The organism is Candidatus Blastococcus massiliensis AP3 (assembly GCF_000582785.1).
In the GTDB taxonomy this organism is placed as follows: Bacteria; Actinomycetota; Actinomycetes; order Mycobacteriales; family Geodermatophilaceae; genus Blastococcus; species Blastococcus massiliensis.
On sequence record NZ_HG931174.1, the window covers coordinates 570,789 to 621,382 of the forward strand.

General features: G+C 73.5%; 47 protein-coding genes and 4 tRNA genes. 11 read left to right on the plus strand and 40 right to left on the minus strand.

Annotated elements, in window-relative coordinates; genetic code table 11:
- Positions 1–279: 279 nt before the first annotated feature.
- The 5 genes from rplA to BN344_RS11225 form a co-directional block, all read right to left on the minus strand.
- Complete coding sequence (gene rplA, locus BN344_RS11205; RefSeq protein WP_040338570.1) at positions 280–999, minus strand: 50S ribosomal protein L1; 720 nt, start codon at positions 997–999, stop codon at positions 280–282.
- 112 nt (positions 1,000–1,111) lie between these two features.
- Entirely contained in the window at positions 1,112–1,540 is a 429-nt protein-coding gene (gene rplK / locus BN344_RS11210; protein WP_040338571.1) for a 50S ribosomal protein L11, read from the minus strand.
- 50 nt (positions 1,541–1,590) lie between these two features.
- Positions 1,591–2,505, minus strand: a complete 915-nt coding sequence (gene nusG / locus BN344_RS21200) for a transcription termination/antitermination protein NusG (protein WP_155858845.1) — start codon at positions 2,503–2,505, stop codon at positions 1,591–1,593.
- A gap of 42 nt (positions 2,506–2,547) precedes the next feature.
- Positions 2,548–3,072, minus strand: a complete 525-nt coding sequence (gene secE / locus BN344_RS19550) for a preprotein translocase subunit SecE (RefSeq protein WP_081788555.1) — start codon at positions 3,070–3,072, stop codon at positions 2,548–2,550.
- A 79-nt stretch (positions 3,073–3,151) separates the two neighbouring features.
- A tRNA-Trp gene (locus tag BN344_RS11225) sits at positions 3,152–3,227 on the minus strand.
- 204 nt (positions 3,228–3,431) lie between these two features.
- On the opposite strand from BN344_RS11225, the gene BN344_RS11230 reads away from it, so the two are divergent.
- A complete protein-coding gene (locus tag BN344_RS11230) occupies positions 3,432–4,700 on the plus strand; it encodes a pyridoxal phosphate-dependent aminotransferase (protein ID WP_040338572.1) in 1,269 nt (422 codons plus the stop codon).
- Positions 4,701–4,711: 11 nt separating this feature from the next.
- Here the strand turns inward: BN344_RS11230 and BN344_RS11235 are convergent, their stop codons facing one another.
- The 9 genes from BN344_RS11235 to BN344_RS19895 all read right to left on the minus strand — a co-directional run bounded on the left by BN344_RS11235 (position 4,712) and on the right by BN344_RS19895 (position 11,259).
- A complete protein-coding gene (locus BN344_RS11235; RefSeq protein WP_081788556.1) occupies positions 4,712–6,130 on the minus strand; it encodes a M1 family aminopeptidase in 1,419 nt (472 codons plus the stop codon).
- A complete protein-coding gene (locus tag BN344_RS11240) occupies positions 6,127–6,549 on the minus strand; it encodes a MaoC family dehydratase (protein WP_040338573.1) in 423 nt (140 codons plus the stop codon). Before BN344_RS11240 ends, BN344_RS11235 begins: the two co-directional genes overlap by 4 nt.
- A complete protein-coding gene (locus BN344_RS11245; protein WP_040338574.1) occupies positions 6,546–6,992 on the minus strand; it encodes an FAS1-like dehydratase domain-containing protein in 447 nt (148 codons plus the stop codon). The genes BN344_RS11240 and BN344_RS11245 overlap by 4 nt, the downstream gene beginning before the upstream one ends.
- A gap of 32 nt (positions 6,993–7,024) precedes the next feature.
- Complete coding sequence (rpmG, locus tag BN344_RS11250) at positions 7,025–7,189, minus strand: 50S ribosomal protein L33 (protein ID WP_040338575.1); 165 nt, start codon at positions 7,187–7,189, stop codon at positions 7,025–7,027.
- A 107-nt stretch (positions 7,190–7,296) separates the two neighbouring features.
- Positions 7,297–7,370: transfer RNA gene (locus BN344_RS11255), tRNA-Met, on the minus strand.
- A 71-nt stretch (positions 7,371–7,441) separates the two neighbouring features.
- A tRNA-Thr gene (locus tag BN344_RS11260) sits at positions 7,442–7,514 on the minus strand.
- Positions 7,515–7,575: 61 nt separating this feature from the next.
- Positions 7,576–10,056, minus strand: a complete 2,481-nt coding sequence (locus tag BN344_RS11265; protein ID WP_231486739.1) for a putative bifunctional diguanylate cyclase/phosphodiesterase — start codon at positions 10,054–10,056, stop codon at positions 7,576–7,578.
- 500 nt (positions 10,057–10,556) lie between these two features.
- The gene (locus BN344_RS11270) at positions 10,557–11,063 is read right to left on the minus strand and encodes a hypothetical protein (protein ID WP_040338577.1); all 507 of its coding nucleotides are present in this window, start codon (positions 11,061–11,063) and stop codon (positions 10,557–10,559) included.
- A 43-nt stretch (positions 11,064–11,106) separates the two neighbouring features.
- Entirely contained in the window at positions 11,107–11,259 is a 153-nt protein-coding gene (locus BN344_RS19895) for a hypothetical protein (protein ID WP_155858846.1), read from the minus strand.
- A 151-nt stretch (positions 11,260–11,410) separates the two neighbouring features.
- Here BN344_RS19895 and BN344_RS11275 point away from each other — a divergent pair, with 151 nt between their 5' ends.
- The gene (locus BN344_RS11275; protein WP_040338578.1) at positions 11,411–11,842 is read left to right on the plus strand and encodes a pilus assembly protein TadG-related protein; all 432 of its coding nucleotides are present in this window, start codon (positions 11,411–11,413) and stop codon (positions 11,840–11,842) included.
- 49 nt (positions 11,843–11,891) lie between these two features.
- Here the strand turns inward: BN344_RS11275 and BN344_RS11280 are convergent.
- Positions 11,892–11,973, minus strand: a tRNA-Tyr gene (locus BN344_RS11280).
- 85 nt (positions 11,974–12,058) lie between these two features.
- Between BN344_RS11280 and BN344_RS11285 the strand changes: the two genes are divergently transcribed.
- Positions 12,059–12,550 (plus strand): YajQ family cyclic di-GMP-binding protein, encoded by a 492-nt coding sequence (locus BN344_RS11285; RefSeq protein WP_040338579.1) that lies wholly within the window; start codon positions 12,059–12,061, stop codon positions 12,548–12,550.
- A gap of 33 nt (positions 12,551–12,583) precedes the next feature.
- Here BN344_RS11285 and BN344_RS11290 read toward each other — a convergent pair whose 3' ends face one another.
- Positions 12,584–13,498: a sigma-70 family RNA polymerase sigma factor gene (locus tag BN344_RS11290; RefSeq protein WP_040338580.1), complete on the minus strand. Its 915-nt coding sequence runs from the start codon at positions 13,496–13,498 to the stop codon at positions 12,584–12,586.
- 85 nt (positions 13,499–13,583) lie between these two features.
- Between BN344_RS11290 and BN344_RS11295 the strand changes: the two genes are divergently transcribed.
- Positions 13,584–13,976, plus strand: coding sequence for a VOC family protein (locus tag BN344_RS11295; protein WP_040338581.1), 393 nt, complete (start codon positions 13,584–13,586; stop codon positions 13,974–13,976).
- A gap of 63 nt (positions 13,977–14,039) precedes the next feature.
- Here BN344_RS11295 and htpX read toward each other — a convergent pair whose 3' ends face one another.
- Positions 14,040–14,918 carry a zinc metalloprotease HtpX gene (gene htpX / locus BN344_RS11300; RefSeq protein WP_040338582.1) on the minus strand — a complete coding sequence of 293 codons (879 nt, stop codon included), beginning with the start codon at positions 14,916–14,918 and terminating at the stop codon, positions 14,040–14,042.
- Positions 14,919–15,082: 164 nt separating this feature from the next.
- Here htpX and BN344_RS11305 point away from each other — a divergent pair, with 164 nt between their 5' ends.
- The 3 genes from BN344_RS11305 to BN344_RS19900 all read left to right on the plus strand — a co-directional run bounded on the left by BN344_RS11305 (position 15,083) and on the right by BN344_RS19900 (position 18,432).
- Positions 15,083–17,089 carry a 2-oxoacid:acceptor oxidoreductase subunit alpha gene (locus BN344_RS11305; RefSeq protein WP_155858847.1) on the plus strand — a complete coding sequence of 669 codons (2,007 nt, stop codon included), beginning with the start codon at positions 15,083–15,085 and terminating at the stop codon, positions 17,087–17,089.
- Positions 17,086–18,189, plus strand: a complete 1,104-nt coding sequence (locus BN344_RS11310) for a 2-oxoacid:ferredoxin oxidoreductase subunit beta (protein ID WP_231486741.1) — start codon at positions 17,086–17,088, stop codon at positions 18,187–18,189. The genes BN344_RS11305 and BN344_RS11310 overlap by 4 nt, the downstream gene beginning before the upstream one ends.
- A 69-nt stretch (positions 18,190–18,258) precedes the next feature.
- Positions 18,259–18,432 carry a hypothetical protein gene (locus tag BN344_RS19900; RefSeq protein ID WP_155858848.1) on the plus strand — a complete coding sequence of 58 codons (174 nt, stop codon included), beginning with the start codon at positions 18,259–18,261 and terminating at the stop codon, positions 18,430–18,432.
- Here the strand turns inward: BN344_RS19900 and pdxR are convergent.
- Positions 18,417–19,820, minus strand: a complete 1,404-nt coding sequence (pdxR, locus tag BN344_RS11315) for a MocR-like pyridoxine biosynthesis transcription factor PdxR (protein ID WP_155858849.1) — start codon at positions 19,818–19,820, stop codon at positions 18,417–18,419. The two genes, BN344_RS19900 and pdxR, sit on opposite strands and share 16 nt — an antisense overlap.
- A 119-nt stretch (positions 19,821–19,939) precedes the next feature.
- Between pdxR and BN344_RS11320 the strand changes: the two genes are divergently transcribed.
- Positions 19,940–20,626 (plus strand): pyridoxamine 5'-phosphate oxidase family protein, encoded by a 687-nt coding sequence (locus tag BN344_RS11320; RefSeq protein ID WP_040338583.1) that lies wholly within the window; start codon positions 19,940–19,942, stop codon positions 20,624–20,626.
- Here the strand turns inward: BN344_RS11320 and BN344_RS11325 are convergent.
- From BN344_RS11325 to BN344_RS11410, 18 genes are all read right to left on the minus strand, one after another.
- Complete coding sequence (locus BN344_RS11325) at positions 20,610–21,818, minus strand: PQQ-dependent sugar dehydrogenase (RefSeq protein WP_051515804.1); 1,209 nt, start codon at positions 21,816–21,818, stop codon at positions 20,610–20,612. The genes BN344_RS11320 and BN344_RS11325 overlap by 17 nt on opposite strands.
- Before the next feature lie 13 nt (positions 21,819–21,831).
- Positions 21,832–22,887 (minus strand): polyprenyl synthetase family protein, encoded by a 1,056-nt coding sequence (locus tag BN344_RS11330; RefSeq protein WP_081788558.1) that lies wholly within the window; start codon positions 22,885–22,887, stop codon positions 21,832–21,834.
- The gene (nuoN, locus tag BN344_RS11335; protein ID WP_040338584.1) at positions 22,887–24,443 is read right to left on the minus strand and encodes an NADH-quinone oxidoreductase subunit NuoN; all 1,557 of its coding nucleotides are present in this window, start codon (positions 24,441–24,443) and stop codon (positions 22,887–22,889) included. The genes BN344_RS11330 and nuoN overlap by 1 nt, the downstream gene beginning before the upstream one ends.
- On the minus strand, positions 24,440–26,083 hold the full coding sequence (locus BN344_RS11340) for an NADH-quinone oxidoreductase subunit M (protein ID WP_040338585.1): 1,644 nt from the start codon (positions 26,081–26,083) through the stop codon (positions 24,440–24,442). The genes nuoN and BN344_RS11340 overlap by 4 nt, the downstream gene beginning before the upstream one ends.
- Before the next feature lie 51 nt (positions 26,084–26,134).
- Positions 26,135–28,096 carry an NADH-quinone oxidoreductase subunit L gene (nuoL, locus tag BN344_RS11345; protein ID WP_155858850.1) on the minus strand — a complete coding sequence of 654 codons (1,962 nt, stop codon included), beginning with the start codon at positions 28,094–28,096 and terminating at the stop codon, positions 26,135–26,137.
- A gap of 17 nt (positions 28,097–28,113) precedes the next feature.
- Positions 28,114–28,413 (minus strand): NADH-quinone oxidoreductase subunit NuoK, encoded by a 300-nt coding sequence (gene nuoK / locus BN344_RS11350; protein WP_040338586.1) that lies wholly within the window; start codon positions 28,411–28,413, stop codon positions 28,114–28,116.
- The gene (locus tag BN344_RS11355; protein ID WP_040338587.1) at positions 28,410–29,216 is read right to left on the minus strand and encodes an NADH-quinone oxidoreductase subunit J; all 807 of its coding nucleotides are present in this window, start codon (positions 29,214–29,216) and stop codon (positions 28,410–28,412) included. The genes nuoK and BN344_RS11355 overlap by 4 nt, the downstream gene beginning before the upstream one ends.
- Positions 29,213–29,848, minus strand: a complete 636-nt coding sequence (nuoI, locus tag BN344_RS11360) for an NADH-quinone oxidoreductase subunit NuoI (protein ID WP_081788559.1) — start codon at positions 29,846–29,848, stop codon at positions 29,213–29,215. Before nuoI ends, BN344_RS11355 begins: the two co-directional genes overlap by 4 nt.
- The gene (gene nuoH, locus BN344_RS11365) at positions 29,838–31,316 is read right to left on the minus strand and encodes an NADH-quinone oxidoreductase subunit NuoH (protein WP_040338588.1); all 1,479 of its coding nucleotides are present in this window, start codon (positions 31,314–31,316) and stop codon (positions 29,838–29,840) included. The genes nuoI and nuoH overlap by 11 nt, the downstream gene beginning before the upstream one ends.
- Positions 31,313–33,811 (minus strand): NADH-quinone oxidoreductase subunit G, encoded by a 2,499-nt coding sequence (locus BN344_RS11370; protein WP_081788560.1) that lies wholly within the window; start codon positions 33,809–33,811, stop codon positions 31,313–31,315. The genes nuoH and BN344_RS11370 overlap by 4 nt, the downstream gene beginning before the upstream one ends.
- On the minus strand, positions 33,808–35,136 hold the full coding sequence (gene nuoF / locus BN344_RS11375; RefSeq protein ID WP_040338589.1) for an NADH-quinone oxidoreductase subunit NuoF: 1,329 nt from the start codon (positions 35,134–35,136) through the stop codon (positions 33,808–33,810). The genes BN344_RS11370 and nuoF overlap by 4 nt, the downstream gene beginning before the upstream one ends.
- A gap of 3 nt (positions 35,137–35,139) precedes the next feature.
- Entirely contained in the window at positions 35,140–36,192 is a 1,053-nt protein-coding gene (gene nuoE / locus BN344_RS19075) for an NADH-quinone oxidoreductase subunit NuoE (protein WP_051515805.1), read from the minus strand.
- On the minus strand, positions 36,189–37,517 hold the full coding sequence (locus BN344_RS11385) for an NADH-quinone oxidoreductase subunit D (RefSeq protein ID WP_040338590.1): 1,329 nt from the start codon (positions 37,515–37,517) through the stop codon (positions 36,189–36,191). The genes nuoE and BN344_RS11385 overlap by 4 nt, the downstream gene beginning before the upstream one ends.
- Positions 37,518–37,611: 94 nt before the next feature.
- A complete protein-coding gene (locus BN344_RS11390; RefSeq protein ID WP_040338591.1) occupies positions 37,612–38,361 on the minus strand; it encodes an NADH-quinone oxidoreductase subunit C in 750 nt (249 codons plus the stop codon).
- A complete protein-coding gene (locus tag BN344_RS20745; RefSeq protein ID WP_040338592.1) occupies positions 38,358–39,050 on the minus strand; it encodes a NuoB/complex I 20 kDa subunit family protein in 693 nt (230 codons plus the stop codon). The genes BN344_RS11390 and BN344_RS20745 overlap by 4 nt, the downstream gene beginning before the upstream one ends.
- Before the next feature lie 22 nt (positions 39,051–39,072).
- Positions 39,073–39,435 (minus strand): NADH-quinone oxidoreductase subunit A, encoded by a 363-nt coding sequence (locus tag BN344_RS11400; RefSeq protein WP_081788632.1) that lies wholly within the window; start codon positions 39,433–39,435, stop codon positions 39,073–39,075.
- Positions 39,436–39,531: 96 nt separating this feature from the next.
- Positions 39,532–40,824, minus strand: a complete 1,293-nt coding sequence (locus tag BN344_RS11405) for a geranylgeranyl reductase family protein (protein WP_051515806.1) — start codon at positions 40,822–40,824, stop codon at positions 39,532–39,534.
- A 165-nt stretch (positions 40,825–40,989) separates the two neighbouring features.
- Positions 40,990–41,709, minus strand: coding sequence for a demethylmenaquinone methyltransferase (locus BN344_RS11410; RefSeq protein WP_051515807.1), 720 nt, complete (start codon positions 41,707–41,709; stop codon positions 40,990–40,992).
- 87 nt (positions 41,710–41,796) lie between these two features.
- Between BN344_RS11410 and BN344_RS11415 the strand changes: the two genes are divergently transcribed.
- Both BN344_RS11415 and BN344_RS11420 read left to right on the plus strand, forming a co-directional pair.
- A complete protein-coding gene (locus BN344_RS11415) occupies positions 41,797–43,035 on the plus strand; it encodes an isochorismate synthase (protein WP_040338593.1) in 1,239 nt (412 codons plus the stop codon).
- Between the two features lie 23 nt (positions 43,036–43,058).
- Positions 43,059–43,910, plus strand: coding sequence for an N-acetylmuramoyl-L-alanine amidase (locus BN344_RS11420; protein WP_040338594.1), 852 nt, complete (start codon positions 43,059–43,061; stop codon positions 43,908–43,910).
- A gap of 21 nt (positions 43,911–43,931) precedes the next feature.
- On the opposite strand, the gene BN344_RS19080 is transcribed toward BN344_RS11420, so the two are convergent.
- From BN344_RS19080 to BN344_RS11440, 4 genes are all read right to left on the minus strand, one after another.
- Positions 43,932–44,939 (minus strand): discoidin domain-containing protein, encoded by a 1,008-nt coding sequence (locus tag BN344_RS19080; RefSeq protein WP_051515808.1) that lies wholly within the window; start codon positions 44,937–44,939, stop codon positions 43,932–43,934.
- Between the two features lie 119 nt (positions 44,940–45,058).
- Positions 45,059–46,789, minus strand: a complete 1,731-nt coding sequence (locus BN344_RS11430) for a zinc ribbon domain-containing protein (RefSeq protein ID WP_040338595.1) — start codon at positions 46,787–46,789, stop codon at positions 45,059–45,061.
- Positions 46,790–46,958: 169 nt separating this feature from the next.
- Positions 46,959–48,656, minus strand: a complete 1,698-nt coding sequence (menD, locus tag BN344_RS11435; RefSeq protein WP_040338596.1) for a 2-succinyl-5-enolpyruvyl-6-hydroxy-3-cyclohexene-1-carboxylic-acid synthase — start codon at positions 48,654–48,656, stop codon at positions 46,959–46,961.
- Positions 48,653–49,618, minus strand: coding sequence for an o-succinylbenzoate synthase (locus BN344_RS11440; RefSeq protein ID WP_051515919.1), 966 nt, complete (start codon positions 49,616–49,618; stop codon positions 48,653–48,655). Before BN344_RS11440 ends, menD begins: the two co-directional genes overlap by 4 nt.
- Before the next feature lie 42 nt (positions 49,619–49,660).
- Here BN344_RS11440 and BN344_RS19555 point away from each other — a divergent pair.
- Positions 49,661–50,594 (plus strand): AMP-binding protein (locus tag BN344_RS19555; protein WP_166518222.1); only part of this gene is annotated, 934 nt, incomplete at its 3' end.

The window sequence follows — 50,594 nt, forward strand, 5'->3', positions numbered from 1 at the left end:
GAACGCGGGCGATCGGGTGGCCCCGGAGACGAGGAACGCCCCGGCGCAGGGCGCACGGGGCGAGGAGCGGGCACGGGGCCCGCCTATCGAACCGTCCTCCTGCGCGGGTCGCCCGGAACTCCGGGACCTTCGATCGCACGCGGACGTGCGACGACCAACGGTCTTGGGGGGAACGCCGACAAGAGTACGCGATACGACGACGGGCGCGGCAACCGGCCGGCGAGACCGGCGAGGGCCCCGCAGCACGTGCGCTGCGGGGCCCTCGGAGTCCGTCCTGGACTAGGCGGTCGGCTCGTCCGCCAGCAGGTTCCGGGTGCGGTTCGGGTCGACCGGGATACCCGGGCCCATCGTCGTCGAGATGGTGACCTTCTTGACGTACCGGCCCTTGGCCGACGACGGCTTGGCCCGCAGCACCTCGTCCAGCGCGGCCGCGTAGTTCTCGACGAGCTTGGCCTGGTCGAAGGACGCCTTGCCGATGACCAGGTGCAGGTTGGCCTGCTTGTCGACGCGGAAGTTGATCTTTCCGCCCTTGATGTCGTTGACGGCCTTGGTGACGTCGGGGGTCACCGTGCCGGTCTTCGGGTTCGGCATCAGACCGCGGGGGCCGAGGATGCGGGCGATGCGGCCGACCTTGGCCATCTGGTCCGGCGTCGCGATCGCGGCGTCGAAGTCCAGGAAGCCGCCCTGGATCTTCTCGATCAGGTCGTCCGAGCCGACGACGTCGGCGCCGGCGGCCTCGGCCTCGGCGGCCTTGTCACCGGTCGCGAAGACGATGACGCGGGCGGTCTTGCCGGTGCCGTGCGGCAGGTTCACCGTGCCGCGGACCATCTGGTCGGCCTTGCGCGGGTCGACACCCAGGCGCATGGCCACCTCGACGGTGGCGTCGTAGGAGGTCGTCGACGTCTCCTTGGCCAGCGCTGCGGCCTGGAGCGGGGTGTACAGGTTGTCGCGGTCGACCTTGTCGGCCGCGGCCCGGAACTTCTTGCCGTGCTTCGCCATGGTGGTTCCTCTCCGGGGGCCCTGATGAGCGGAGCCCCGGTCACGTGGTGAACGGGCCTGGCGAGGCCCTCCCACTACTTCTGGGTGGAACTGGTGAGGGGGTGGAGCTGGTTCAGACGACCGTGATGCCCATCGACCGGGCGGTGCCGGCGATGATCTTCTCGGCCTGGTCGAGGTCGTTGGCGTTGAGGTCGGCCATCTTGGTGGTGGCGATCTCGCGGACCTGGTCACGGGTGACCGTGGCGACCTTCGTCTTGTGCGGCTCGCCCGAGCCCTTGTCGACACCGGCGGCCTTGAGCAGCATGCGCGCGGCCGGCGGGGTCTTGGTGACGAACGTGAACGACCGGTCCTCGAACACCGAGATCTCGACCGGGACCACGTTGCCGCGCTGCGACTCGGTCGCGGCGTTGTAGGCCTTGCAGAACTCCATGATGTTGACGCCGTGCTGGCCCAGCGCCGGACCCACGGGCGGCGCGGGGGTGGCCGCACCGGCGTTGATCTGGAGCTTGATGACCGCGGTCAACCGCTTCCTGGGGGGCATGACTTCCTTCTATCTCGGGTGGATCAGCTCGTAGGGGACGCCGTGAGACGTCAGATCTTCGAGACCTGGTTGAACGACAGCTCGACGGGCGTCTCGCGGCCGAAGATGGAGACCAGCACCTGCAGTTTCTGCTGCTCGGCGTTGATCTCGTTGATCGTGGCGGGCAGCGTCGCGAACGGCCCGTCCATGACGGTGACCGACTCGCCGACCTCGAAGTCGACGAGCGCGGCCGGCGCGGCGGCCGCCGGGGCTGCCTCGCCACCGGCGGTCCGGGCCGCCTGCGGAGCGGTCGCGGGCACGAGGATCTTGACGACCTCGTCCAGCGTCAGCGGGGAGGGCTTGGAGGTCGCGCCGACGAAGCCGGTGACACCGGGGGTGTTGCGCACCGCGCCCCAGGACTCGTCGTTGAGCTCCATCCGCACGAGCAGGTAGCCCGGCAGCACCTTGCGGTTGACCTGCGCCCGCTTGCCGTTCTTGATCTCGGTGACCTCCTCGGTGGGCACCTCGATCTGGTAGATGTAGTCCTCCACGTCGAGGGACTGGATGCGCGCCTCGAGGTTGGTCTTCACCTTGTTCTCGTAGCCGGCGTAGCTGTGGACGACGTACCAGTCGCCGGGCGCCAGACGCAGCGCCTTCTTCATCGCCTCGGCCGGGTCCTCGTCCTCGGGCTCCTGGTTCTCCAGCTCCTGGGTCTCGGGCTCCTCCGCGACGTCCGAGTCCTCCGCGGGAGCGGCCAGCGGGTCGGCGGCGAGGGTGTCGGGGTCGCCGCTCTCGATCTCCGGGGTCACGTCGGCGACCTCGGTGTCGAGGTCCAGGGCGGCGGTGTCGCTCGAACCCTCGGCGGCGCCGGTCTCGCCGACGCCGGTCTCGACGTCGGCGGTGCCGCGCTGCTCGAAGCGGGCGTCGTCCAGGTCGATGCCTTCGACCGCACTGTCGGTCTCGAAGGGCTCGCGGGGCTCGGTCACAGATTCTCTTCCTTGTCGGATGGCGTGCGGGGCGGGCGGAGGTCAGCCGAAGACGGCGATCACGCCCCGGGAGAAGATCAGGTCCATCCCGGCGACCAGCGCCACCATGAACGCCACGAACACGATGACCACGCTCGTGTAGGTGATCAGCTCGCGGCGCCCCGGCCAGATGACCTTGCGGAGCTCGGCGACGACCTCGCGCAGGAACCGGCCGAGGGAGCGCTTCTGGCGGATCTCGTCGGCCCGGGCACGCTCGGCCGCGGCACGCGAGCGGGTGCCACCGCCCTCGCTGCCGGCCGGCCGGGACGCCGACCGCGCGGCGCGACGGCCGGTGGCCGGCTCGTCCTCGGCGTCGTCGTCGTCCGCGGTGATCCGTCCGCGTCGACGCCGGGCCGGTGCGACGACCTTGTCCTCCTCGGCCGAGGCCTCGGCGGCGACCGCGTCCTCGGCGGCCTCGAGCTCGCCGGCGTCGTCGACGCCGGGGGTCTCGCGGTCGAGCTGCTCGTCGGTCAGCTCGGCGTCGGACACGTCGGGACGGTCGTCCTCGCGTTCCGGCTTCTCGCTCACTGCGCCTCGCTCGCCTCGTGGTGGGTGCCGTCCCCGGCGGGGGCGGTCGGTCGTCGGCCGTGCATCGTGGGTCCTGCAGTGGCAGGGGTGACAGGACTTGAACCTGCAGCCTGCGGTTTTGGAGACCGCTGCTCTGCCAATTGAGCTACACCCCTAGACCCCGGAACGGGGCCCGGGACCGCCCGCCTCACCACGGCAGCGCGGTGCCTCGCGAAAGTTCCGAGGCACGCCGGTGGCGGGGTCAGCTGCCCCAGGACGGCCAGTGTACGGGACCGCGACCGGGCACAGCCAACGTCCCACCGATGGCCCGCGACAGCATCGACTCGGTGCGGGCGCGCCGTCTTTGACACCATGCTCCTATGCCCGCCCAGCCCACGACCCCCGCGTCCTCGGAGCCGTCCACCCCGTCCACCGAGCTGCCGCCCGCGCAGCGGCGCATCTCCCGCCGCATCGCCGGCATCGCCGAGTCGGCGACCCTCGCCGTCGACGCCAAGGCCAAGGCGCTCAAGGCGGCCGGCAAGCCGGTCATCGGTTTCGGGGCCGGTGAGCCGGACTTCCCGACGCCGGACTACATCGTCGAGGCCGCCGTCGAGGCCGCCCGCCGGCCGGCGATGCACCGCTACACCCCCGCCGGCGGCCTGCCGGCCCTGAAGGACGCGATCGTCGCCAAGACCGCGCGCGACTCGGGGCTCCAGGTCACCGCCGCCCAGGTGCTGGTCACCAACGGCGGGAAGCAGGCCGTGTACGAGGCGCTGGCGACGATGCTCGACCCGGGCGACGAGGTGCTCCTGCCCGCTCCGTACTGGACCACCTACCCCGAGGCGATCCGGCTGGCCGGCGGTGTCCCCGTGCCGGTCGTGGCCGACGAGCAGAGCGGCTACCTGGTCTCCGCCGCGCAGCTCGAGGCAGCCCGCACCCCGCGCACGAAGGTGCTGCTGTTCTGCTCGCCCTCGAACCCCACCGGCGCGGTGTACCCCGCCGAGCAGGTCGCGGAGATCGGCCGCTGGGCGCTGGAAGCCGGCCTCTGGGTGCTGACCGACGAGATCTACGAGCACCTGACCTACGGCGGGGCGACCGCACCGTCGATGCCCGTGCTCGTCCCCGAGCTCGCCGACCGCTGCGTCGTGGTGAACGGCGTGGCCAAGACCTACGCCATGACCGGCTGGCGGGTGGGCTGGATCGTCGGGCCCGCCGACGTCGTCAAGGCGGCCACCAACCTGCAGTCGCACGCCACCTCGAACGTCGCCAACGTCTCGCAGGCCGCCGCCATCGCCGCGCTCACCGGTGACCTCTCGGCGGTGGCCACCATGCGCGAGGCCTTCGACCGGCGCCGGAAGACGATCGTCTCCATGCTGCGCCAGATCCCCGGCGTCGCCTGCCCCGAGCCACAGGGGGCCTTCTACGTGTACCCGTCGGTCAAGGGGCTGCTCGGCCGGTCCATCGGTGGCCGCACCGCGGAGACCAGCGTCGAGCTGGCCGAGCTCATCCTCGAGCTGGCCGAGGTCGCCGTCGTCCCCGGCGAGGCCTTCGGCACCCCGGGCTACGTGCGGATGTCCTACGCGCTGGGCGACGACGACCTGGCCGAGGGCGTCGGCCGGATGCAGCGTCTGCTGACCAGCGCCGACTGAGCGCAGGGCCTCTACCCGCTCAGCGCGCCGGCGTCGACCAGGACGTCGCGCGCCTCGGGCAGGTCGGCCAGGGCGGCCGCGACGTCCTCGGGGGTGGCGATCGTCCAGGCCGCCGCGTCCACGTAGCAGCGCACGGCGGCGTCGAACGCCTCGGCGCCGGCGGCCTCCCGTGCCGCGAGCAGCACCGCGCCGCCCTTGCCGTAGACGCGGGCGCCGTACTGCCGCTGGGTGCGGAAGTCGTCCATGGCGGCGCCGACGTCGCCGTGCACGCCCAGCGCCGGCTCCAGCTCCGCGGCCGACGACGGGTGCACGAGCGCCTCGGCCCAGGTGGCGAACGCCTCGTCCAGCCAGGGATCGCGGTACTGCGAGTTGCCGACCATCCCGTAGAACCACATGTGCGCGACCTCGTGCACCAGGACCTCCGCGCTGGGCGAGGCCTGCAGGATCGAGCTGGGGTACTCGATGCCGCCGCGGTAGTCGGGCAGCTGCGGCACGGTGAGCGTGCCGTAGGGGAACGGCCCGAGGTGCTCCTCGAGGTCCGCGATGGCCTCGACCGTGGCGTCGGCCAGCTCGTCGGCCGTCGGCTCCGCGCCGGGCAGCGCCCCCGCTGTCACCCGGACGCCCTCCGGCGTCGTCCGCTCGGCGGTCGTGAACCGCCCGGCGGCGACGCTGACGTCCCGGGCCACCGGCTCTTGGGACGTCCAGGTGCGCCGGCCCGCGGCGTCGGGAGCCGTCGGCTCGGCCTGGTCACCGGTCATCAGCACGGTGAGGTCCGCGGGCGCCGAGACCCGCACGGTCGTGTCCGCGGCCGCGCTGGTCGTCGTCTCCCCGGAGATCTCGACGAACGGGTCGCGCGCCCACCCGACCCCGGGCTCCCAGGCCAGGAGCGGGGCGCCGCTGGCCCACCACGACACGTCCTCGTCGGAGCCGACCCGCTCGAACCCGCCGGAGCCGAGGGTGAGCGTGAAGTCCAGTTCGACCTCGGTGGTGTCCCCGGCCTCGAGCGGCTCGTCCAGCGCGACGACGTAGCCGCCGCCGGGACCTGACGCGCCCAGGGACTCGTAGCGCGAGCCGGCCACGTCGTCGCCCCGGACGGCGTCGACGACCAGCCGCGAGCCCGCCGACGCGATGTCAGGGCCGTTGGGCACCAGCCGGAAGACCAGCTCTTCGACGGGGCGGTCGGGGGTGAACACGACGGTCTCGGTCCCGGTCACCGTGCGCAGGTCGTCGGCCAGCCGGAAGTCCAGCCCGACGCGGGGGCGGTCGGGATCGGGCTCCGCCCGCCCGGGGCAGGACTCCTGCCGGACGGCGGGGGACGACACGGTCGCGGGCTCCGGTGCCGTGACGGTGTCGACGAAGGAGGTGCAGCCGCTCAGCAGCGCGGCGCCGGCCACCGCGGCGACGGCGGTGCGCAGCGGCGCCCGGTTCATGCCAGGCGGACGACGGCGCGGGCCAGCGAGAGGACCTTCTCCCCCGCGCTCGAGACGACGAGGTCCACCCGCACGCGCCCCTCCTCGAGGAGCACGCCGACGGTTCCGCGCACGGCCACCTCGGCGCCGGTGTCGTCGTCGGGGACGGTCACGGGGCGGCCGAACCGGACCTGGAACTCGACGAGCGCGGCGGGGTCCCCGGTCCAGTCGGTGACGGCGCGGCCGGCCAGCGCCATGGTGAACATGCCGTGGGCGATGACACCGGGCAGCCCCACCGCCGTCGCCACCCGGTCGCTCCAGTGGATGGGGTTGAAGTCGCCCGACGCCCCGGCGTAGCGGACCAGATCGGCCCGGGTGACCCGGTACACCTGCTCGGGCAGCTCGGTGCCGACGGTGACGTCGGCGAGCCGGACGGTCACGCCTCGCCCCGCGCCACGAGCATCGACGTCGCCGTGCAGACCGCTTCGCCGTCCTCGGTGGCCAGATCCACGCGGGCGGTCAGCAGGTCGTTGCCGGCGACGGTGCGGGCGGCGTCGATCGTCGTCGTCGCGACCAGCCGGTCCCCGGCCCGGATCGGGCGATGGTGGGTGAACCGCTGCTCGCCGTGGACGACGCGGCCGTAGTCGATCGCTACGTCGGGGTCGTCGAGCACCACCATGGCTGCCTCGAGGCTGACCGCGATGGCGAAGGTGGGCGGGGCGATCACGTCGGGATGGCCGGCCGCGCGGGCCGCCTCCGCGTCCCGGTACAGCGGGGAGCCGTCACCGATCGCGGCGGCGAACTCGGCGATCTTCGTGCGGCCGACCTCGTAGACGGCGGAGGGCGGGTAGCTGCGCCCGACCAGTGTCCGGTCCAGCGCCATGCTCCCGCCCTCTCGCGTCGCGGCTGATCGGGTCAGCGGGTCTCGCGGTGCAGCGTGTGCTTGCGCTCGCGCGGGCAGTACTTCATCAGCTCGAGCCGGTCGGGGTCGTTCCGCCGGTTCTTGCGGGTGATGTAGTTGCGGTTCTTGCAGTCCTGGCAGGCCAGGGTGATCTTCGGGCGGACGTCGGTGGCTGCCATGGAGTGCTCCTAGCCTTGTCGGACAGGACCCGGGCCGGGTCCTGGTGTCGCTGCGGCACGGGTGCCGATGCGACGACGGACCCCGTTGGTGCGGGGTCCGTCGGGAGTAGCGGTGACCGGACTTGAACCGGTGACACAGCGATTATGAGCCGCTTGCTCTACCAGGCTGAGCTACACCGCCGGGCGACCTGCGGCCCGGTCTCGCGACTGGACCGGAAGGTCGACGTACATGTTTCCACGTCTGTCTTGCTGAGCCCCTTTACGGAATCGAACCGTAGACCTTCTCCTTACCATGGAGACGCTCTGCCGACTGAGCTAAAGGGGCGTGCTCGGAGCCGTCAGAGACGATACCTGACGGCTCCGGCGCACTCGCGGGGGCCCGCCGTTCAGCCGCGGACGAAGAGGCGCCGGTGCGCCGCGCCGTGCGCCGCCGTCCGGACGCCGGTACGCGCCAGCAGCCAGCTCTCCAACCGGTCGTCGGGCAGCGGCCGGCTCACCAGGAAGCCCTGCAGCTTGTCGCAGCCCATCTCGGCGAGCAGGTTGCGCGTGACCTCGTCCTCGACCCCCTCGGCCACCACGCGCAGGCCGAGGTTGTGCGCCAGTTCGATGATCGACCGCGCGATGAACGACTCCCCCTGGCTGGTGGACATGCCCAGCACGAAGGACTTGTCGATCTTGACCTCGTCGATCGGCAGCTGCCGCAACTGGGACAGCGAGGAGTAGCCGGTCCCGAAGTCGTCCATCGACAGCCGCAGACCCAGGTCGTGCAGGTCGGCGAGAACCGTGCTGTCGCGGACGGAGTCGCCGACGACGCTGCCCTCGGTCAGCTCCAGGGTGAGCAGCTCCCCCGGGACGCCGTGCCGCTGCAGGGCACCCCGCACACGGGCGACCAGGTCCGGCTCGGTGAGGCAGTGCGCGGAGAGGTTGACCGCGACCGACAGTGCGATGTCCTGGTCCAGCCAGCGCCGGCAGCGGGCCAGGGCGAGGTCCAGGACGTGGTCGGTCACCGCCCCGATCCGGCCGATCTGCTCGGCCAGGTGGATGAAGTCGTCCGGCGGGATCGAGCCGTAGCGCGGGTGCGCCCAGCGCACGAGCGTCTCCACCGAGACGATGTCGGAGGTCTGCGCGTCGATGATCGGCTGGAAGACCACGCTGATCTGACCGTCGGCCATGGCCTGCTCGATCTCGGTGCCCAGCTGCAGGCGGCGCAGGCTCTGCTGGTCGAGCACGGGGTGGTAGCTGGCGACGCCGCCGGAGTCCGAGGCCGCGAGCAGGGCGACGTCGGCGCGCTGCATCAGCGTGCCCGAGTCGGTGCCGTGGACCGGCGCCGCCGCGACGCCGATGGTGAGCGTCACCTCGAGGTCCAGTCCGGCCACCCGCACACGGGTGGCCGCCGCCTCGCGCAGCCGTCGCGCGGCGCGCTCGGTGGCGGCGAGCGACAGGCCGGGCAGCAGGACGGCGAAGCGCTCGCTCTCCATCCGGGCCAGCAGTGCCTGCGGCGGGGCGTGCTCGCGCAGCAGCCCGGCGGTGACCAGGAGCAGCTCGTCGCTGGCCGCGTGCCCGAGCGTGTCGGTCACCTCGGTGTAGTTGCCCAGGGCGGCGAGGACGAGCCCGGCCCGCGCGCCGTCCGGATCGGCCTCGAGCAGGGCGTCGATCTCCGCGGCCAGCCGCTGCCGGTTGGGCAGTCCGGTGAGCCGGTCGTGATCGGCGTCGTAGCGGATCTGGGTGAGCAGCTGCTGGTGGCGGATGGCGGCGTTGACGTGCGTGAGCATCGACGTGAGCGCGGCGAGGTCGCTGTCGGCGAAGGAGACGACGACACTGCTGCGGTCGCAGACCTCGAGGTAGCCCGGCTCGCCACCGGCGGTCGCGAGCGGGGCCGCCAGCAGCTCGGTGACGCCGCGTCGGGCCAGGGCCGCGGCCTGCTCCTCGTCGGCGTGCGCCATGGAGACCAGCACCGGCCCGTCGGCCTCCGCCACGGCCCGGCGGAAGACGTCGTCCGGGTCGCCGGGGCCGTCGTACCAGACGGCCCCGTCCGCGGCGGTGACGACGAGCTGCGGCGGCTCGTCGAGGTAGGGCGGCAGCCACATCGCCACCCGCTCGGCGTTGAGCAGCTCCTGGACCGCGTCGACGATCTGCCGCGTGCCCGCCTCGTCCGGGGTCACCTGCGCGACGCGCCGGGCGAAGTCGTAGACCCGCTGGACGCTGTGCCCGCGACGGGTGACCGCCCCGAAGTGGCGGTAGAGGAGCGCGAGAGCGCCCAGCAGCGGGGTCAGCAGCAGCCAGGCCCAGCCGGTGACGTGGATGAGCAGCAGCGCCGCGAGACCCACCACGACCGCGACCGGCCCCACGAGGAACACCGGGACGAAGAGGCTCGTCCACAGCGAGCGCCCGGGGTACCCCTGGGTGGCGGTGATGGCGCCGGCGAACAGCAGGGCCCCCAGCAGGTCGGCGACGAGGATCGCCACCAGGTAGGAGATCCAGGTGGCCGGCGAGGTCAGTTCACCGCTGGGCAGGACGGAGAGCACGGCGACGGCCGCGCCGACCTCCAGGACGGACACGGCGACCGTGGCCACCGCCTGCGGCCGCGGGAACCGCTGCCAGACGACGACGGCGGCGACGACGACGGCCTGGGCGATCGCCGTCCAGGCGCCACCCACCTGCACCAGCGCCACGACGATCGCGAGCTCACTGGCCGAGAAGGAGAAGGCCTGCCGGCGGAACTCGAAGTGCAGGTGGATCGACTCGACCGCGGCGAACGCCAGGAAGGCGGCGATCAGCGCGGGGATCGAGACCGTCAGCGACTGGGTCGCCAGCACCGCGACCATGACCGGCACGGCCAACACCACGCCGAGGACGGCGACGGTCACGGGCGAGCGGAAGGTCTGCGGGGGCGTCGCTCGAACGTCCTGCTCGGGCACTCTCACCTGCAATCCGCGGGGTGGATGGGCCCGGAGAGGCTAGCAACGCAGACGCCTCCCGGACCCCGGTTGCGCTCGCGCCGCGACTCGAAAGGGTCAGCAGCGGGACCGGCCCCGGGAACGCCGCAGGGCAGCCGGTCCGACGACCGGCTGCCCTGCGGGAAGCGATGTGGTGCGGGCGGTCAGACCGCCGCGCTCAGCTCCACCTGATGCCGCGGCTCCACCGGATACCCCGGCTCCACCGGATCCCACGCTGAACGTTGCTGCTCATGACGCCTCCTCATTGGCATGACCGACTGCGATATGCGGCAGTCACTTACGCGCGGGGGCAGAGCGTCGTTCGGTTCGGACCGCGCACGGAGAGTGCTTCCCCTCACCCCTGGGGGGCAAGCACCGAAGATCACGGCCGGGTGAACGACATGCATGTCGTCACCCTCCGTACACGAAGATCAACGATTCGTCATCCAGATGGGCGAGGAAGCTCCTCCAGGACCTCGGTGACGACGTGGCCGCCGATCTCCACGGCCTTCATCACACCCACTGCCCGGCCCGGGGGTCACGTCGGCGATCAGGCCCAGCCGGTCCGACTCCGGCGACTCCGGCGCCGTCGGCGTGCCGAGGAGGTCGGCGACCCGCTCGTAGGCGACCGCGGCACGGGGATCGCCGCCCGCGGCGCCGGCCACCCCCTCGAGCGGGGAGTGTGGTCCCGTGTCCGGTGTGGCGTCCCAGGTCCCGTCCAGGTCGAACGCGACGGCGCCCACCGCCGGCACCTTCGCCAGGCCGCCGGTCTGCGGCACCGCCGAGGTGAGCCCGACGACCGCGCCGGTGAGGCTCCCCCGTCGCTCGGCCTGCTGCTGGGCCTCGAACTCGTCCAGGGCGTGCTCCAGCCGGGCACCGCACTCGCGGACGGCCGCGCCGGTGCGACGGCGGCAGCCGTGGCCCGGTCGACCGTCCACCCGGCCGGATCGCCGTCGTCACCCAGGCCCGTGGCGAGCGCCCTCAGCTCGCCCGCCAGCGCGGTGGCGAGCACGGGCTGACGATCCAGGAGCAGCCCGACCGCGGCGCGGAGCGGATCCCGTCGGCGGTGTCGGCCCTCCCGTGCAGCGACCGGCCGAGGGCCCGGACCTCCTCGGCCCGCATCTCGATGCTCACCGGCGCAGTGCGGGCACGTCGAGCGACCTCTCGGGGCGTCGTCCACAGGTCGATCGGCCTGACCGGCCGCCACCCGATCGGGTGTCCACAGTGTCCACAGGATCTGTCCACAGGTCGTGGACAACCGGCGCGTCGACCTACGCTGCCCGGCGTGCACCACCGGTGGGAGGACTCCGAGCGCGGCTCGACGCTGCCGTTCGTCCTGGTCTGCTGGCTGGTGGCCGCGCTCATGATCTTCGGCGCGATCGCGGCCTCCGACGCGTTCCTGGAGCAGCAGGAGGTCCAGGCGGTCTGCGACGGCGCGGCGCTGGCCGCCGCCAACCAGGCGGACGAGGCAGCGATCTACGCCGGCGGCGTCGGGACCGCGCTGCCGCTGACCCGCTCCAGCGCCCAGGCGGCCGTCGCCGACCAGCTCGGCGCGGGGGCTTCGGCGCTGGACGCGTGGACGGCCGAGACCGACGGCACCGAGGTCACCGTGCGCTGCACGCGGTTCGTGGACATCGCGTTCGGCTGGTTGTTCCTCGGCGGGCAGCAGTTGGAGCGCACGGCCACCGCCAGCGCTCGCGCACCCACCCTCGGCTGAACGGCGACGGCCCCCGATCTGAAAGAGTCGGGGGCCGTCGTACCGTGCGTGGCGGGTGAAGGATTCGAACCTTCGAAGGCTAAGCCGACGGATTTACAGTCCGCTCCCATTGGCCACTCGGGCAACCCGCCGTGCGGTGGTACCGGAGAAGAATACAAGACGGCGGACGCCGACCTCGGGCCCCCGAGCGGTGTCCGCGCGACGGAGGGAGTTCGCATGGCCGACGCATCGTTCGACGTGGTCAGCAAGGTCGACCGCCAGGAGGTCGACAACGCTCTGAACCAGGCGGGCAAGGAGCTGTCGCAGCGCTTCGACTTCCGCGGCACCAACGCCACGATCGCCTGGGCGGGCGAGGAGGGCGTCACCCTCTCCGCCGACACCGAGGAGCGGGTCAGCGCCGCCCTGGAGGTCTTCAAGGAGAAGCTGATCAAGCGCAACATCTCGCTGAAGGTCCTCGACGCCGACGAGCCGCAGTCCTCGGGCAAGTCCTACAAGATCTCCGCGCGGATCAAGCAGGGCATCGAGTCCGACGTCGCCAAGAAGATCGCCAAGCTCATCCGCGACGAGGGCCCGAAGGGCGTGCAGGCGCAGATCCAGGGCGACCAGCTTCGGGTCAGCGGGAAGAAGCGGGACGACCTGCAGGCGGTGCAGCAGCTGCTGCGCGGCGCCGACCTCGACGTCGCCCTGCAATTCGACAACTACAGGTGAGGTGAGGGAGCGGCCCTGCGAGGGGCCGCTCCCTCAGCGCCCGGGCAAGACGACATCGAGGCCCTGCACGACGACGGGGTCGCTCACGACCTCCACAGCGGTGATCCGTCCGTCCGTGACGACGAACTCCAGCGCCGCACGCACCCGGCCGTCGGGGACGAACACCGCGCCGGGAGCCCCGTCGACGAGTGCCGGGAGGGCGGCCTGGGCCTTGCCGAGGAACGAGCGGGCGACCTCCTCGCGGCCGCCGAGGCGGCGGATCCCGCCGAGGGCCGCCACGGGGGCGTCCGCGCGGAGCACGACCTCCGGGTCCAGCACCGCGAGCAGCCCCGCGAGGTCGCCGCCCCGGGCGGCGGCCAGGAAGGCGCGCACCACCTCGTGCCGCCGCCCGACGTCTCCCGGGCCGGCCGCTCCCGGGCCGGCCGCTCCCGGGCCGGCCGCTCCCGGTGCGGCCTCCCGGACCCGGCGCCGGGCCCGGCTGGCCAGCTGGCGCACCGCGACCGGACTCCGGTCGAGGATCTCCGCCACCTCGCCGAACGGGACGGCGAAGAGGTCGTGCAGCACGAAAGCGAGCCGTTCCGGTGGCGTCAGGGTGTCCAGCACCACGAGCAGGGCCAGCCCGACGGAATCGGCCAGCACCGCCTCGGTCTCCGGCTCCGACCCCCCGTCGGCGTCCGGGGCATGCAGACCCACCGGCTCCTCGCGGCGGGCCGCCCGGCGCCGCAGCATGTCGACGCAGACCCGCCCCACGACCGTGGTCAACCAGCCGCCGAGGTTCTCGACATCGCCGGCCCCGGTCCGCTGCAGGCGCAGCCATGCCTCCTGGACGGCGTCCTGCGCCTCGCCCCCGGCACCCAGCACGCGGCGCGCGACCGCCAGCAGGTGCGCCCGGTGCGCCTCGAACTGCTCGGCCAGGAGCTGGTCCGGCGCTGCCGCGTCCTCGCTCACCCGTCACATCCTCCCGTCGCCATCCGTCAGTGGTGTGACGGCAGCGGCCGTCCCGATGTGACCCGACAGCGGAGGAGAACCCGTCATGAACGCATCCGCACGACAGCTCGGCAGCGTCCGGTACCTGGTCGACGACGTCGGTGCCGCCGTGCACTTCTACGGCGACGTCCTCGGCTTCGAGGTGGGGTTCGATGCCCGGCCCGCGGTCGCCGAGCTGGTGCGGGGGTCGCTGCGCCTGCTCGTCAGCGGCCCGATCAGCTCGGCCGGGCGGGCGATGCCCGACGGGCGGGTGCCGGCGCCGGGTGGGTGGAACCGCATCCACCTCGTCGTGGACGACATCGAGGCCGAGGTGAGCAGGCTGCGGGCCGCCGGCATCCCCTTCCGCAACGAGGTCCTCGACGGACCGGGCGGCCGTCAGGTCCTGGTCGAGGACCCCTGCGGCAATCCCGTCGAGCTGTTCCAGCCCGCCCGCGCCTGAGTTCGGCCCCGTCGCAGGGTCCCGCCCCGAGGAACGAGGGGTGGGGGGCGAGGGGGTCCTTCTTCAGCGCTGGCCGAGGTCGCGGGCCATCTGCTCCAGGCGCGCGATCCGCTCGGGCATCGGTGGGTGCGAGGCGAACATCGACGCCATCCCCTGCCCCCGGAACGGGTTGGCGATCATCAGGTGGCTCTGGGTGACCAGCCGGTCGTCCTGGGGCAGCGGGAGGGCTGTGGCGCCGCGCTCGATCTTGCGCAGCGCCGCGGCCAGCGCCAGCGGGTCCTGCGACAGCTGCGCCCCGGTCGCGTCGGCCTGGAACTCCCGGCTGCGGCTGACCGCCATCTGCACCAGCCCGGCGGCCAGCGGGCCGAGGAAGATCAGCAACAGCCCGCCCAGCGCGTTGCCGCCGCCACGGTCGTCGCCGCCCCGGCCGCCGAACAGCGAGGCGAACATCGCCATGTGCGCCAGGTAGGTGACCACCGTGGCCATGGCGCCGGCGACCGAACTGATGAGGATGTCGCGGTTGTAGACGTGCGAGAGCTCGTGGGCCAGCACGCCGCGCAGCTCCCGGCGGTCGAGCAGTTCGAGGATCCCCTGGGTGACGCAGACGGCCGCCGTGCGCGGGTTCCGCCCGGTGGCGAAGGCGTTGGGCTGGTCGGTCGGGCTCACGTAGAGCCGGGGCATCGGCTGGCGGGCCTCGGTGGCCAGCTCGCGCACCATCGCGTACAGCTGCGGCGCCTGCGTCTCGGTGACCGGGAAGGCCCGCATGGCGCGCAGCGCCAGCTTGTCGGAGTTGAAGTAGGCGTAGCCGTTGACGCCGAGCGCGATCACCAGGGCGATGAACAGCCCGCCGCGCCCTCCGATGAGGGCGCCGGCGACCAGGATGAGCCCGCCCATGAGACCGAGCAGGAGAGCGGTCTTGAGTCCGTTGTTCCAGCGCTGCACGACCTGCTCAACGGCGTCGCGGCGAGTGCCGTTCCCGGCCCCCGTCCGGTGGAATGCGCGGCCCCTCCGGGTGGTTGACGTCTGTGAATCTGGAATCACCTTCGGGTCTCTGTACCCGGGCGTGTCCCGCGCACGTAACCTCGGCCGGTGGAGGTACACCACTGATGACTGCCAGCACCCCGCCGCCCATCGGCGCGCCCCACGACGACGTCTCCGCCACGGCCGCGCACGCCGCGACCGGCGGACTGGTCAAGAGCGTGGTCGCGCTCGACCGCGTCGTCATCCGCTTGGCCGGCGACTCGGGCGACGGCATGCAGCTGACCGGCAACCGGTTCACCAGCGAGACGGCGTCCTTCGGCAACGACCTGTCGACGCTGCCGAACTTCCCCGCCGAGATCCGGGCGCCAACAGGGACCCTGCCGGGCGTCAGCTCCTTCCAGCTGCACTTCGCCGACCACGACATCATGACGCCGGGCGACGCCCCCGACGTCCTCGTGGCGATGAACCCCGCGGCACTGAAGTCGAACCTCTCCGACCTGCCCGGCGGCGGCCTGCTCATCCTCGACTCCGACGAGTTCACCCCGCGCAACCTGGCCAAGGTCGGGTACGCGACGAACCCGCTCGAGGACGGTTCGCTCGAGGGCTGGCAGACCGTGCCGGTGCCACTGACGTCGATGACGCTCGACGCGCTCGCCGACTCGGGCCTCGGCAAGAAGGAGGCCGAGCGCAGCAAGAACATGTTCACCCTCGGTCTGCTGAGCTGGATGTACCACCGGCCCACCGAGGGCACCGTGCGCTTCCTCGAGCGGCAGTTCCGCCGCAAGCCCGAGATCGCCGCGGCGAACATCGCCGCGTTCCGGGCGGGCTACAACTACGGCGAGACGACGGAGGCCTTCGCGGTCTCCTACGAGATCAAGCCGGCCCCGATGGCCGCCGGGCGCTACCGCAACATCTCCGGCAACCAGGCGCTGTCCCTGGGTCTGGTCGCCGCGGGCCAGCGCTCGGGCCTGCCGATCTTCCTGGGCGCGTACCCGATCACCCCGGCGTCGGACATCCTCCACGAGCTGTCCAAGCACAAGGCCTTCGGTGTGCGCACCTTCCAGGCCGAGGACGAGATCGCCGGCATCGGTGCGGCCATCGGCGCCTCCTTCGGCGGCGCGCTGGGCATCACGACGACGTCGGGCCCCGGCGTCTCGCTGAAGTCCGAGGCGATCGGCCTGGCGGTCATGACCGAGCTGCCGCTGGTCATCGTCGACGTGCAGCGCGGTGGCCCGTCGACCGGCCTGCCGACCAAGACCGAGCAGTCGGACCTGCTGCAGGCGATGTTCGGCCGCAACGGCGAGGCGCCCGTGCCGGTCATCGCGCCCCGCTCCCCCGGCGACTGCTTCGACGCCGCGGTCGAGGCCGTCCGCATCGCGCTGACCTACCGCACCCCGGTGATGCTGCTGTCGGACGGCTACCTGGCCAACGGCGCCGAGCCGTGGGCGGTCCCCTCCGCCGACTCGCTGCCCGACCTCACCGACGCGGTCGGGTTCGCCACCGGTCCCAACGGGACCGCGGCCGACGGGACGCCGGAGTTCCTGCCGTACCTCCGCGACCCCGAGACCCTCGCCCGGGCGTGGGCGGTGCCGGGCACGGCCGGTCTGCAGCACCGCATCGGCGGGCTGGAGAAGGCCGACGGGAACGGCAACATCTCCTACGACCCGGCCAACCACGACTTCATGACCCGGACCCGCCAGGCCAAGATCGACGGTATCGCCGCCTCGATCGGCCCGACCGACGTGGACGACCCCGACGGCGACGCCTCGGTCGCCGTCATCGGCTGGGGGTCCACGTACGGGCCCATCGGCGCCGCCTGCCGGCGGATCCGGGCCTCGGGTCGCAAGGTCGCGCAGATCCACGTGCGGCACATCAACCCGTTCCCCACCGACCTCGGCGAGGTCCTGGCCCGGTACGACCACGTCATCTGCCCCGAGATGAACCTGGGACAGCTCGCCCTGCTGCTGCGCGCGAAGTACCTGGTCGACGTGCACAGCCACACCCAGGTGAGCGGGATGCCGTTCCGCTCCGCCGAGTTGGCCGCCGTGATCCAGGACGCGATCGACAGCACCGACACCACCAGCACCGACGCGGCTCCCGCCGGAGCCGCAGTGAACGGAGCCATGCAGTGACCACGCTGGACACGCACGTGCACGACCTGGGCATGCCCGGGAACCCGATCTCCGCCGCGGTCGCCACCTCGGTCGAGGTGTCGGGTGAGAAGAAGACGGACCTCAAGGCCAAGGACCTCAAGACCGACCAGGAGGTGCGCTGGTGCCCGGGCTGCGGTGACTACGTCATCCTCAACGCGGTCCAGAGCTTCCTGCCCAGCCTCGGCATCGCCCGCGAGGACATGGTCATCGTCTCCGGGATCGGCTGCTCGTCCCGCTTCCCGTACTACATGAACACCTACGGGATGCACTCGATCCACGGCCGCGCCCCGGCGATCGCGACCGGGTTGGCCGCGTCGCGTCCCGACCTCTCGGTGTGGGTCGTCACCGGCGACGGTGACGCCCTGTCCATCGGCGGGAACCACCTGATCCACGCGCTGCGACGCAACGTGAACATGACGATCCTGCTGTTCAACAACCGGATCTACGGCCTCACGAAGGGCCAGTACTCCCCCACCTCCGAGGTCGGGAAGGTCACCAAGTCCACGCCGATGGGCTCCATCGACGCGCCGTTCAACCCGATCTCGCTGGCCCTCGGCGCCGACGCCACGTTCGTCGGCCGGGCGATGGACTCCGACCGCAAGGGACTCACCGACGTGCTGCGCCAGGCGGCGGAGCACCAGGGCACGTCGCTGGTCGAGATCTACCAGAACTGCAACATCTTCAACGACGGCGCCTTCGAACTGCTCAAGGACCCGAACACCGGCACCCAGTGGTCGATCCCCCTCGACCACGGCAAGCCACTGGTCTTCGGTCCCGAGGGGGCGGCCTGCGTCGTGCAGGACGACTTCGGTGGGCTGCGGATCGCGGAGACCAACCAGGTCGACGCCGCCGACATCGTCGTGCACGACGCCACGCGGGAGAACCCGGCGTACGCGTTCGCCCTGTCCCGGCTGTCGTCCCAGGACCTGCGGTACACGCCCATGGGCGTCTTCCGCTCGGTCCAGAAGCCGACCTACGACGGGATGATGACCGAGCAGCTCGACACCGCGAAGGTGCAGGGCAGCGCCGACCTCGACGCCCTGCTCGGCGGCGGCGAGACCTGGACCGTCGGCGACTGAGATGAGCGCATCCGAGCCCGTTTCCCCGGTGGGAGGCGGGCTCGTGCTCGTTTCCGGGGGGTTCGGCTGATGGAGCGCCACGAGCGCAATCCGCTGTCTCCCGTAGGCCAGATCGACTCCTGGGGCGACCTGGCGTCCGGCCTGAGGTCCAACCGGCGCGGCAGGCGACGCGCGTTCCTGATGCTGCTCGCACTCCTCGCGGTCGTCACCATCGTCACGGCCCTGGCCTACGTCCTGACCTGACCGACGTCGGCCGCTCCACCGTGCCGTCGCAGCACGGCGGTCAGCACCGGCAGGGCCCGCTCCAGCTCCGCCCGGCTCGGCGCCGCGAAGCCGAGCACCAGACCGGCCCGCCGGTCGGGGGCGTCCTCGAGGTGGTGCCGGCCCAGGCCGTCGAGCGCCAGCCCTTGGACGGCGGCGGCCGCGAGGAGCGCCCGCTCGACGGCCGGGTCCGCCAGCGGCACCAGGACGTGCGCTCCGGCGGGGTCGCCCTCGGCCCGGCAACCGGCGGCAGCGACGGCGGCACGGACCTGCTCGCGTCGGCCGGCCATCTCCCGGCGTAGCCGTCGCAGGTGGCGGGCCAGGTCCCCCGAGGCCCCGAGCGCGGCGAGCACCCGCTGCCCCGCGCGGGCCGGCCGGATCCCGGTCGCGGTGCGGCGGGCCAGCAGCTCTGCGCGCAGCGGCGCGGGCGCGACCAGCCAGCCCACGCCCAGCGTCGGGGTGAGGATCTTGCTCGAGGTGCCGAGGTGGACCACGACGTCGGGACCCAGCGCCCCCAGCAGCGGCAGCGGGGCGACGTCGTAGCGCAGTTCGCCGTCGTAGTCGTCCTCCAGCACCCACCAGCCCCCGGCCCGGGCCCGGCCGACCAGCGCCAGCCGCCTGGCAGCGGACATCCGCCTGCCCAGCGGGTACTGGTGGGCGGGGGTGCAGTACACCGCCGCCAGGTCCGGCGGCAGCGCCTCGACCACCAGTCCGTCGTCGTCCACCGGCACGGGGACGACGTCGACGCCGGCGCACCGCAGCGCGCCGACGACCCGCTGGTAGCCCGGGTCCTCGACGGCGACCCGGCTCCCGGGCGGCAGCGTCCGCGCGACCTCGGCCACCGCCGAGGAGGTGCCGCCGGTCGCCAGCACGTCGTCGACCCCGGCACCCAGACCTCGGTGCCGCAGCAGGTGCTCGGCCACGGCGCGGCGGAAGTCCGGGTCGCCCGCCGACTCGGGGCGGGCATCCGGGGCGCCGTCGCCGGCGGCGCGCCAGGCCCGCCGCCAGGCGGCCCGGTCCAGCACCTCCAGGCACGGCGATCCGGCCCGCAGGTCCACGAGCGGCTGCTCGGCGGGCTCGGCGGCGGGCCCGGGTGCCGCCGCAGCGACGACCGCGCCCGGTCCGCCCGCGACGAACGTGCCCACACCGCGCCGCCCACCGGCCCAGCCCTCGGCGAGGAGCTGGTCGTAGGCGGCGGCGGTGACCGTGCGGCTGACCCGCAGCGCCGTGGCCAGTTCCCGGGTCGACGGCAACCGGTCCCCCGGGCGGAGCGTGCCCGCTGCCACGGCGGCCCGGAGCGCGTCGGCGAGCTGGGCGGAGAGGGGTACCCGGGAGCTCCGGTCGAGCACCAGCGGCGGGATGCCGGTCACCGGTCTCCTCGTCGTCGTGAGCACCGTCGTCGTGTGCCCCGTCGTCGTGAGCAGTGGCCTGGCGAAACGGTAGCGGATTGGCCGTTCCGGCAGGCCACTGTCGCCCGCACGATGGGTCCGTGACCGCAGTGACACCGCTCTCCGCCACCGACCGCAGCACCGTCCGACGGGGCGCCGAGCGCGCCCGCACCGGCCGTGCGGACCTCTACGCCGTGCTGGACGCCGGGCTCGTCGGCCACCTCGGGATCGTGCTCGGCGGAGCCCCGGTCGTGCTCCCCACCGGCTACGGCCGGCACGGCGACACGCTCTACCTGCACGGCTCCACCGGAGCGGCCACGCTGCGGGCGGCCGCGGTCGGGGCGCCGGTGTGCTTCACCGTCACGCACGTCGACGGCGTCGTCTACGCCCGCTCCGCGTTCCACCACTCGATGAACTACCGCTGCGCGGTCGTGCACGGGGCAGCGCGGCCGGTCACGGACGACGCGGAGCGGGCGCTCGCCCTCGAGGCGCTCACCGAGCATCTGGCGCCGGGCTCCTGGACCGCGACCCGGCCGCCGACCCGGCGGGAACTGGCCGCGACGGCGGTGCTGGCCCTCGACCTCGCCGAGGCCAGCGTCAAGGTGCGAACCGGCCCGCCCGGCGACGACGAGGCGGACGTGGCCGCCCCGGGCGATCCGGACCCGGTGTGGGCCGGGGTCCTGCCGGTCTCGACGGTGCTGGGCCGGCCCCAGCCGTGCCCGCTGCTGCCACCGGGCACCCCCGTTCCCCCGCGCGTGACGGGCCGGAGGCTCAGCCCTCCGGCGTGAGGCGCAGCAGCTGGTCCTGACCGTTCCCGTTGTCCGTGGTGACGTAGAGCGCTCCGTCGGTGCCCTGCTGGACGGTGCGGATCCGCCCGTAGGTGCCGTCCAGCTCGGGGATCCGGAACTGCTCGACGAGGGAACCGGACTCGTCCAGCCGGAGCGCCAGCACGTGCCGGCCGCGCAGGGCTCCGATCAGCAGCAGCCCGTCGTAGTCCCCCCACTCGGCACCGTCGAGGAAGGTGCCGCCGCTCGGCGCGATGGGCGGGGCGCCCGAGTCCCAGACCGCCGGCACCGCTCCCTCGATCTCCGGGTCGGTCATCGGCACGCTCTCGTCGTAGCCGCCCCCGGCGCCGTCGGGGTCCCAGCCGAAGTTGGCGCCGGGCCGCAGCAGGTTGACCTCGTCGTCGCGGTCGGGGCCGTGCTCGACCGAATACACCTCCCCCGTGCCCGGCCGGACGGCGAGACCCTGCACGTTGCGGTGCCCATAGGTGTAGATCAGGTCCGCCGCGCCGTCGTCCGGAGCGACGAACGGGTTGTCCGGGAGCGCCTCCCCGGTGGCCGGATCGGCGCGGAGCACCTTGCCCGCCAGCGACCCGAGATCCTGCGGACGGCTGCCGACCGCGTTGTCACCGGTGCCGACCAGCAGGGCGCCGTCCGGGGCGAACGCGAGCCGGCAGCCGCCGTGCCGCCCGGAGCCCTCGTTGACCGGGATACCGCCGATCAGGGGGTCCTCGACCCGGGTGGCGGCGGTCCGGTCGTCGGTGACGGTCCAGGAGATCACAGCGATCGAGGCGCTGTCGCCGTCCTCGACCCCCTGGCAGGTGTAGAACCGCCCGTTCCCGGCGAAGTCCGGGTCCAGCGCCAGGCCCATCAGGCCGGTCTCCCCGTCGGCGAACAGGTCGCCGAAGTCGGCCCGCACCTCCTGGACGGTGCCGTCCGGGAGCACCGCGGTGACACCGCCGTCCCGTTCGTCGAGCAGCAGCGTGCCGTCCTCGGCCTGAGCGACGTCCCAGGGGTGGTCGAGCCCGTCGGCCACCACCTCGACCGCCAGCGACGGAGCACCCGCGGGCGCGGAGGTCGTCGGCGGTGCGGAGACGGAGCCTGCGTCCTCCGCGGGCGATCCGCCGGAACAGGCGCTCAGGAGGAGCACCGCTCCCATGCAGGGGCCCGCAGCGAGCGCGCGAGCGGTGCGGAGCATGGGGGCCCTTCTCTCAGCTGGTACGGGTCACCACGTAGTCGCAGAGCGCCGACAGCGCATCGCGGACGTCACCTTCCGGCACTGCGTCGAGCCGTACCCGCGCACGGTCGGCGTAGTCGCGCAGCACCTCGGTCGCCCGCTGGAGCGACCGGGAGGAACGCAGCAGCTCCAGTGCCTCGGCGTGCTCGGCGTCGTCGGTCACCGGCGCGGCGACCAGTTCGCGCAACCGCTCCTCCGCGGGGTCGTCGCCGGCGAGGGCGAAGAGCGCCGGGAGCGTGGCGATGCCCTCCCGCAGGTCGGTGCCCGGGGACTTCCCGGAGGTGTCGGCGACCCCGACGATGTCGATGAGGTCGTCGGAGAGCTGGAAGGCCACCCCGACCTCCTCCCCGAACGCGGTGAGCTCGTCGACCAGCGCGGGGTCCACACCGGCGAACGAGGCACCGAAACGTGCCGACGTCGCCACCAGCGACCCGGTCTTGTCGGCCAGCACCTCGAGGTAGTGGGCGATCGGGTCCTCGCCGGGCTGGGCGCCGACGGTCTCCCGGATCTGGCCGGTGACCAGGCGCTCGAAGGTGCGCGCCTGGATCCGCACCGCCTCGGGCCCGAGGTCGGCCAGCAGGTCCGAGGCCCGCGCGAAGAGCAGGTCGCCGGTGAGGATGGCGATGCTGTTGGTCCACCGGCTGTTGGCGCTGGGCGCACCCCGGCGCACGGCCGCCTCGTCCATGACGTCGTCGTGGTACAGCGTCGCCAGATGGGTCAGCTCGCAGACGACCGCCGCGGAGGTGACCTCGGGCCGGTCCGGGTCGCCGAGCTGGGCGGCCAGCAGCGCGAGCATCGGCCGGAAGCGCTTGCCACCGGCGGCCATGAGGTGGCCGGCGGCCTCGCGCACGAAGGGGTGCTCGCTGCCGACGGAGGTGGCCAGGGCCGACTCGACCCGCGCCAGGCCCGACGCCAGCGCATCGCCCAGGCTGCCCTCGGGCAGCCAGGGGCCCATGGTGGAGGCCGGCGTGGAGATCCGGTGCCACACCTCGGTGGGGGTGCCGTCGGTTGCGGCACGGGCTCCGGTCATCAACCGACGAATCTAGCCGCCTCCTCGGCCAGGTCGAGCACCGCCCCGGGGAGGATGCCGAGCGCCAGCGTCGCGCTCGCGGTCACGGCGAGCACGAGCGTCGTCGGGAGGCCCGGGACACCCACGGTCGGCCCGTCCGCTGCCGCGGGCGAGAAGTACATGAGCACGATCACCCGCAGGTAGAAGAAGGCCGCCACGGCACTGGCCAGCACGGCCACCAGCACCAGCGGCCAGGCCCCCTGCTCGACGGCCGCGCGGAAGACCGCGAACTTGCCGGTGAAGCCGGCGGTCAGCGGGATCCCGGCCAGGGCCAGCAGGAACAGCGCCATCACGGCGGCGGTCAGCGGCGAGCGGGCGGCCAGCCCGGCCCACTGCGACAGGTGCCCGGCCTCGCCGTCCCCGTCCCGCACGAGCGTGAGGACGGCGAACGCGCCCAGCGTCGTCAGCCCGTAGGTGAGCAGGTAGAACATCGTGGCCGCCAGCCCCGAACCGGTGCCGCCCGCCCCCAGTCCGAGAACGCCGGTGAGGAGGAAACCGGCGTGCGCGATCGAGGAGTAGGCGAGCATCCGCTTGAGGTCGGTCTGGGTGAGCCCGAGGACCGCGCCGACGACCATCGACACGATCGCCACGCCGTAGATCAGCGGCCGCCAGGTCCACTCCTCGGCGCCGAAGGCGACGTAGAGCAGCCGCAGGATCGCGCCGAACGCCGCGACCTTGGTGCACGCGGCCATGAACGCGGTGACCGGCGTCGGGGCGCCCTGGTAGACGTCCGGGGTCCAGGCGTGGAACGGCGCGACGCTGGCCTTGAAGAGCAGGCCGACGATCAGCAGGGCGAGACCGAGCACGAGCAGCACGTCGCCGCCGTCCTCGGCCGCGGCCTCGCGGATGGCTCCCAGCTGCACGCTGCCGGTGGCGCCGTAGACCAGCGCCAGCCCGTAGAGGAAGAACGCCGACGCGAAGGCGCCCAGGAGGAAGTACTTGACCGCTGCCTCCTGCGACAGCAGGCGCCGGCGGCGGGCCAGGCCGCTGATCAGGTAGAGCGGCAGGCTGAGCACCTCGAGTGCCACGAACATGACCAGCAGGTCGTTCGCGGTGACGAAGACCATCATGCCGCCGACGGCGAACACGGCCAACGGGTAGACCTCGGTCTGCACCCGCGTGGCGGTGGCCTGTTCCCGGTCCCGCGGACTGCCGGCCGGCACGGCGGCGGACGCCACGAACGCCGACCGGGCCGGATCCAGCCCGCGCTCGGCGAACAGCAGCACCGCGAGCGAGGCGAGCCCCGTGATCGTGGCCTGCAGGAACAGCCCCGCGTCGTCGACGGCGAGGGCGGTCCCGGCGGTGATCTCACCGCTGGCGTCCGTGTCGCGCGTCGCGGCGTACACCAGCGTGCCGGCGAAGCCCCCGACCGTGCCCACCAGCGCGACGGCGACCTGCACCGGGTGCCGCGCGTCGCGGGGCACGAACGCCTCGACCAGCACCCCGACGCAGGCGGCGCCGAAGACGATCAGCAGCGGCATCAGCGCCGCCCAGGAGAGGTCCGGTGCCTCGATCATCGGGTCGCTCCGAGGTCGCTCAGGGTCGCGATGACCGCCGGCTCGATGAAGTCCAGCAGGAGCTGGGGTTGGACGCCGAGCACCAGGATCAGCACCACCAGCGGGGCGACGACCGCGATCTCCCGGCGGCTCAGGTCGCTGAACCGCACGGCCGTCCCGACCGGCGCGGTCAGCACGGCGGTGGCGCCCGCACCGGTCGGCTCACCGGCCGGCGCGGCCGCACCGGACGGCGTGTGCTCGTCGTCGGCGACGGGGGCGACGACCCCGCGCGCAGGGCCGTGCATGGTGCGCTGGTACATGAGCAGGATGTAGAGCGCGGCCAGGATGATGCCGCCGGTGGCGAGGATCGCGTACACCGGCCGCTCCGGGAACGTGCCGATGAGCACCATGAACTCGCTGACGAAGCTGTTGGTGCCCGGCAGCGCGAGTGACGCCAGGCCCGCGATCAGGAACGCGCCGGCCAGCTTCGGCGCGTGCGCCGCGACGCCGCCGTAGTCGCCGATCTGCCGGGACCCGCCGCGGGCGATGAGCATGCCGACGACGAGGAACAGCAGCCCGGTCGCGATGCCGTGGTTGACCATGTAGAGCACCGCGCCGGTGGCCGCCTCGGTGGTGAACGCGAAGATGCCCAGCGCGATGAAGCCGAAGTGCGAGATCGACGTGTACGCCACCAGCCGCTTCATGTCGCTCTGCCCCATCGCCAGCAACGCGGCGTACAGGACACCGACGACGGCGAGCACCAGCACCATCGGCGCGAAGTACCGCGACGCGTCGGGGAACAGCGGCAGGCAGTAGCGCAGGAAGCCGAAGGTGCCCACCTTGTCCAGGACGCCCACCAGCAGCACCGCGCCGCCGACCGGCGCCTCGGCGGCGGAGTCGGGGAGCCAGGTGTGCAGCGGTACCAGCGGCGCCTTGATGGCGAAGGCGACGAAGAAGCCCAGGAAGAGCAGCTTCTGCACGCCGGGGTCGATGTCGAGCTGGCGCAGCGCGTCGAAGGCGAACGTGCCCTCGCCGAGCTGGCTGTTGCTCACCACGTAGAGCCCGATGACGGCGGCCAGCATGACCAGGCCGCCGACCAGGCTGTACAGGAAGAACTTGACCGCCGCGTACTGCCGACGCGGCCCGCCGAAGCTGCCGATCAGGAAGTACATCGGGACGAGCATCGCCTCGAAGAAGACGTAGAAGAGGAAGACGTCGGTGGCGGCGAAGACGCCGACCATCATCGCCTCGAGCAGCAGCAGCCAGGCGAAGAAGAAGCGCATCGACCGACTCCGCGCCGCGCCGCCGTCCGCGTCCGGGGCGCCGCCGTCGGCACCCGGCCCGTCCTCCCACGAGGCGCCGATGACCAGGGGCACGAGGACGCCGATGAGCAGCAGCATCACGAGCGCGATCCCGTCGACGCCCACGGCGAAGGAGACCCCGAAGTCGGCGATCCAGGTCCAGGAATGGGTCAGCTGGAAGCGGTCGCCGCCGGTGTCGAACGCGACCGCCGCCAGGACGGCCAGGACCAGCACGACGAGGCTCACCGCGAGCGCGAGCTGCTTGGCCAGCAGCTCACGTCCCCTCGGGAGGGCGGCGACCACCGCCGCGCCGATCGCCGGCACGGCGATCATCGCGACGAGGAACGGGAAGTCAGTCACGTCCGGGAACCTCTCCGTTCGTCATCGAGCCGTGCGATCCGAGGTGCAGGCTCATCCCGCGGCCACCGCCCACAGCGCACCGGCCACGAGCACGGCGCCGCCGAGCATGCTGAGCGCGTAGCTGCGCACGAACCCGGTCTGCGTCCGCCCCAGCCGCGACGACGACCCACCCAGACCGGCGGCCAGGCCGTTCACCGCGCCGTCCACGCCGCGGTTGTCCACCCACACCAGGGCGCGGGTGAGCCACTGGCCGGGGCGCATGACCAGCGATTCGTTGATCGTGTCCGCGTACAGGGCGTTGCGGGCCGCGCGGGTGACCGGCGAGACCCGCACCGGCGCCTCGACCGGCACCTCGCGGCGGCCGACGAACAGCCACGCGGCGAGCACGCCCACGAGCATCACGGCGGTCACGACGATGCCGACGGTCAGCGGCTCGACGACGTGCTCCGCCTCGTGCTCGCCGAACACCGGCTCCAGCCAGTCGGACAGCGGGAACGCCTTGACCAGCAGGAAGCCGGCCCCGATGGAGCCCAGCGCCAGGACCACCATGGGCGCGGTCATCACCGACGGGGACTCGTGCGGGTGCACGCCGTCCTCCCACCGGGCCCGGCCGAAGAAGGTCATGAGCATCAGCCGGGTCATGTAGAAGGCGGTGAGCCCGGCCCCGAGGACGGCGACCCCGCCGAGGATCCAGCCCCAGACGTCGTCGCGGTCCAGGGCCGCCTCGATGATCGCGTCCTTGGTGTAGAAGCCCGACAGGAACGGGAAGCCGATCAGCGCCAGGTAGCCCAGCCCGAAGGTGCCGAAGGTGATCGGCAGCTTCTTCCAGAGGCCGCCGAAGCGGCGCATGTCCACCGAGTCGTTCATCGCGTGCATGACCGAACCGGCGCCCAGGAACAGCCCCGCCTTGAAGAAGCCGTGGGTGAGCAGGTGCGCGAGGCCCGCGACGTAGCCGGCCGGGCCGAGGCCGACCGCCAGGAACATGTAGCCGATCTGGCTGACCGTGGAGTAGGCCAGCACCTTCTTGATGTCGTCGAAGGCGCAGCCGGCGATCGCGCCGATCAGCAGCGTCACCGCCCCCACGGCGAGGACGACGGTGCGCGCGGTGGGCGTCTGGTCGTAGATCGGCGCCGAGCGGGCGATCAGGTAGACGCCGGCGGTGACCATCGTCGCGGCGTGGATGAGGGCCGAGACCGGGGTCGGGCCCTCCATGGCGTCGGGCAGCCAGGCCTGCAGCGGGAACTGGCCGGACTTGCCGCAGGCTCCGAGCAGCAGGAGCAGCCCGATCGCGGTGAGGGTGCCGCCGGCCAGCGTGCCCGCCGAACCCAGCACACCGGCGTAGGACGTCGTCCCGAGCTGGGCGAACATGATGAAGATCGCCAGGGCCAGGCCGACGTCGCCGACCCGGTTCATGATGAACGCCTTCTTCGCCGCGGTGGCTGCCGCCGGCCGGGTGTACCAGAACGCGATGAGCAGGTAGGACGCCAGGCCGACGCCTTCCCAGCCGACGTAGAGGGCCACGAAGCTGTTGCCCAGGACCAGCAGGAGCATGGCCGCGACGAACAGGTTGAGGTAGGCGAAGAACCGGCGGCGCGCGGGGTCGTGCGCCATGTAACCGATCGAGTAGACGTGGATCAGCGATCCGACGCCGGTGATCAGCAGGACGAACACCGCCGACAGCGGGTCGTAGAGCAGGCCGGCGCGGACGTCGAGGTCGCCGGTGGAGATGAAGGTGAACAGGTCGACGTCGACCGAGCGCCCCTCGACGTCGGCCAGCCGGAACGTGCAGAGCACCGCCAGCAGGAACGCGCTCGCCACCGTCGCCGTCCCCAGCAGGTGACCCCAGCGGTCGGCGCGGCGGCCGCTCAGCAGCAGCACCGCGGCACCCGCCAGCGGCAGCGCGATCAGCAGCCACGACCAGCCGAGCAGCCCCTCGGCAGGCAGCGCCTGGGCGGGCAGCGACTCGGCGGCCAGCACGTCGGCGGACAGCACCCCGGCAGACAGGGTCTCCATGACTCGTCGATCCCCCGTCAGTACTTCAGCAGGTTGGCGTCGTCGACCGAGGCGGACCGGCGGGTCCGGTAGATCGACATGATGATGGCCAGGCCGATGACGACCTCGGCGGCCGCGACGACCATCACGAACAGCGCGATGATCTGGCCGTCCACGGTGCCGGTGGACCGGGCGAAGGTGATCAGCGTCAGGTTGACGGCGTTGAGCATGAGCTCGACGCACATGAACACGACGATGGCGTTGCGCCGCACCAGCACACCCACGGCACCGATCGAGAACAGGATCGCGGCCAGGACCAGGTAGTAGCTCAGGCTCATCGCTCGCCCCCCTCGAGCGGTGCGGGGTCCAGCGTGCCCAGGGCGCCGTCGGGCGAGCCGAGCTGCTCCCGTCCGGTGGGCCGTGGCATCTGGTCGGCCTCCTGCGGCTCGATGCCCGTCGCGAAGCTGTCCGGCGTCGTGGAGCCGTCGGGCAGCAGCGCGGGGGCGGCGACGGAGTTGGCCCGGGCGTACACGCCGGGGCCGGGCAGGGTCTGGGGACGGTCGGTGAGGAAGCGGGCCCGCGAGAGCTCCTTCTGCCCCTGCCGGGAGCCGGGGACGCGCTCGGCCTGCGTGAAGATCAGCGCGCCGACCGCGGCGACGATGAGCAGCGCCCCGGTGATCTCGAAGGCCAGCAGGTAGCGGGTGTAGAGCAGCTCGGCGATCGCGGTGATGTTGTCGTTCCCGCCGTCGTCGCCCAGGCCCCTGACCACCATGTCCTCGGTCGCCCGCGCGATCCCCGCCCCGACCAGGCCGGCGAAGCCGACGCCCAGCACGGCGGCGGTGACCCGCTGGCCGCGCAGGGTCTCGACGACCGAGTCCGAGGAGTCGCGGCCCACCAGCATGAGCACGAAGAGGAACAGGATCATGATCGCGCCGGTGTAGACGATGATCTGCGCGACGCCGAGGAACGGCGCGGACTGGATGACGTAGAAGACACCCAGCGACAGCATCGTGGCGACCAGCCACAGCGCCGAGTGGACGGCGTTGCGGCTGAAGACCATGCCGAGCGCGCCGGCCAGGGCGAGCGGCCCGAGGATCCAGAAGGCGACCGTCTCGCCGGTGCCGATGACGACCTCGGTCATACCTGCTCGGCCCGAACCGGTTCGGCCGCCGAGGAACCCGGCACGCGCAGGTAGTAGTCCTTCTCGTCGTCCCCCAGCCGCATGGGGTGCGGCGGCTGCTCCATGCCGGGCAGCAGCGGCGCCATCAGCTGCTCCTTGGTGTAGATCAGGTCCTGGCGGTTGTCGTCGGCCAGCTCGAAGTCGTTGCTCATGGTCAGCGACCGGGTCGGGCAGGCCTCGATGCACAGCCCGCAGAAGATGCAACGCAGGTAGTTGATCTGGTAGACCGCGCCGTACCGCTCCCCCGGGGAGTAGCGGGCCTCCTCGGTGTTGTCGCCGCCCTCGACGTAGATGGCGTCGGCCGGGCAGGCCCAGGCGCAGAGCTCGCAGCCCACGCACTTCTCCAGCCCGTCGGGGTGCCGGTTGAGCACGTGCCGCCCGTGGTAGCGCGGCTTGGTCACCTTCGGCTCGAACGGGTACTGCTCGGTGGTCACCTTGCGGAAGATCTGCGCGAAGGTGACGCCGAAGCCCTGCAGGGGTGCCGGGATCAGGCTGTCGCGGACCTTCGGCCCGGCCAGGTGGTCGGTCGAGGGCCGGTCCACCTCACCGCCGCCGCGGGTCGCCGGGGCGCGCTCGGGCCGGTTATCGGACATCGGGGCCGTCCTCCTCGTGGGCCGGTGCGGGAGCGCGCCGGCCGGTGCTCACGACCGGTGCGCCGTCGGTCCCGACGGGCTGACGACCCAGCCGGGGGGACGGCGGCACCTTCAGGTCCATCGGTGGGATCGGGAAGCCACCCTCCGAGCGGCTGGGCCCGCCCGTGGGGCGTCGCTGCGCACCTGTCGGCGGCAGGACCTCGGGCTCGTCCGAGACGGTGTGCACCCCGCCCGCGGTGGCGTGCTCCGCGGCGACACGGGTCTCCCGGTTGGCCGAGCGACCGGCCAGCGCCAGCCCGAGCAGGACCAGTACCGCGACCGGCACGCCCACGTAGAGCGCCACCTCGCCGGCGGCCAGATCGGTCTCCCGGGACAGCGTGCGCATCGTGGCGACGACGAGGATCCACACCAGTGCGGTGGGGACCAGCACCTTCCAGCCGAAGCGCATGAACTGGTCGTAGCGCAGCCGGGGCAGGGTGCCGCGCAGCCAGATGAAGAAGAACAGCGCGACGACGACCTTGCCGAAGAACCACAGCAGCGGCCACCAGCCGGAGTTGGCGCCTTCCCAGATCGACAGCGGCCAGGGGGCCCGCCAGCCGCCGAGGAACAGCGTCGCGGCCAGGGCCGAGACGGTGACCATGTTGATGTACTCGGCGAGGAAGAACAGGGCGAACTTCAGCGACGAGTACTCGGTGTGGAAGCCACCCACCAGTTCGCTCTCGGCCTCGGGGAGGTCGAAGGGGGCCCGGTTGGTCTCGCCGACGACGGCGATCGCGTAGATGACGAAGGAGACCGGCAGCAGGATCGCGTACCAGCTGGGCGCGGTGAACTCCCAGCCGAAGAAGCTCACCTGGCTGCCGTCGGCCTGGGCGGCGACGATCTCCGAGGTCGACATCGTGCCGGCGTAGAGGAAGACGGCGACGATGGACAGCCCCATCGCGATCTCGTAGCTGATCATCTGGGCGGCACTGCGCATGCTGCCGAGCAGCGGATAGGTCGACCCCGAGGCCCAGCCGCCGAGCACGATGCCGTAGATGCCCATGGCCGAGCAGGCGAGGACGACCAGCGCGCCGATGGGGGCATCGGTCAGCTGCAACGGGGTGCGCTCGCCGAAGATGCTCACCGTCGGGCCCATGGGGATCACGGAGAACGCGACGAACGCCGGCACGGTGGCGATGACCGGCGCCAGGAAGTAGACCGGCTTGTCGGCGAGCGCCGGCATGATGTCTTCCTTGAACGCGAGCTTCAGCCCGTCGGCGAGGCTCTGCAGGTAGCCGCGCGGACCCACCCGGTTGGGGCCGATGCGCTGCTGCATGCGCGCGACCACCTTGCGCTCGAACACGATCGCGAACAGCGTCATCACGACCAGCACGACGAAGACGCCGACCACCTTGATGAGGACGATCCACCAGACGTCGTTGCCGAAGTCCTCGAGGGTCGGCTGCTCGGGCGACGCGAGGAGGTTCATGCCGGGCCTGCCGGGGTGGTCGGGGTGGGGGACGGCGCAGCGCTGAGCCGGACGACGCCGCCCGGGCCGGTGCCCAGCTGCGTGCGCACCTCGCTGCCGGGCGAGCGCATCGGCAGCCAGACCACGTGGTCCGGCATGACGGTGACCGCCAGCGGCAGGCTGATCGAGCCGGCCGTCCCGGTGACGGTGACCCGGTCGCCGTCACCGACGCCGAGGCGTGCGGCGGCCTCGGGGGCGAGCCGCACCACCGGCCGGCGGGCGGTGCCGGAGAGCTCGGGTTCGTCGCGCTGCAGGGTGCCGACGTCGAGCAGCTGCCGCCAGGAAGCGAGCACCGCCTCGTCGGCCCGCATCGACGGCGCCGGGGCCGGCGCGACGTCCGGACCCGCGACCCGTCCGGACGGGCGGCGGGCACCCAGCGCGGCCAGCTCGGCGCGGGCCGCCTCGGGCGTGGGCAGTCGCAGGTCGACGTCCATGGCATCGGCCAGCCCGTGCAGGATCCGGCCGTCGGAGAGCCGGCCGGTGTCGTGCAGCGAGGCGTCGAACGAGCGCAGCCGGCCCTCCCAGTCGAGGTAGCTGCCTGCCTTCTCCGCCGAGGCGGCCACCGGCAGGACGACGTCGGCCCACTCGGTCACACCCGTCGGGAACATCTCCAGGCTGACCACGAAACGGGCCTCGGCCAGCGCCGTCTCGGCGAGCCCCGGGTCGGGCAGGTCGCCGGTGTCCACGCCGCCGACGAGCAGCCCGGCGAGCCGCCGGTCGCGCACGGCGGTGAGGATGCCGGTCGTGTCGAGCCCGGGGGCCGCGGGGAGGGAGGCCGCGTCGATCCCCCAGGCCGCGGCGATCTCGGCGCGGGCGGCCTCGTCGGCGACCGACCGTCCACCCGGGAGCAGCGCGGGGAGCGCGCCGGCCTCGACGGCACCGCGCTCGCCGGCCCGGCGGGGCACCCAGGCCACGCGGGCACCGGTGGCGCGAGCGAGCTCGAGCAGGGCGGTGAACGCCCCGGGCACCTCGGCCAGCCGCTCGCCCGCCAGGACGACGGCGCCGGGCTGCCGGAGCGCCTCCACCGCGGGCCCGCCCCAGCTGCCCTCGGCCAGCGCCCGGAGGGAGCGTGCCTCAGCCCCCGGCAGCGTCGTGAGGACCGACGCCTGCAGCTTCTGCGAGGCCCGGGTGAGGAAGGGAGCGAGGTCGAAGACCTGGGTCCTGGCGGTGCGCACCGCCCGGCGCAGCCGCAGGAAGACGATGGGCGACTCCTCCTCGGGCTCGAACCCGGCGAGCAGCACGACCGGCGCCCGGCCCACCTCGTCGTAGGTGACCGCGTCCCTGCCCGGCCCGGTGCCCGCGACGGCCGTGGCCAGGAACGCGAGCTCCTCCGCGGAGTGGGCGCGGGCCCGCGCGTCCACGTCGTTGGTGCGCAGCGCCAGGCGGGCGAACTTGGCGTAGGCGTAGGCGTCCTCGAGGGTCAGCCGGCCACCGGGCAGCACGCCGACGCCCCCGGCCTCCCGCGCCTCGGCCAGCCCGGCCGCCGCCGCGGCCCAGGCCTCGGGCCAGGACGCCGGCTGCAGCGTGCCGTCGGCGCCGCGGACCAGCGGCGTCGTCAGCCGGGCGTTGGAGGTGACGTAGCGGAACGCGTAGCGCCCCTTGTCACACGTCCACTCCTCGTTGACCGCGGGGTCGTCGCCGGCCTGGCGGCGGGTGACCTTGCCGCGCCGGTAGTCGGTGCGCATCGAGCAGCCGGAGGCGCAGTGCTCGCAGACGCTGTCCTCGCTGCGCAGGTCGAAGGGACGGGCGCGGAAGCGGTACTGCGTGCTGGTCAGCGCCCCGACCGGGCAGATCTGGGTGGTGTTGCCGGAGAAGTAGGACTCGAACGGCTCGTCCTCGTAGATCGCCACCTGCTCCAGCGCTCCGCGCTCGAACAGCTCGATGAACGGGTCGCCGGCGACCTGCTGGGAGAACCGGGTGCAGCGGGCGCAGAGCACGCAGCGCTCGCGGTCGAGCAGGATCTCGGTGCTGATCGCCAGCGGCTTGGGATAGGTCCGCTTCTCGTCGACGAACCGGCTCTCGGCGCGGCCGTTGCTCATCGCCTGGTTCTGCAGCGGGCACTCCCCGCCCTTGTCGCAGGTCGGGCAGTCGAGCGGGTGGTTGATCAGCAGCAGCTCCATCGTGCCCTGCTGCGCCTTGTCGGCCACCTGGCTGGAGAGCTGGGTCCGCACGGCCATGCCCTCGGTCACCGGCATGGTGCAGGAGGCGACCGGCTTGCGCTGCCCCTCCACCTCGACCAGGCACTGCCGGCAGGCGCCGACCGGCTCGAGCAGCGGGTGGTCGCAGAACCGCGGGATGAAGACGCCCACCTGCTCGGCGGCCCGGATGATCAGCGTGTCCTTCGGTACCGCGACCTCGAGGCCGTCGATCGTGCAGTGGACGGCGTCGGGCGGGGTGTGCGGGCCCGGGGTGCCCGGTGGCACCGCCGAGGCCGGTGTCGGGTTCGTCAACGTCACGAGGCCACCCCCACGGGCTCGATGCGGAGGGTGCGGCCCAGCCGGGCCTGCTCCTCCGGCGGCAGCAGGGCGACGTAGTCGTCCTTGAAGTACTTCAGCGAGCTGGTGATGCAGCTCGTCGCGCCGTCGCCGAGGGCGCAGAACGACCGGCCCAGGATGTTGTCGCAGGTGTCGATCAGGATGTCGAGGTCCTGGGCGGTGCCCCGGCCGTGCGCGATCCGCTCCAGGATCTGCACCAGCCAGTAGGTGCCCTCCCGGCAGGGCGTGCACTTGCCGCAGCTCTCGTGGGCATAGAACTCGGTGAACCGCAGGGTGGCCTCGACGATCGAGTCGGTCTCGTCGAAGACCATGAGCGCGGTCGTGCCGAGCATGGAGCCCGCCGCGGCCACCGAGTCGAAGTCCAGCGGGACGTCGAGGTGCTCGGCGGTGAAGTACGGCGTCGAGGAACCACCCGGCGTCCAGAACTTCAGCTCGTGACCCGGGCGCACGCCGCCGGCCATCTCCAGGAGCTCCCGCATGGTGGTCCCCATGGGGGCCTCGTACTGGCCGGGCCGCACGACGCGGCCGGACAGCGAGTAGATCTTCGGTCCGGGCGACTTCTCCGGGCCGAAGGCCTTGAACCAGTCGGCTCCCCCACGGACGACGAACGGCACGCTGGCCAGCGTCTCGACGTTGTTGACGACAGTCGGGGCGCCGTAGAGCCCGGCGACGGCGGGGAACGGCGGCTTGAGCCGGGGCTGGCCGCGGTAGCCCTCGAGGGAGTCCAGCAGCGCGGTCTCCTCGCCGCAGATGTAGGCGCCGGCACCCGCGTGCACGACCAGTTCGAGGTCGTAGCCCGAGCCGAGGATGTCCGTGCCGAGGTAGCCGGCCGCGTAGGCCTCCTCGACGGCGGAGACCAGCCGGCGGTGGGCGTGCACGGCCTCGCCGCGGACGTAGATGACGGCGAAGTGCGAGCGGATCGCGTAGGCCGAGATGATCACGCCCTCGATGAGCGAGTGCGGGTCGGCCATCATCAGGGGCAGGTCCTTGCAGGTGCCCGGCTCGCCCTCGTCGGCGTTGACGACGAGGTACTTGGGCAGCGCCGCCGGGCCGGTCGGGGTCTCGCCCGGCTTGGGCTGCGGGATGAAGCTCCACTTCATGCCGGTCGGGAAACCGGCGCCGCCGCGGCCGCGCAGGCCGGAGTCCTTGACCATCGTGACCAGCTCGTCGGGCGCCATGGACAGCGCCGTCCGCAGGGCCGCGTAGCCGTCCATCGACTCGTAGGTCGACAGTCGCCAGGAGCGGTCGGCGCCCCAGCGGGTGGTGAGCACGGGAGTGAGGGGCACGGATCAGCCCTTCCGCTTCGGGGCGTGGCCGCCGTCGATGACGCGACCGGTGCCGGGGGCCTGGGACTCGGTCCCCGGCTCCTGGCCGGCCGGCGTCGAGGTCCCGTCGTCCTGGTCGGCCAGGGACCGGCCGGACGGCTCCGGGGCGTCCGGGTGCGAGCCGGCCGCACCGGCCTCCTCCGCCGGGGTGTCGGCCGCGGCGACGCGCGCGTCGGCCGCTTCCCGGCCGGGGGTCTCGCCGGTGTCGCCGGTGGGACGCACGGTCTCCCGCGGCTCGCCGCGGTCGGGCGGCTCCTGCCGGGTCGTGGCCGGCATGGGCGGCGCGGACTCCCCGCGCTCGGCGGCCAGCCGCAGCCCCTCCAGCGTCGGGCCGTAGGCGCCGGCGGCGTCCACCGCGGCGGCCGGGTCCGCGTGCTGCTCGAAGCCGGCGAGCTGCCGGGAGATGCCGCGGAAGTCGGTCAGCGGCGCACCGCGGCTGGGCAGCGGCTTCTCGCCGCGGCGCAGTGCGGCGACCAGCTCCCGCGCGCTCCCGACATCCTGCTGGTCGTAGAACTCGTAGTCGACGGTGACCACGGGGGCGTAGTCGCAGGCGGCCAAGCACTCGGCGTGCTCGAGGGTGATGGAGCCGTCCGCCGTCGTCTCGTCGTGGTGCACGCCGAGGTCGGCCGAGAGCGCGTCCATGATCCGCTGTCCCCCGAGGACGGCGCACAGGGTGTTGGTGCAGACGCTGACCAGGTGCCGGCCGGTCGGCCGGCGCTTGTACATCGTGTAGAAGGTCGCGACGGCGCCCACCTCGGCCTTGGTCAGGCCCAGCTCCTCGGAGCACAGCGTCACACCGTCGGGGGTGACGTAGCCCTGGTAGCTCTGAACCAGGTGCAGCATCGGCAGCAGCGCCGAGCGCGCGACCGGGTAGCGGGCCATGATCTCCCGCGCCTCGACGCGGGCCTGCTCCGGCAGCGGCGGCACCTCGGCGAGGGTCTCCGGCGAGGCGTCGACCGGACTCGAGTCGAGCCCGGTCACCGCCGTCCCCTCGGGGCTTCCCGGAAGCGCGCTCATCGGTCCACTCCCCCCATCACAGGGTCGATCGAGGCGACCGCGGCGATGACGTCGGCGATCATGCCGCCCTCGCTCATCGCGGCCGTTGCCTGCAGGTTCACGAAGCTGGGGTCGCGCACGTGGACGCGCCACGGGCGGGTGCTCCCGTCGCTGACGACGTGGTAGCCGAGTTCTCCGCGCGGCGACTCGATCGGCACGTACACCTGACCCGCCGGCACCCGGAAGCCCTCGGTGACCAGCTTGAAGTGGTGGATGAGGGCCTCCATGGACTGGCCCATGATGTGGCGGACGTGATCGAGGGAGTTGCCCATGCCGTCGGCGCCCAGCGAGAGCTGCGCGGGCCAGGCGATCTTGCGGTCCTCGACCATGACGGGGCCGGGCTCCAGCCGGTCGAGAGCCTGGGCGACCAGCTTCAGCGACTCGTTCACCTCGGCCATGCGGACCAGGTAGCGGCCCCAGGCGTCGCAGGTGTCGGCGGTCGGGACCTCGAAGTCGTAGCTGTCGTAACCCAGGTACGGCTCGGTCTTGCGGAGGTCCCAGGGCAGCCCGGCCGCGCGGAGGATCGGGCCGGTGACGCCGAGGGCGACGCAGCCCGTGACGTCGAGGTAGCCGGCGTCCTTGAGGCGGTTCTGCCAGATCGGCTGGCCGGTGAGCAGCCGGTGGAAGTCGGCCACCCGCTTCGGGAGGATCTTCAGCAGGTCGCGGACGCTGTCGACGGCGCCCTCGGGCAGGTCCTGGGCCAGGCCACCGGGGCGGATGTAGGCGTGGTTCATCCGCAGGCCGGTGATCTCCTCGAGCACGTCGAGGACCATCTCCCGCTCGCGGAAGCCGTTGGTCATGGCGGTGAGCGCGCCCATCTCCATGCCGAAGGTGGCCAGCGCCACCAGGTGCGAGGCGATCCGGTTGAGCTCCATGACCAGCACGCGGATCGTCTGTGCGCGCTGCGGCGCCTCGATGCCCAGCAGCTTCTCGACGGCGAGGCAGTAGCCGGCCTCGTTGAACAGCGGCGCCAGGTAGTCCATCCGCGTCACGAAGGTCGTGCCCTGCACCCAGTTGCGGTACTCGGTGTTCTTCTCGATCCCGGTGTGCAGGTAGCCGATGACCACACGCGCCTTCGTGACCGTCTCGCCCTCGAGGTCGAGCACCAGGCGGAGGACGCCGTGCGTCGAGGGGTGCTGCGGGCCCATGTTGACGACGAGACGCTCCTCGCCGTGCGGATCGGCGAAGGTGAGGTCCCAGTCGCCGCCGGTGACCGTGTAGACGCGGCCCTCGGTGGTCTCCCGCGAGCCCGCGTAGGGGTCGGCCGGGTTGTAGGTGGTGCTCATCTCTGACCCTCCTCGACTCCGGACTCGTTCCGCTCCTCGGTCGCTGGCGCTCCCTGCGATGCTCGCTCGCCCGTCGTCTTCGGGCCGGCGCCCCTCACCTGTAGGCCCGACGGGTGTCCGGCGGCGGGATCGTCGCGCCGTGGTACTCCACCGGCACGCCGCCGAGGGGGTAGTCCTTGCGCTGCGGGTGCCCGTCCCAGTCGTCGGGCATGAGGATCCGGGTCAGCGACGGGTGGCCGTCGAAGACGATGCCGAACATGTCGAAGGTCTCCCGCTCGTGCCAGTCCGCCGTCGGATAGATGCCGGTGACCGAGGGGACGTGCGGGTCCTCGGCGGTGACCGCCACCTCCAGCCGGATGCGCCGCCGGTAGGTCATCGAGGTGAGGTGCAGGACGACGTGCAGCCGCGGGCGGTGCGGGGCGACCGCCGGGCCGCCGCTGTCGAGGTAGTCGACGCCGGAGACGCTGCTGCACAGCTCGAACCGCAGCGCCTCGTCGTCGCGGAACGCCTGTGCCAGCGTCAGCAGGTGCTCACGGGCCACGAAGTAGGTGATCTCGCCGCGGTCGACGAGCACCCGCTGGACCGCCGCCGCGTAGGTCGCCTCGCCCACGGCCTCGATGAGAGCGTCGGTGACCTCGTCGAACCAGCCGCCGTAGGGGCGCTCGGTGGAGTGCAGCGCCACCGCGCCGCCGGGCTCGACGCGCACCAGCCCGCCGAAGCCCGAGGTGTCACCGCTGCCGCTGACCCCGAAGGCACCCTTGCGGAAGCCGCCCGAGGGGGCCGTCGCGTCGTCGTAGCCGGCCTCCTCGCGGCCGGGCACGACCTCGCCGCCGTCGTTGCTCATCGCCAGGCCTTCCCCTGGCCCGCAGGCCGCTCGTCGGGCAGCAGCACGGCGTTGCCGTTGCGCTGCTCGATGCCGAACTGGCCGGCGCGCCCCTCGGCCGCCGCCTCCTCGTAGGCGCGGCGGGCCTTCTTGTCCACGCGCACGGTGGAGGGCATCTCGACGAGGAGGTCACGGGCGGTGCCCTCCTCGCGGGCGCGGGCGAGCTCGCGGGCCCGCTTCTCCCCGAGCGGCTCGTTCATGATCTTGTGGTGCAGCTTGAGGATGGCGTCGGTGAGCATCTCGGGCCGCGGCGGGCAGCCCGGCAGGTACATGTCCACCGGCACGATGTGGTCGACGCCCTGCACGACGGCGTAGTTGTTGAACATGCCGCCGGAGCTGGCGCAGACGCCCATGGCGAGCACCCACCGCGGCTCGGGCATCTGGTCGTAGATCTGCCGCAGGACCGGCGCCATCTTCTGGCTCACCCGCCCGGCGACGATCATCAGGTCCGCCTGACGGGGCGAGGCCCGGAAGACCTCCATGCCGAACCGTCCGAGGTCGTAGCGCCCGGCGCCGGTCGCCATCATCTCGATCGCGCAGCAGGCCAGGCCGAACGTGGCCGGCCACAGCGAGGACTTGCGCGTCCAGTTGACCAGCTTCTCCACGCTGGTCAGCAGCACTCCGCTGGGCAGCTTCTCTTCGAGGCCCATGACTAGTCCGCCTGTCCCATGCTCAGTCCCATTCCAATCCGCCGCGTCGCCATTCGTAGGCGAAGGCGATGAAGACGGTGCCGATGAAGGCGACCATCGCGACGAGGCCGAAGACACCCAGGGCGTCGTTGTGCACGGCCCAGGGGTAGAGGAAGACGATCTCGATGTCGAAGACGATGAACAACATCGCGGTCAGATAGAACTTCACCGGGAAGCGGCCGCCGGTCAGCGGCTGGTCGACCGGCTCGATCCCGCACTCGTAGGCGTCGACCTTGGCCCGGTTGAACCGGCGGGGCCCGACGTACGGCGCAGCCGTGACCGAGAACAGCGCGAACGCCGCGGCCAGCAGGAAGAGCCCCAGGATCGGGACGTAGGTCGACAGCATCAGCGCCACCCTAGAGTGAGGACGATCACGTTCCGTGTCACCGCGGGACCGAGGGTCACCGTGTCGGCCGGCAGCGGCATCGAGGTCGTGGTCACGTCAGACCGCCGGGACCAGTCGGGTGAGGGCGGCGACGGCGCGGTCCACCGCGTCACCGTCCCGGCCGTCGGTCAGGTTGCCCATGAGGCGCATCGCGGCGCCCACCAGCGCGGGGCGCTTCAGCCCGTGCGCCGTCGCGAAGCGGACGACGTCGGGGCGGGCGAGCAGGGCGAGGAAACCCATGCCGAGCCGGTGGTGGCGCCCGTAGTCGGCGCGGAGCCGCTCCGGGTAGCGCCGCAGCACCGACTCCCGGGCCGGGCCCTCGGGCCGTGCGAGGGCGTCCACGGCCGTCTCGGCGGCCATCCGGCCGGTCTCCATCGCGTAGCTGATGCCCTCGCCGTTGAACGGGTTGACGGTGCCGGCGGCGTCGCCGGCCAGCAGCAGCCCGCGGGTGTACGCCGGACCCCGGTTGAGCGCCATCGGCAGGCCGGCGCCCCGCAGCGGCGTGACCGCGTGCTCCTCGTCGAGCTGGTCCTCCGGGGGGAAGGTGGCCAGCCACTGGCGCAGCACCTCGTTGCGCTTGCTGCCGTCCCCGCGACGGGTGTCGAGCAGACCGAACCCGACGTTCGCCGTCCCGTCGCCCATGCCGAAGATCCACCCGTAGCCGGGCATCGAGTCGCGCGACGGGCCGGCCGGGGTGAGGTCGAAGGAGATGTCCAGGTAGTCGTCGACCGAGCGGCGGGAGCTCACGTACCGGCGGACGGCGATCCCGAGCGGGCGGTCCTCCCGGCGGACGACGCCCAGCGACTTGGCCAACCGGCCGGAGAGCCCCTCGGCGGACACGACCAGGGGGGCGCGCCACACCTGGGGCTCGCGGTCGGGGCCGGCCTGCGCGTGGACGCCGACGACGCGTCCGGCCTCGTCGAGCAGGGGCTCGGTGACCGTTACCCCGGTGTGCACGCGGGCGCCGGCGGCCTCGGCGTGTGCGGCCAGCCGGGCGTCGAGCTCGCTGCGGCGCAGGACGAGGGAGTAGTCGGGCCAGCGCTGCAGGTGCGGCCAGTTCACCTCGGTGATCTCCCCGCCGCCGTGCACCCGCAGACCCTTGTGCCGGATCCAGCCGGCGGCGGGCGAGGTGTCCACGCCCATGTCCTGCAGCGCCTTCACCCCGCGGGGCGTCAGCCCGTCACCGCAGACCTTCTCGCGCGGGAAGTCCGCCTTCTCCAGGACCACGACGTCGTGCCCGGCCTGCCGCAGCCACCAGGCGGCCGCCGACCCGGCGGGGCCCGCGCCGACGACGACCACGTCGGCGATGCGGTCGGCCGCGGGCGACTGCGCGGCGGTGGTCCCCGGCACGGCGCGTTCTCCCCTCGGCTGCGTTCGGGCCGCTTGTGAAAAGGTTCACAAGGCGCCTCGGTTTCGAGTCTAGGCCCGACTGTGAGGTAGATGACACCGCCCCCCTGGAGCGGTGTTCGTCACACCTCCGGCGCCTCGCCGTCGAGGTGGCGGACGGGCCGCGTCTCAGACGCGGCGGGCCCGGTGCAGCGCGACGATCCCGCCGGTGAGGTTGTGCCAGGCGACGTCGGCCCATCCGGCGTCCTGCAGGCGCCCGGCCAGGGCCGGCTGGTCCGGCCAGGCCCGGATCGACTCCGCCAGGTAGACGTAGGCATCGGGGTTGCTGCTGACCGCACGGGCGATCCGCGGCAGCGCCCGCATGAGGTACTCGATGTAGACGGTGCGGAACGGGGCCCAGGTGGGGCTGGAGAACTCGCAGACGACGAGCGTGCCGCCGGGCCGGGTCACCCGCCGGAACTCCCGCAGCGCCGCGTCCGGGTCGGCCACGTTGCGCAGCCCGAAGGAGATGACCACGCCGTCGACGCTCTCGTCGGCCAGGGGCAGGGCCATGGCGTCGCCGGCGACCTTGGGCACCGGCCGCGCGGCACCGGCCCGCAGCATCCCCTGCGAGAAGTCGCAGGCGATCGCCCGCACCCCACCCGAGGCCAGCTCGACGGTGGACACGGCCGTACCCGCGGCGACGTCGAGCACGGTCTGGCCCGGCCGCGCTCCCAGCGCCTCGCGGGTCGCCCGCCGCCACGACGCGTCCAGCCCGGCCGAGAGCACCGTGTTGGTGACGTCGTACCGCTCGGCCACCCCGTCGAACATCGCGGCGACGTCCGCCGGCCGCTTGTCCAGCCCGGCCCGTCGGCCGGCGGTGCGGGAGGTCTCTCGCCGGTCTGCCACGTCGGAAGGCTACTTCGGCCCGGCGCAGGGGCCGGTCGCGAGCCTGTGAGCGCCGGGTGCCGGCGCGCCCTCACCTACTCTGGAGTCGTGCCCGCGCCCGCCCTGACCTCCCGCTCCGCAGCGGCGCGCACCGTCACGACCGTCCGGGCAGACACCGCGGCCGGCCTCCTCGGTCTCCTCCCCCAGGGCGCTGAACTGTCGTGGGTCCGCCGGGGCGAGGGCCTGGTCGGCTGGGGCGAGGCGGCCCGGCTCGAGGTCACCGGCCCGTCCGCGCTGGCCGACGCCGCCGCCTGGTGGGACGAGTACACCGCCGGACTGGACGTGGCCGACGACCTCGCCGTCCGCGGCTCGGGCCCGGTCGTCTTCGGCAGCATCGCCTTCGACCCCACGGCAGGGACCTCGGTCTTCGTCGTCCCCGAGGTCGTCGTCGGCCGGCGCGACGGCGTCGGCTGGATCACCACCGTCGGCACCGCGGAGCTGCCTCCGCCCGCACCGGTGGACGGCCCGGCCCCCCGGCTGCGCTACGCCGACGGCGCGCTCGACCCGGCCACCTGGTGCGCCGCCGTCGCCACGGCGGTCGAACGGATCTCCGCGGGCGAGCTGGACAAGGTCGTGCTCGCCCGTGACCTGCTGGTCTCCGCCGAACCCGCGCTGGACCCGCGGCGGCTGCTGCGCCGGCTGGCCGACCGGTTCCCGGACTGCTGGACCTTCGCCGTCGACGGGCTGCTCGGCGCCACCCCGGAACTGCTGCTGCGCCGCGACGGGCAGCGGCTCTGCTCCCGGGTGCTGGCCGGGACGGCGCCGCGCGGCGCCGGCGCGGAGGACGACCGCCTCGCCGCCGCGCTGCTGGGCTCGGCCAAGGACCGCGCCGAGCACGCGCTCGCCGTCGACTCGCTGGTGCGCGCGCTCGAGCCCTACTGCAGCACCCTGACCGCCCCCGCCGGACCGGCGCTGCTGACCCTCGCCAACGTGCGACACCTCGCCACCGACGTGATCGGCACCCAGCACGGGGCGGCCGGCCTGCTCGAGCTCGTCGGCGCCGTGCACCCGACCGCCGCCGTCTGCGGCACCCCCACTCCCGACGCCGCCACGCTCATCGGCGAGCTCGAGGGCATGGACCGCGGGCGGTACGCCGGACCGGTCGGCTGGCTCGATGCCCGGGGCGACGGCGAGTTCGGTCTGGCGCTGCGCTGCGCCGAGCTCACGGCCGACGGCGGGGCGCGGCTGTTCGCCGGCTGCGGCATCGTCGCCGGGTCCGAGCCCGCGGCCGAGCTGGCCGAGACGCAGGCGAAGTTCGCGGCCTTCCAGGCCGCGCTCGAGGGCTGAGGGTTCCCCTGGCCACGAGCGGGATGCCGCGGCGCCGATCGCCCTGGCGTCTGGTCCTGGCGCTGCTGGTGCTCGCGGCCGTCGGTGCCGGGGTGGCCGCCGCGGTCGCCGGCCGGTCCGGCGAGACGGGGTCGGCGTCGGCACCGGATGGGCCCACCGGCACCGCGCCGGGCACGCCGTCCGCCTCGCCGTCGACGACGCCGGCGCCTCCTCCCCCTCCGCTGGCCGGGCGCACCGTCGTCCTCGACCCGGGGCACAACCGGGACAACGGGCGGCACCCTGGGCAGATCAACCGGCAGGTCGACGCCGGGGGCTTCGCGAAGGCCTGCAACACGACGGGCACCGCGACGAACTCGGGCGTGCCCGAGGCGACCGTGAACTGGGAACTCGCGCAGGAGGTCCGGGTGCGGCTGGAGGCGCTCGGCGCCCGCGTCGTGCTCACCCGCCAGGAGGACGCCGGCTGGGGTCCCTGCATCGACGAGCGGGCCGCCGTCGCCAACCGGGAGGGGGCGGCGCTGCTGCTGTCGCTGCACGCCGACGGGGTGGCGCCGGGCGCGCACGGCTTCCACGTCATCCACCCGGGGCTGCGCCCCGGCTGGACCGACGACATCGTCGTGGCGAGCGGGCAGGCCGCCGTCGCGGTGCGGGACGCACTCGTCGCGGGCGGGCTGACCCCGGCCACCTACACCGGCAGCGAGGGCCTCGACGAGCGGAGCGACCTCGGCACGCTCAACAACGCCGACGTGCCGGCCGTCATGCTCGAGGCCGGCAACCTCCGCCACGCGGGGGACGCCGCCCTGCTCACCGATCCGGCCGGCCGGGCGCGGATCGCCGACGCCCTCGCCGTCGCGGTCAGCCGGTTCCTCGCCGGCTGAGCCGCCCCGGCGGGTGGAGGGTCAGTCCGAGCCGACGAACGCGACGTCGCTGATCGTGGTGAAGTCCCGGACCGCCGCGTCGTTGCCCGTCCGCGTGATCTCCAGGACGACGCGGGTGGTGGTCGCCGGCTCGTCCAGCTCGGTCCGGGCCAGCGCCCGCGTCGGGGCGGCGATCTCCTGGCGGTGGGTGGTCCCGTCGTCGAAGCGCCAGGTCACCCCGGTCACCGTGCGGTTCTCGCCGAACCGGTCGGTGCCGTCCACCGGGTCGACCTTGTCGTAGCCGGGCACGAGCCCGACCGACGCCACGGTCACCGGGCGGCCGAAGTCGAAGACCAGCTGCTGGCCGACGGCCGATCCCGGGCAGCGCCAGGCGGTGCTGCCGACCCCGTCCAGGGTGTGCGCCGGGTCGTAGGTCACCGGCACGTTCGCGGCATCCACCCCTGGCGGGGCCTGGCAGCTGGCCGTGACCGAGCGCGGCCGCAGAGGGTCGTCTCCGGCCGGCGGCGCGGCCCCTCCGGTCGGCGCCGGCTCGTCGTCCTCGTCCCCGGGGTCGGACCCTCCGGCCGGGTCCGAGCCGCTCGGCCGGTCGGCGTCGTCCGACTGCGACGCGGTGGACGCGTCGCCCCCGAGGGTGCGGTCGGCGACGACGTAGCCCCCGCCCACGGCGAGCAGCGCCGCGACCACCACCCCGGCGACGACGAGGGTGCGCCGTGCGCCCTCGTCCTCCCCGTGGCCGTCGTCCCAGAACCCGTCGGCCGGCGGCTGGGCCGCGTCCCCGCTCCAGGGCGCCGGGCCAGGCGTCGCGGCCCACGGCGCCGGCGTGGGCGGCCCGGAGAACACCGAGTCCGCCGGGGCGGGCGGCACCTCGGGCGCCGGCCACGCCGCCGGGGGCGCCGGGTGGGCGAAGACCGAGTCCCGCCCCGCCGCCGCGGCCGGCGGCTCGCCCCCGGCAGGGAGCGAGGCGCCGCAGGAGATGCAGAAGCGCAGGCCGGGGCCGGCCGCCGCACCACAGCTGACGCAGTACCTCATCCGACTCTGTCCCATCCGTTCGGGTACGGCCCTCCCGTGCTGCTCCACGCAGCAGCACGGCCATCAGCACCGCTGCGCCGACCGCTGTGCAGCCGGCAGCTGGTGCGCGGGGCGGGCCGCTACTGCGTGGGCGGAGGCACCGGCGGGAGGGGCTGCTGCTGCGGGTAGGGCGCCGGCTGCGCCTGCTGCGGCTGCTCCTGGTAGGCCTGCGGCTGCCCGTACGGCTGCTGCTGGACACCGGGCTGCTGCACGGCGGGCTGTTCCAGGGTGGGCTGTTGCAGGGTGGGCTGCTGCCACTGCTGGCCGACCTGGCCGGGAGCGGGGGCGACCGGCCGCGGAGCCGCGGCACCGAACCGGTTGCGGATGCCGACGACCAGGTTGCTGGACATCCTGGTGGCCAGGACCGGGCCGAGCAGGCCGGCCAGGACACCCCACACGCCGAGCGCGAACGCGGCGACGATCGGGTTGAACGTGGCCGAGACGTTGCCGGAAGCGCCGAACTCGGAGAATCCGCCGTCCGCACCGCCGGCCACGCGCAGCAGCAGCGCGGCGACCAGGGCGACCACGGCCAGCGCGCCGGCGAACCGGAAGCCCTCGCGGCGGGCGTCCTCGACGGAGTTCTGCCGGACGGTGAGCACCGTCGCCACCGCCAGGAGGATGAGCAGGAGGGCGACCGGGGCCAGCCAGAACCAGCCGCTGGCGTCGGTGAAGGTGAACAGGTCGATGCTGTTCCCGCCGCCGACGCCGCCGCTGAACTCGCCGAATTCCCCGCCCACGCCGGCGTCCGCGTCGAGCGGCACCCCGGCCGACCACAGGATGCTGGCGAGCATGCCGTTCCCGCCGCCCAGGACGACGAGGCCGAACTGGGAGACCCGCTCGTCGAGCTCGACCAGGCCGTAGATCAGGGCCACGAGCACGCCCAGGATGCCCGCGGCGAAGACGGCGACCGCCCCGAGGAGCGGTGCGACGACCTGCTCGCGGACCGCAGCCAGACGCGCGGGGAGGGTCGGGCTGGTCACCCGCGAGAACAGCCACACCACGCCCAGCGTGGCGACGGCGAAGAGGAACGCGCCCATCAGGCTCGACCAGACCGACACCCCGAGCTGCCCGGAGAGACCGAGCAGCTCGTCCGAGCCGTCGGTGCGGTACCGGGTCAGCAGCGAGAGCACCAGGAAGCAGGCGGTGAACACCAGTGCGGTGCGGGCGCCCTGGAGGACGACGTCCCGGGTCGTCAGCACGCGACCGCGCAGGGACCGGGTGAACAGCCAGGCCATCAGCCCGAGGCCGACGAGGGTGAGCGTGAGCGGGAGGACGCCGAAGCTCGACGAGCTCGACATGAAGTCGCCGCCACCGAAGAAGTCCTCACCGGAGGTCGTGACGTAGATGTCGCCACCCACCGCGGCGCACACGGCGCCGGCGGTCAGGACGAGGATCTCGCGGGCGCCCAGGTCACCACTGCCGAGGAGCAGCATGCCGACCAGGCCCAGTCCCAGCATGGCGAGCACCGCGAAGCCGGCGGCCCTGGCGGCGCCACCCCAGTCGCCGGTGAGCAGGGCGTCGAGGGCGCTGCGGCCGGACGCGGCGACGTTGCCGCCGGTGCCCGGCGTCGGTGGCGCGCCCCACGGTGCGCCGTTCGGCAGGGCCCCGTACGGGGCCTGGCCGTAGAGAGCGGCCTGCGGCGGCTGGCCGTAGGGAGCCTGCGGCTGTCCATGGACCGGCGGCTGGCCGTAGGGAGGCGCCTGCGGCGGCGCGGCCTGCGGGGCCGCCGCGACCGGGGTGCCGCAGGAGGCGCAGAACGCGGCGTCAGGCCCTACCGCAGCCCCGCATGAACCGCAGAAGCGTCCCGTCATGTGCTGTTCTCCCCAGAATTCTCGGCAAGCGCCGTGTCGCGGCCACGATAAGGGGCACAACGGCACGTTCCGGTCCTACGCGGAGAGTGGGCGCGCCGTGTACCCCCAGGTGGGGGACGCCGTCGCCTCTCGGCGCGGCACGGGAGCCTGCGCGGCCCGGAGCCGCGACTCAGGAGCGGAGCGCCGCCTGGGCGGCCGCGCGGAGGTCCCGGCCCAGCTGCGCCTCGGCGCGCTGGGCGGTCCGGACGACGACCACCCGCGGACCGCCCAGACCCAGGGCCTCGGTCAGCTCGTGGGCCGTCGACACCCGGGTGGCGGCCCAGCCGAGTGCTTCGGCCACGGCGACCAGGTCGCGGCCGTGCGGAGTACCGAACACCCGGCGGTAGCCCTCGGCGTAGCGGTCCTCTCCCGGCTCGAGCTGGGCGAAGATCCCGCCGCCGTCGTTGTCCGGCACGACCACGGTGAGGTCGGGAACGGGCTCCCCCTCGCCGGTCAGCAATCCGGTCAGGTCGTGCAGGAAGGTCAGGTCGCCCATCAGCGCGAACGCCGGGCCGTCGTGGACCAGGGCCGCCCCGACCGCCGTGGAGATGGTTCCGTCGATCCCCGCGACGCCGCGGTTGGCCAGCACGGTCACATCGGCCCGTGGCCGGGCCCAGAGGTCGACGTCGCGCACCGGCGTAGAGGAGCCGAGCACCAGCAGCGCCCCGGAGGGCAGTCCGGCGACGACGTCGCGGGCGATCCGGGCCGCAGTCAGCTCCGGGCGGTCGTCCAGCGCCGCGTCGACGGCCGTCCCCATCCGTTCGGCGGCCGAGCGCCAGGCGGCCAGCTCCGGCGGGGTGACGGGCGAGTCCCCGGGCATCCGCTGCGGCAGGAGGGGCAGGCCACCGACAGCCGAGGACGACCGCACCGCGTCGGCCCACCGGGGGCTGGCGGCGACGATCTCGACCCGCACCGCAGGATCGGAGAGCAGGGCGTTGACCGGTCGGGAGAGCGTCGGCCGCCCCACCACGAGCACCCGCTCCGGCCGGTGGTCCGCGAGCCATTCCCGGGCACCGAGCAGCACGGCGCCGCCGCGGAGCGAGCCGCCCCAGGCCCCGCTGGACGGCTCGGCGAGCACGGCCCAGCCCGCCGTGGCGGCGACCTCCGCTGCTGCCGCACCGAGACCGGGCGGCGCATCGCCGACGACGACGAGGGTGTTCGAGGGCTCCTGCTGCAGCGGCATCGAGAGACCACCCCGCCGCGCCGCCGTCCAGGGTGCGCCTTCCGTCCTTCCGACCCACGGCCCGTCCAGGCCGTCGTCGTCGTCCTCGCCGGGCATCAGCGGATCCCGCAAGGCCAGGTTGAGGTGCACCGGGCCGGGGTCACCGGTGAGCGCACCCCGCGAGATGAGCAGGGCCTTGGCGGTCAGCGAGCGCCAGTAACGGTTCTGCGCCGCCTCGCGTCCTTCCTCGGGCACGCCGACGTCGGCCGCCCAGCGCACGGCACCCCCGTAGAGGCCCGCCTGCTCGATCGTCTGGTTCGCACCGGTGGACCGCAGCTCCGGCGGGCGGTCGGCGGTGAGCGCCAGCAGGGGCACACCGGAGGCGTCGGCCTCCAGCACCGCGGCGTGCAGGTGCGCCGCGGCGGTCCCCGACGTGGTGAGGACCGGCACCGGCCGGCCGGACGCCTTGGCGAGACCGAGCGCCAGGAACGACGCCGTCCGCTCGTCGATGCGTACGTGCAGCCGCAGCGCGCCGGCCCGCTCGGCCGCGGTCAGGGCCAGCGCGACCGGCGCCGACCGGGAGCCGGGCGCGAGGACGGCGTCGGTCACTCCGCCGCGGAGCAGTTCGTCGACGAGGACGCGGGCGAAGGCGGTCGACGGGTTCACGGCACCATCACCGCGGCCATCCGCGCATCCCAGCGCTCCGCCGTGGCGGCATCGGCGGCGACGGCGTCGAACCGGTCGGGCTCGGGCCGCACGACCGGCAGCATCCCCTCGACCGGGAGCAGCGGAGTGCTCGTCACGTCAGCGGTGAACAGCGCAACGGTGGCCAGCCCGCAGGCGAACGGCAGCTCGGGCAGGGCCGCGGCCAGCGCGACGCCGGCGGCGATGCCGACCGAACTCTCCAGCGCCGAGCTGACCACGCACGGCAGGCCGTGCGCCTCGGCGACGCGCAGCGCCGCCCGGACACCGCCCAGCGGCTGCACCTTGAGGACGACGACGTCACCGGCCTCGCGCAGGTCCACCGCGAGGGGGTCGGCCGAGCGCCGCACGCCCTCGTCGACGGCCACCCGCACGTCGATCCGGCGGCGCAGGGCGGCCAGCTCGGGCAGCGTCGCGCACGGCTGCTCGACGTACTCCAGGCCCACCGCGGCGTCCAGGGACCGGATGCGGGCGACGGCGGTGTCGATGTCCCAGGCGGCATTGGCGTCCACCCGGACGGCACCGGAGGGACCCAGTGCGTCGCGCACCGCCTCCACGCGGGCGAGGTCGTCGGCCTCGCTCTGCCCCGGCTCGGCGATCTTGACCTTGGCGGTGCGGCACCCCGACGCGCGGACGATGGCGTGCGCCCGCTCCGCGTCGACGGCGGGCACGGTGACGTTGACCGGAACGGTGTCGCGCACCGGTGCGGGCCAGCCCTCGGTGGCCGCCTCGACGGCGGCCGCCCACCACCGGCGGCTCTCCTCGACGTCGTAGTCCCAGAACGGCGAGAACTCGCCCCAGCCGGCCGGCCCGCGCAGCAGCACGCCGTCTCGCACGTCGATGCCGCGGAAGCGCGTGCGCATCGGCACCGAGTACACCCGCGCCTCCAGCACCGTCGTGTGACCGGTTCCGGGGTTCGGGATCATGCCCGACAGCCTAGGAGGGGGGCCGCCGTACGCTCGTGCCTCGTGGCCCGGCACCTCTCCCTCGTCCCCGCGGCCGAGCTGACGCAGGCCGACGTGCGCGCGGCGCTCGACGGCGACCGGCCCCTGGCGGTCCTCCCCGCCGGCCCGCCCGCCGCGGTGCAGGCCGCCCGAGCGGTGCTGCGCCCGGACGAGCCGCTGGAGGACGGCGCCGACCTCGTCGTGGTCACCTCCGGCTCCACGGGCTCGGGCCGCGGCGTCCTGCTCTCCGCGGACGCGGTGCGGGCCTCGGCGACGGCCACGCTCGACCGGCTCGGTGGCCCGGGGACCTGGCTGCTGGCGCTGCCGGTCTCGGCCATCGCCGGGCTGCAGGTGCTCTGCCGCAGCGAGGTCGCCGGCCGCGAGGCGGTCCGGCTCGACAAGGACGAGAAGCTCGTTACGGCCGTCGCCCGGCTGCCGGCCGGAGACCGCCGCTACACCGCGCTGGTCCCGACCCAGCTCGTCCGCTTCCTCGAGGCCGAGCCCCACGCGCTGCGCAGCTTCGACGCGGTGCTCGTGGGCGGCGCCGCCACCGACCCGGCGCCGCTGGCCCGCGCCCGCGCCGCGGGCGTCCGCGTGGTGACCACGTACGGCATGACCGAGACCGCCGGCGGCTGCGTCTACGACGGCGTGCCGCTGGACGGCGTCTCCGTCCGGGTCACCGACGGGGGCGTCGAGCTCGCCGGTCCGGTGCTGGCGTCGGGCTACCGGCTCGACCCGGAAGGGACGGTCGCCGCCTTCGCGGACGGCTGGTTCCGCACCCGCGACGCCGGCCGCCTGGACGACGGCCGGCTGACCGTGCTGGGCCGGCTCGACGACGTCGTGATCACCGGTGGCGTCAACGTCGCCCCGGGCGCGGTCGAGGTGGCGCTGCGCGAGCATCCCGGCGTGGCCGACGCCGTCGTCGTCGGGCGCCCGGACCCGGAGTGGGGGCAGCGGG

Bases quoted from the DNA above. Each gene is read 5' to 3' on its own strand.
- nuoI (WP_081788559.1), bottom strand. From the start codon at position 29,848: ATGTCCGATAACCGGCCCGAGCGCGCCCCGGCGACCCGCGGCGGCGGT.
- nuoH (WP_040338588.1), bottom strand. From the start codon at position 31,316: ATGAACCTCCTCGCGTCGCCCGAGCAGCCGACCCTCGAGGACTTCGGC.
- BN344_RS11420 (WP_040338594.1), top strand. From the start codon at position 43,059: ATGCCGCGGCGCCGATCGCCCTGGCGTCTGGTCCTGGCGCTGCTGGTG.
- BN344_RS11295 (WP_040338581.1), top strand. From the start codon at position 13,584: ATGAACGCATCCGCACGACAGCTCGGCAGCGTCCGGTACCTGGTCGAC.
- BN344_RS11305 (WP_155858847.1), top strand. From the start codon at position 15,083: ATGACTGCCAGCACCCCGCCGCCCATCGGCGCGCCCCACGACGACGTC.
- BN344_RS11355 (WP_040338587.1), bottom strand. From the start codon at position 29,216: ATGACCGAGGTCGTCATCGGCACCGGCGAGACGGTCGCCTTCTGGATC.
- BN344_RS11385 (WP_040338590.1), bottom strand. From the start codon at position 37,517: ATGAGCACCACCTACAACCCGGCCGACCCCTACGCGGGCTCGCGGGAG.
- BN344_RS11285 (WP_040338579.1), top strand. From the start codon at position 12,059: ATGGCCGACGCATCGTTCGACGTGGTCAGCAAGGTCGACCGCCAGGAG.
- BN344_RS11390 (WP_040338591.1), bottom strand. From the start codon at position 38,361: ATGAGCAACGACGGCGGCGAGGTCGTGCCCGGCCGCGAGGAGGCCGGC.
- BN344_RS11440 (WP_051515919.1), bottom strand. From the start codon at position 49,618: ATGATCCCGAACCCCGGAACCGGTCACACGACGGTGCTGGAGGCGCGG.
- BN344_RS11230 (WP_040338572.1), top strand. From the start codon at position 3,432: ATGCCCGCCCAGCCCACGACCCCCGCGTCCTCGGAGCCGTCCACCCCG.
- BN344_RS11330 (WP_081788558.1), bottom strand. From the start codon at position 22,887: ATGACCGGAGCCCGTGCCGCAACCGACGGCACCCCCACCGAGGTGTGG.
- BN344_RS11430 (WP_040338595.1), bottom strand. From the start codon at position 46,789: ATGACGGGACGCTTCTGCGGTTCATGCGGGGCTGCGGTAGGGCCTGAC.
- BN344_RS11400 (WP_081788632.1), bottom strand. From the start codon at position 39,435: ATGCTGTCGACCTACGTCCCGATCCTGGGGCTCTTCCTGCTGGCCGCG.
- rplK (WP_040338571.1), bottom strand. From the start codon at position 1,540: ATGCCCCCCAGGAAGCGGTTGACCGCGGTCATCAAGCTCCAGATCAAC.
- nuoL (WP_155858850.1), bottom strand. From the start codon at position 28,096: ATGGAGACCCTGTCTGCCGGGGTGCTGTCCGCCGACGTGCTGGCCGCC.
- BN344_RS11245 (WP_040338574.1), bottom strand. From the start codon at position 6,992: ATGGCGCTGGACCGGACACTGGTCGGGCGCAGCTACCCGCCCTCCGCC.
- nuoN (WP_040338584.1), bottom strand. From the start codon at position 24,443: ATGATCGAGGCACCGGACCTCTCCTGGGCGGCGCTGATGCCGCTGCTG.
- BN344_RS20745 (WP_040338592.1), bottom strand. From the start codon at position 39,050: ATGGGCCTCGAAGAGAAGCTGCCCAGCGGAGTGCTGCTGACCAGCGTG.
- BN344_RS11325 (WP_051515804.1), bottom strand. From the start codon at position 21,818: ATGCTCCGCACCGCTCGCGCGCTCGCTGCGGGCCCCTGCATGGGAGCG.
- BN344_RS19080 (WP_051515808.1), bottom strand. From the start codon at position 44,939: ATGAGGTACTGCGTCAGCTGTGGTGCGGCGGCCGGCCCCGGCCTGCGC.
- nuoE (WP_051515805.1), bottom strand. From the start codon at position 36,192: ATGAGCGCGCTTCCGGGAAGCCCCGAGGGGACGGCGGTGACCGGGCTC.
- BN344_RS11235 (WP_081788556.1), bottom strand. From the start codon at position 6,130: ATGAACCGGGCGCCGCTGCGCACCGCCGTCGCCGCGGTGGCCGGCGCC.
- BN344_RS19900 (WP_155858848.1), top strand. From the start codon at position 18,259: ATGGAGCGCCACGAGCGCAATCCGCTGTCTCCCGTAGGCCAGATCGAC.
- rpmG (WP_040338575.1), bottom strand. From the start codon at position 7,189: ATGGCAGCCACCGACGTCCGCCCGAAGATCACCCTGGCCTGCCAGGAC.
- nuoK (WP_040338586.1), bottom strand. From the start codon at position 28,413: ATGAGCCTGAGCTACTACCTGGTCCTGGCCGCGATCCTGTTCTCGATC.
- rplA (WP_040338570.1), bottom strand. From the start codon at position 999: ATGGCGAAGCACGGCAAGAAGTTCCGGGCCGCGGCCGACAAGGTCGAC.